The organism is Nesterenkonia sp. F, from assembly GCF_000220985.1.
GTDB lineage: Bacteria > Actinomycetota > Actinomycetes > Actinomycetales > Micrococcaceae > Nesterenkonia.
On the sequence record NZ_AFRW01000122.1, the window covers coordinates 1 to 56741 of the forward strand.

General features: G+C 71.3%; 53 protein-coding genes, 2 tRNA genes and 2 pseudogenes (1 of these 57 running past the window's edge). 34 read left to right on the forward strand and 23 right to left on the reverse strand.

Annotated features, from left to right (window positions below; all coding sequences use genetic code 11):
* The 6 genes from GU5_RS15425 to GU5_RS0111270 all read left to right on the forward strand — a co-directional run.
* Nucleotides 1-351: iron chelate uptake ABC transporter family permease subunit (locus GU5_RS15425; RefSeq protein WP_010525670.1), on the forward strand; the 351-nt coding region annotated here is incomplete at its 5' end.
* The gene (locus GU5_RS0111250) at nt 344-1201 is read left to right on the forward strand and encodes an ABC transporter ATP-binding protein (protein ID WP_010525671.1); all 858 of its coding nucleotides are present in this window, start codon (nt 344-346) and stop codon (nt 1199-1201) included. The genes GU5_RS15425 and GU5_RS0111250, both read left to right, overlap by 8 nt.
* A gap of 295 nt (nt 1202-1496) precedes the next feature.
* The gene (locus tag GU5_RS0111255) at nt 1497-3344 is read left to right on the forward strand and encodes a phosphoenolpyruvate carboxykinase (GTP) (RefSeq protein WP_237704721.1); all 1848 of its coding nucleotides are present in this window, start codon (nt 1497-1499) and stop codon (nt 3342-3344) included.
* 131 nt (nt 3345-3475) lie between these two features.
* Nucleotides 3476-4354, forward strand: a complete 879-nt coding sequence (locus GU5_RS15430; protein ID WP_139084431.1) for an ABC transporter ATP-binding protein — start codon at nt 3476-3478, stop codon at nt 4352-4354.
* 80 nt (nt 4355-4434) lie between these two features.
* Complete coding sequence (locus GU5_RS15435; RefSeq protein ID WP_010525674.1) at nt 4435-5472, forward strand: iron-siderophore ABC transporter substrate-binding protein; 1038 nt, start codon at nt 4435-4437, stop codon at nt 5470-5472.
* Nucleotides 5469-7619 (forward strand): iron ABC transporter permease, encoded by a 2151-nt coding sequence (locus tag GU5_RS0111270; protein ID WP_010525675.1) that lies wholly within the window; start codon nt 5469-5471, stop codon nt 7617-7619. Before GU5_RS15435 ends, GU5_RS0111270 begins: the two co-directional genes overlap by 4 nt.
* Nucleotides 7620-7635: 16 nt before the next feature.
* On the opposite strand, the pseudogene GU5_RS16045 reads toward GU5_RS0111270, so the two are convergent.
* Nucleotides 7636-9178: pseudogene (locus GU5_RS16045) on the reverse strand (OFA family MFS transporter).
* Between the two features lie 231 nt (nt 9179-9409).
* Here GU5_RS16045 and GU5_RS0111290 point away from each other — a divergent pair.
* Nucleotides 9410-10141, forward strand: coding sequence for an AIM24 family protein (locus tag GU5_RS0111290; RefSeq protein ID WP_010525677.1), 732 nt, complete (start codon nt 9410-9412; stop codon nt 10139-10141).
* On the opposite strand, the gene GU5_RS0111295 is transcribed toward GU5_RS0111290, so the two are convergent.
* Nucleotides 10142-11557: a phosphomannomutase/phosphoglucomutase gene (locus GU5_RS0111295; protein ID WP_010525678.1), complete on the reverse strand. Its 1416-nt coding sequence runs from the start codon at nt 11555-11557 to the stop codon at nt 10142-10144.
* 102 nt (nt 11558-11659) lie between these two features.
* On the opposite strand from GU5_RS0111295, the gene GU5_RS0111300 reads away from it, so the two are divergent.
* Nucleotides 11660-12688 (forward strand): hypothetical protein, encoded by a 1029-nt coding sequence (locus GU5_RS0111300; protein WP_139084432.1) that lies wholly within the window; start codon nt 11660-11662, stop codon nt 12686-12688.
* 112 nt (nt 12689-12800) lie between these two features.
* On the opposite strand, the gene GU5_RS17095 is transcribed toward GU5_RS0111300, so the two are convergent.
* The 3 genes from GU5_RS17095 to GU5_RS0111315 all read right to left on the reverse strand — a co-directional run bounded on the left by GU5_RS17095 (nt 12801) and on the right by GU5_RS0111315 (nt 14436).
* Entirely contained in the window at nt 12801-13748 is a 948-nt protein-coding gene (locus GU5_RS17095) for a hypothetical protein (RefSeq protein WP_010525680.1), read from the reverse strand.
* Between the two features lie 94 nt (nt 13749-13842).
* Entirely contained in the window at nt 13843-14130 is a 288-nt protein-coding gene (locus GU5_RS0111310; RefSeq protein ID WP_010525681.1) for a YrhK family protein, read from the reverse strand.
* Nucleotides 14131-14348: 218 nt separating this feature from the next.
* A tRNA-Ser gene (locus GU5_RS0111315) sits at nt 14349-14436 on the reverse strand.
* A 126-nt stretch (nt 14437-14562) separates the two neighbouring features.
* On the opposite strand from GU5_RS0111315, the gene GU5_RS0111320 reads away from it, so the two are divergent.
* Nucleotides 14563-15549 carry an NAD(P)H-quinone oxidoreductase gene (locus GU5_RS0111320; RefSeq protein WP_010525682.1) on the forward strand — a complete coding sequence of 329 codons (987 nt, stop codon included), beginning with the start codon at nt 14563-14565 and terminating at the stop codon, nt 15547-15549.
* 104 nt (nt 15550-15653) lie between these two features.
* Nucleotides 15654-16085, forward strand: a complete 432-nt coding sequence (locus GU5_RS0111325; protein WP_010525683.1) for a hypothetical protein — start codon at nt 15654-15656, stop codon at nt 16083-16085.
* 38 nt (nt 16086-16123) lie between these two features.
* On the opposite strand, the gene GU5_RS0111330 is transcribed toward GU5_RS0111325, so the two are convergent.
* Both GU5_RS0111330 and GU5_RS0111335 read right to left on the reverse strand, forming a co-directional pair.
* A complete protein-coding gene (locus GU5_RS0111330; RefSeq protein ID WP_010525684.1) occupies nt 16124-16450 on the reverse strand; it encodes a hypothetical protein in 327 nt (108 codons plus the stop codon).
* A gap of 98 nt (nt 16451-16548) precedes the next feature.
* Nucleotides 16549-16998 carry an NUDIX domain-containing protein gene (locus GU5_RS0111335; protein WP_010525685.1) on the reverse strand — a complete coding sequence of 150 codons (450 nt, stop codon included), beginning with the start codon at nt 16996-16998 and terminating at the stop codon, nt 16549-16551.
* A gap of 28 nt (nt 16999-17026) precedes the next feature.
* Here GU5_RS0111335 and GU5_RS0111340 point away from each other — a divergent pair, with 28 nt between their 5' ends.
* A complete protein-coding gene (locus GU5_RS0111340) occupies nt 17027-17698 on the forward strand; it encodes a pentapeptide repeat-containing protein (RefSeq protein WP_010525686.1) in 672 nt (223 codons plus the stop codon).
* Nucleotides 17699-17740: 42 nt separating this feature from the next.
* Here GU5_RS0111340 and GU5_RS0111345 read toward each other — a convergent pair whose 3' ends face one another.
* Nucleotides 17741-18217: a MarR family winged helix-turn-helix transcriptional regulator gene (locus tag GU5_RS0111345; RefSeq protein WP_010525687.1), complete on the reverse strand. Its 477-nt coding sequence runs from the start codon at nt 18215-18217 to the stop codon at nt 17741-17743.
* Between the two features lie 143 nt (nt 18218-18360).
* On the opposite strand from GU5_RS0111345, the gene GU5_RS15450 reads away from it, so the two are divergent.
* Nucleotides 18361-18819: a DoxX family protein gene (locus GU5_RS15450; RefSeq protein WP_010525688.1), complete on the forward strand. Its 459-nt coding sequence runs from the start codon at nt 18361-18363 to the stop codon at nt 18817-18819.
* A 67-nt stretch (nt 18820-18886) separates the two neighbouring features.
* On the opposite strand, the gene GU5_RS17940 is transcribed toward GU5_RS15450, so the two are convergent.
* Nucleotides 18887-19213 (reverse strand): DUF3237 family protein, encoded by a 327-nt coding sequence (locus GU5_RS17940; protein WP_010525689.1) that lies wholly within the window; start codon nt 19211-19213, stop codon nt 18887-18889.
* Nucleotides 19150-19356, reverse strand: a pseudogene (locus tag GU5_RS17945) (DUF3237 family protein); the annotation flags it as partial. The pseudogene GU5_RS17945 and the gene GU5_RS17940, both read right to left, overlap by 64 nt.
* A 341-nt stretch (nt 19357-19697) precedes the next feature.
* Between GU5_RS17945 and GU5_RS0111360 the strand changes: the two are divergent.
* On the forward strand, nt 19698-20480 hold the full coding sequence (locus tag GU5_RS0111360; RefSeq protein ID WP_010525690.1) for a hypothetical protein: 783 nt from the start codon (nt 19698-19700) through the stop codon (nt 20478-20480).
* 298 nt (nt 20481-20778) lie between these two features.
* Entirely contained in the window at nt 20779-21234 is a 456-nt protein-coding gene (locus GU5_RS17700; RefSeq protein WP_010525691.1) for a class F sortase, read from the forward strand.
* Between the two features lie 45 nt (nt 21235-21279).
* Here GU5_RS17700 and GU5_RS0111370 read toward each other — a convergent pair whose 3' ends face one another.
* Nucleotides 21280-21831 (reverse strand): phenolic acid decarboxylase, encoded by a 552-nt coding sequence (locus tag GU5_RS0111370; protein WP_010525692.1) that lies wholly within the window; start codon nt 21829-21831, stop codon nt 21280-21282.
* Nucleotides 21832-22010: 179 nt separating this feature from the next.
* Between GU5_RS0111370 and GU5_RS0111375 the strand changes: the two genes are divergently transcribed.
* Both GU5_RS0111375 and GU5_RS0111380 read left to right on the forward strand, forming a co-directional pair.
* The gene (locus GU5_RS0111375) at nt 22011-22214 is read left to right on the forward strand and encodes a hypothetical protein (protein WP_010525693.1); all 204 of its coding nucleotides are present in this window, start codon (nt 22011-22013) and stop codon (nt 22212-22214) included.
* A gap of 19 nt (nt 22215-22233) precedes the next feature.
* The gene (locus GU5_RS0111380) at nt 22234-22779 is read left to right on the forward strand and encodes a GNAT family N-acetyltransferase (RefSeq protein ID WP_237704722.1); all 546 of its coding nucleotides are present in this window, start codon (nt 22234-22236) and stop codon (nt 22777-22779) included.
* A 76-nt stretch (nt 22780-22855) separates the two neighbouring features.
* On the opposite strand, the gene GU5_RS0111385 is transcribed toward GU5_RS0111380, so the two are convergent.
* From GU5_RS0111385 to GU5_RS0111410, 6 genes are all read right to left on the reverse strand, one after another.
* Nucleotides 22856-24040 (reverse strand): acyl-CoA dehydrogenase family protein, encoded by a 1185-nt coding sequence (locus tag GU5_RS0111385; RefSeq protein WP_010525695.1) that lies wholly within the window; start codon nt 24038-24040, stop codon nt 22856-22858.
* A complete protein-coding gene (locus tag GU5_RS0111390) occupies nt 24040-24981 on the reverse strand; it encodes a 3-hydroxyacyl-CoA dehydrogenase NAD-binding domain-containing protein (RefSeq protein ID WP_010525696.1) in 942 nt (313 codons plus the stop codon). Before GU5_RS0111390 ends, GU5_RS0111385 begins: the two co-directional genes overlap by 1 nt.
* Nucleotides 24978-25718, reverse strand: a complete 741-nt coding sequence (locus GU5_RS0111395; RefSeq protein WP_029514239.1) for an acetoacetate decarboxylase — start codon at nt 25716-25718, stop codon at nt 24978-24980. Before GU5_RS0111395 ends, GU5_RS0111390 begins: the two co-directional genes overlap by 4 nt.
* A complete protein-coding gene (locus GU5_RS0111400) occupies nt 25715-26497 on the reverse strand; it encodes a crotonase/enoyl-CoA hydratase family protein (protein WP_010525698.1) in 783 nt (260 codons plus the stop codon). Before GU5_RS0111400 ends, GU5_RS0111395 begins: the two co-directional genes overlap by 4 nt.
* Nucleotides 26494-27681: a CaiB/BaiF CoA-transferase family protein gene (locus GU5_RS0111405; RefSeq protein WP_083830519.1), complete on the reverse strand. Its 1188-nt coding sequence runs from the start codon at nt 27679-27681 to the stop codon at nt 26494-26496. Before GU5_RS0111405 ends, GU5_RS0111400 begins: the two co-directional genes overlap by 4 nt.
* Nucleotides 27682-28038: 357 nt before the next feature.
* Nucleotides 28039-28947, reverse strand: coding sequence for a LysR family transcriptional regulator (locus GU5_RS0111410; protein WP_010525700.1), 909 nt, complete (start codon nt 28945-28947; stop codon nt 28039-28041).
* 203 nt (nt 28948-29150) lie between these two features.
* Here GU5_RS0111410 and GU5_RS0111415 point away from each other — a divergent pair, with 203 nt between their 5' ends.
* Nucleotides 29151-29402 (forward strand): DNA translocase FtsK, encoded by a 252-nt coding sequence (locus GU5_RS0111415; protein ID WP_010525701.1) that lies wholly within the window; start codon nt 29151-29153, stop codon nt 29400-29402.
* A 116-nt stretch (nt 29403-29518) separates the two neighbouring features.
* On the opposite strand, the gene GU5_RS0111420 is transcribed toward GU5_RS0111415, so the two are convergent.
* Both GU5_RS0111420 and GU5_RS17950 read right to left on the reverse strand, forming a co-directional pair.
* A tRNA-Thr gene (locus GU5_RS0111420) sits at nt 29519-29590 on the reverse strand.
* A gap of 125 nt (nt 29591-29715) precedes the next feature.
* Nucleotides 29716-31692 (reverse strand): DNA polymerase III subunit delta', encoded by a 1977-nt coding sequence (locus GU5_RS17950; RefSeq protein ID WP_083830513.1) that lies wholly within the window; start codon nt 31690-31692, stop codon nt 29716-29718.
* An 84-nt stretch (nt 31693-31776) separates the two neighbouring features.
* Between GU5_RS17950 and GU5_RS0111430 the strand changes: the two genes are divergently transcribed.
* From GU5_RS0111430 to GU5_RS0111440, 3 genes are all read left to right on the forward strand, one after another.
* On the forward strand, nt 31777-33192 hold the full coding sequence (locus GU5_RS0111430) for a PLP-dependent aspartate aminotransferase family protein (protein ID WP_237704723.1): 1416 nt from the start codon (nt 31777-31779) through the stop codon (nt 33190-33192).
* 10 nt (nt 33193-33202) lie between these two features.
* Nucleotides 33203-33529: a DUF2516 family protein gene (locus GU5_RS0111435; RefSeq protein ID WP_010525704.1), complete on the forward strand. Its 327-nt coding sequence runs from the start codon at nt 33203-33205 to the stop codon at nt 33527-33529.
* Between the two features lie 78 nt (nt 33530-33607).
* Nucleotides 33608-34354, forward strand: a complete 747-nt coding sequence (locus GU5_RS0111440) for a phosphoglyceromutase (RefSeq protein WP_010525705.1) — start codon at nt 33608-33610, stop codon at nt 34352-34354.
* Between the two features lie 125 nt (nt 34355-34479).
* Here GU5_RS0111440 and phoU read toward each other — a convergent pair whose 3' ends face one another.
* Nucleotides 34480-35136: a phosphate signaling complex protein PhoU gene (gene phoU / locus GU5_RS0111445; protein ID WP_010525706.1), complete on the reverse strand. Its 657-nt coding sequence runs from the start codon at nt 35134-35136 to the stop codon at nt 34480-34482.
* A 263-nt stretch (nt 35137-35399) separates the two neighbouring features.
* Here phoU and GU5_RS0111450 point away from each other — a divergent pair, with 263 nt between their 5' ends.
* The 10 genes from GU5_RS0111450 to GU5_RS0111495 all read left to right on the forward strand — a co-directional run bounded on the left by GU5_RS0111450 (nt 35400) and on the right by GU5_RS0111495 (nt 46545).
* Nucleotides 35400-36716 (forward strand): cell wall metabolism sensor histidine kinase WalK, encoded by a 1317-nt coding sequence (locus tag GU5_RS0111450; RefSeq protein ID WP_010525707.1) that lies wholly within the window; start codon nt 35400-35402, stop codon nt 36714-36716.
* Nucleotides 36713-37393 carry a response regulator transcription factor gene (locus GU5_RS0111455; protein ID WP_010525708.1) on the forward strand — a complete coding sequence of 227 codons (681 nt, stop codon included), beginning with the start codon at nt 36713-36715 and terminating at the stop codon, nt 37391-37393. Before GU5_RS0111450 ends, GU5_RS0111455 begins: the two co-directional genes overlap by 4 nt.
* Nucleotides 37394-37447: 54 nt before the next feature.
* Nucleotides 37448-39118, forward strand: coding sequence for a bifunctional phosphoribosylaminoimidazolecarboxamide formyltransferase/IMP cyclohydrolase (gene purH, locus GU5_RS0111460; RefSeq protein WP_010525709.1), 1671 nt, complete (start codon nt 37448-37450; stop codon nt 39116-39118).
* A gap of 74 nt (nt 39119-39192) precedes the next feature.
* A complete protein-coding gene (gene mgtE / locus GU5_RS0111465) occupies nt 39193-40527 on the forward strand; it encodes a magnesium transporter (RefSeq protein ID WP_010525710.1) in 1335 nt (444 codons plus the stop codon).
* Nucleotides 40528-40767: 240 nt separating this feature from the next.
* Nucleotides 40768-42987: an NADP-dependent isocitrate dehydrogenase gene (locus GU5_RS0111470; RefSeq protein ID WP_010525711.1), complete on the forward strand. Its 2220-nt coding sequence runs from the start codon at nt 40768-40770 to the stop codon at nt 42985-42987.
* Between the two features lie 150 nt (nt 42988-43137).
* Nucleotides 43138-44055 carry an NAD(P)-dependent oxidoreductase gene (locus tag GU5_RS0111475; RefSeq protein ID WP_010525712.1) on the forward strand — a complete coding sequence of 306 codons (918 nt, stop codon included), beginning with the start codon at nt 43138-43140 and terminating at the stop codon, nt 44053-44055.
* A gap of 105 nt (nt 44056-44160) precedes the next feature.
* Nucleotides 44161-44694, forward strand: coding sequence for a gamma carbonic anhydrase family protein (locus tag GU5_RS0111480; protein WP_010525713.1), 534 nt, complete (start codon nt 44161-44163; stop codon nt 44692-44694).
* 156 nt (nt 44695-44850) lie between these two features.
* Nucleotides 44851-45660 carry a hypothetical protein gene (locus GU5_RS0111485; protein WP_010525714.1) on the forward strand — a complete coding sequence of 270 codons (810 nt, stop codon included), beginning with the start codon at nt 44851-44853 and terminating at the stop codon, nt 45658-45660.
* A 151-nt stretch (nt 45661-45811) separates the two neighbouring features.
* The gene (locus GU5_RS0111490; RefSeq protein ID WP_029514244.1) at nt 45812-46123 is read left to right on the forward strand and encodes a hypothetical protein; all 312 of its coding nucleotides are present in this window, start codon (nt 45812-45814) and stop codon (nt 46121-46123) included.
* Between the two features lie 233 nt (nt 46124-46356).
* On the forward strand, nt 46357-46545 hold the full coding sequence (locus GU5_RS0111495; protein ID WP_010525716.1) for a hypothetical protein: 189 nt from the start codon (nt 46357-46359) through the stop codon (nt 46543-46545).
* A 141-nt stretch (nt 46546-46686) separates the two neighbouring features.
* Here GU5_RS0111495 and GU5_RS0111500 read toward each other — a convergent pair whose 3' ends face one another.
* Together GU5_RS0111500 and GU5_RS15470 are read right to left on the reverse strand one after the other, a co-directional pair.
* Entirely contained in the window at nt 46687-48153 is a 1467-nt protein-coding gene (locus tag GU5_RS0111500; RefSeq protein ID WP_010525717.1) for a catalase, read from the reverse strand.
* Between the two features lie 48 nt (nt 48154-48201).
* Nucleotides 48202-48732 carry a Fur family transcriptional regulator gene (locus GU5_RS15470; RefSeq protein ID WP_139084433.1) on the reverse strand — a complete coding sequence of 177 codons (531 nt, stop codon included), beginning with the start codon at nt 48730-48732 and terminating at the stop codon, nt 48202-48204.
* A 351-nt stretch (nt 48733-49083) separates the two neighbouring features.
* Here GU5_RS15470 and GU5_RS15475 point away from each other — a divergent pair, with 351 nt between their 5' ends.
* From GU5_RS15475 to GU5_RS15480, 4 genes are all read left to right on the forward strand, one after another.
* Nucleotides 49084-51186: a PhoX family phosphatase gene (locus GU5_RS15475; protein ID WP_010525719.1), complete on the forward strand. Its 2103-nt coding sequence runs from the start codon at nt 49084-49086 to the stop codon at nt 51184-51186.
* 380 nt (nt 51187-51566) lie between these two features.
* Nucleotides 51567-52886 (forward strand): serine hydroxymethyltransferase, encoded by a 1320-nt coding sequence (gene glyA, locus GU5_RS0111520; RefSeq protein WP_010525721.1) that lies wholly within the window; start codon nt 51567-51569, stop codon nt 52884-52886.
* Nucleotides 52886-53785, forward strand: coding sequence for a bifunctional methylenetetrahydrofolate dehydrogenase/methenyltetrahydrofolate cyclohydrolase (locus tag GU5_RS0111525; RefSeq protein WP_010525722.1), 900 nt, complete (start codon nt 52886-52888; stop codon nt 53783-53785). Before glyA ends, GU5_RS0111525 begins: the two co-directional genes overlap by 1 nt.
* 238 nt (nt 53786-54023) lie before the next feature.
* Complete coding sequence (locus tag GU5_RS15480; protein ID WP_010525723.1) at nt 54024-54968, forward strand: hypothetical protein; 945 nt, start codon at nt 54024-54026, stop codon at nt 54966-54968.
* Between the two features lie 153 nt (nt 54969-55121).
* On the opposite strand, the gene GU5_RS16860 is transcribed toward GU5_RS15480, so the two are convergent.
* Nucleotides 55122-56741, reverse strand: partial view of an ABC transporter permease gene (locus GU5_RS16860; RefSeq protein WP_010525724.1) — the 3' portion only. 177 nt of this gene lie beyond the right edge of the window; the window shows 1620 of its 1797 coding nt (coding positions 178-1797); its start codon lies off the right edge, out of view — the gene reads right to left on this strand; its stop codon occupies nt 55122-55124.

The window sequence follows — 56741 nt, forward strand, 5'->3', positions numbered from 1 at the left end:
ATGGATCTGGGCGACGAGCTCGCCGACGCGCTGGGCTCCGGCGCCGCCCGCACGCGGACGGCGGCCATCGTGCTGGCGGTGCTGCTGGCCGCCGCGGCGGTCGCCGTCGCCGGACCGATCTCCTTCGTCGCACTGACCGCCCCGCACATCGCCCGACGGCTGACCCGCGCGCCGGGGCCGAATCTCGCCGTCTCCGCGCTGGTGGGGGCGATGATCCTGGTCTCGGCCGATCTGGCCGCCCAGCAGCTGCCGTTCCTCGACGGCCTGCCCGTCGGCATCGTCACCGCCGGCGTCGGCGGCGTCTATCTGGGCCATCTGCTGATCGTGGAATGGAGGAGGGCCAGTGCCTGAGTTCATCGAGAGTGCGCCCCGGCGCCTCGACGGCGACGACGACCGCCCGACGGAGCCCGCCGGGGGACCGCCGGCGTCGTTGCGCGCGGCGTCGCTGACCGTCGGCTACGGCGCGCGCCCGGTCCTGGAGGATCTCAGCCTGGCGGTCCCGGACGGGCGGGTGACCGCCGTCGTCGGGCCCAACGGCTGCGGCAAGTCGACGCTGCTGAAGACGCTGGCGCGGACGCTGACTCCGCGCTCCGGCGAGGTGCTGCTCGACGGCACGCCGCTGACCCGCTGGAAGTCCCGGCGCATCGCCCGCCGGGTGGCGATGCTGCCGCAGTCGCCGGTGGTGCCCGACGGCGTGACGGTGCGCGGGCTGGTGGCGCGCGGCCGACATCCGTACCACTCGGCGCTGCGCCAGTGGGTCGCCGGCGACGACGAGGCGATCGCCGCCGCCATGGAGGCCACCGGCATCGCGGAGTTCGCCGACTCTCCGGTCGTCGAACTCTCCGGCGGGCAGCGGCAGCGCGGCTGGATCGCGATGGTCCTGGCCCAGGACACCGAGCATGTGCTGCTCGACGAGCCCACGTCGTTCCTGGACCTCGCCCACCAGGTGGAGGTGCTGCGGCTCTGTCGCGCCATCCGCGAGCAGGGCAGGACTGTGGTCGCGGTGCTGCACGACCTCGATCAGGCCGCCCGCTGGGCCGACCACGTGGTGGTCCTCGACGGCGGCCGGATCGCCGCCGCCGGTCCGCCCGAGGAGATCATCACCGCCGAGCTGGTGGCCGAGGTCTTCGGGCTGGCCTGCCAGATCACCCGCGACCCGCAGTCGGGCACGCCGAAGGTGGTGCCGCTGGCCGACGGGTGACATGTCCGGAGCGCTCCGGCCAGGAGGAGGGAGTCGGCTCGGCCGGCGCCTACCTGGAGTGCAGTACGTGATCTTCGCCACACAAATCGATTGATGTGCTGTCACGCGGCATCACCCGCTGAAGCGGAGGGGCGCGGAGCATTACAGTATGAGCACCTGCTGGATCACAGATGTGGGGCTCGGCGGACACGACGGCGTGTCCGGCGGGCGGCTCCGACTCACCGGCGAGACGGAGAGGGTCCGCCCTGCATCGCGGTGATCGAGCGGCGCCCGCAGAACCCGACGGAGGGAAACAATGGTCGCCACCGTTGCAATGACGCCCGGTGCTGACATCGTCGCGGAGTCACCGACGACGCACACAGCCCTGAACGAATTCGTCAGCCAGATCGCGGAGCTGACGACCCCCGACCGCATCCACTGGGTGGACGGCGGGGAGGCCGAGAATCGACGGCTCACCGACGAGCTCGTCGCCGCCGGCACCCTGACCCGGCTCACCAGTCCGGAGTTCCCGAACTCCTACGCCGCCTTCTCCGACCCCTCCGACGTCGCCCGCGTGGAGGAGTGCACCTTCATCTGCTCCGAGCGCGAGGAGGACGCCGGCTTCACCAACAACTGGCGCGACCCTGAGGAGATGCGCCGGACGCTGAGCGGCCTGTTCTCCGGATCGATGGCCGGGCGGACGATGTACGTCATCCCCTTCGTCATGGGTCCGCTGGACGCCGCGGATCCGAAGTTCGGCGTCGAGATCACCGACTCCGCCTACGTGGTGGTCTCGATGCGCATCATGACGCGCATCGGCGCGCGGCCGCTGGCGCGGATGCAGGAGCTCGACGCCGAGTTCGTCCCTGCCGTGCACTCGGTCGGGGCCCCGCTGGCCCCGGGCGAGGAGGACGTCGCCTGGCCGTGCCACGATGACAAGCACATCGTCCACTTCCCGGAGACTCGCGAGATCTGGTCCTTCGGCTCCGGCTACGGCGGCAACGCGCTGCTGGGCAAGAAGTGCTTCGCGCTGCGCATCGCCTCGGTGATGGGGCGCGACGAGGGCTGGCTGGCCGAGCATATGCTCATCCTCAAGCTCACCAGTCCCGAGGGGCGCACGCACTACATCTCCGGCGCCTTCCCCTCAGCCTGCGGCAAGACCAACCTGGCGCTGATCGATCCGACGCTGGACGGCTGGACCGCCGAGACCCTCGGCGACGACATCACCTGGATCCGCCCCGGCGACGACGGCGAGCTGCGCGCGATCAATCCCGAGACCGGATACTTCGGCGTCGCCCCGGGCACCGGCTGGCACACCAACGCCAATGCCATGCGGGCGATCGCGAAGGGCAACTCCATCTTCACCAACTGCGCGCTGACCGACGACGGCGGCGTCTGGTGGGAGGGTCTGACCCAGGAACCGCCGGCGCATCTGATCGATTGGAAGGGCGAGGACTGGACGCCCGACGCCGATCGGCCGGCCGCGCACCCGAACGCGCGGTTCTGCACGCCGATCGAGCAGACCGACATGCTGGCCGAGGAGTTCCACGCCCCGGAGGGGGTGACGCTGGACGCGATCCTCTTCGGCGGCCGGCGCAAGACCACGATCCCGCTGGTCACCGAGGCCCGCGACTGGACCCACGGCATCTTCTTCGGCGCGACGCTGTCCTCGGAGACCACCGCCGCCGCGGCCGGCGAGATCGGCCGCGTGCGGCGCGACCCGATGGCGATGCTGCCGTTCATCGGCTACGACGCCGGCGACTACCTGAAGCACTGGATCGAGGTCTCCGGCACCGCCGACCCGGAGAAGCTGCCCGGGATCTTCCTGGTCAACTGGTTCCGTCGCGGCCGGGACGGAAAGATCGCCTGGCCGGGCTTCGCGGAGAACACGCGCGTGCTGACCTGGATCATCGCGCGGCTCGAGGGTCGTGCCGAGGCGCGGGAGACGCCGATCGGGCTCACTCCGACCCCGGAGTCGCTCCAGCTCGAGGGTCTGGACATCTCCGACGAGGCCCTCGAGGACTCGCTGCGCGTCGACCCCGACGAGTGGAGGGCCGAGCTCGACGACATCGAGGCCTGGTTCGACCGCTTCGGCGACTCGATGCCGCAGCCGATCCTCGACGAGCTGGACCAGCTGCGCCGTCGCGTGGAGGCGGCCGGCTGATCCGGACGTCCCCAGCCCTCTCGGCGGTTCCGTCGGAGCGGCGGTCGGCCCCCGTCGCCCGAGCGGCGGGGGCCGACTGGCGTCCGAGGCAAGGTGAGGCGCGCCTGCCTTTTATTAGGTAAGATGCCCGTGTGCGAAATTCATCGGATCAGGCTCGAAACACTCCGCTCCGCGGCCGCGGCGTCTCGGTGGCCTACGGCGCCCGTCGCGTGGTGCACGACGTCGACGTCGCGCTGCGCCCCGGCGGCGTCACCGCGCTGATCGGCCCCAACGGCAGCGGCAAGACCACGCTGCTGCGCGGGCTCTGCCGGCTGTCCGACGCCGAGGGGGAGATCAGCCTCGACGACGTCGACGCCGCCTCCTACTCGCCGCGCGCCTTCGCCCGGCGGCTCACCGTCCTGGCCCAGCAGCGCCCGACGCCGACCGGACTGACCGTCGCCGACGTCGTCGGCTTTGGCCGCCATCCGCACCGCCGGCGCCTCTCCCGCGTCGACCCCGGCGGGACCGAGGCCGTCGAGCGCGCCATGGCGCTGGCCGGCCTGGAGGAGCTGGCGCACCAGCCGGTCGCCGAGCTCTCCGGCGGCCAGCTGCAGCGCGTCTGGCTGGCGGCCTGCCTGGCCCAGCAGACCGACGTGCTGCTGCTGGACGAGCCGACCACCTTCCTGGATCTGAAGCACCAGATGAGCCTGCTGGACCTCATCCGCGACCTCGCCGATGACCATGGGCTGACCATCGGGGTGGTCCTCCACGACCTCGAGCAGGCCGCAGACATCGCCGACCACGTCGTGCTGCTCTCCGAGGGCGAGGTGGTCGCCTCCGGGGAACCGGCGGAGGTGATGACCTCCGAACGGCTCAGCCGCGTCTACGACGTGCCGGTCGACGTCGTCGAGATGCCCGACGGGGCGCTGACGGTGCGTGCCCGCCGCACCGGTCGCCGCGCCGGCGCCGCGGCGGCCCACGCTGACGTCGCCCGCGTCGCCGGCCAGGATGCGCTCGCCGTGCCCGCCTGATCCGCTCCACCTCCCTCCGTTCCACCTCCGCGGGCCGGCACCAGGCCCGTCCGTCCATCCCCGACAGAAGGAATCCCTCGATGCCCTCCACCGTCCTCCGCTCCGCCGCGCCGGTCCGGCTGCTCTCGCTGGCCGCCGTCGGCGCCCTGTCGCTGACCGCCTGCGGCACCACCGACGTCGGCGGCTCCGACGAGGAGTCCTCCGGCGACGCCGGCCCCATCACCGTCACCGACCACGCCGGCGAGGAGGTCACCCTCGAGGAGCCCGCCGACCGCGTGGTCACCCTCGAGTGGGCGCAGACCGAGGACGTCGCGACGCTCGGCGGCGAGCAGGTGGGCATCGCCGACGCCGAGACCTTCGCGCAGTGGAACTCCGCCGTGGAGCTGCCCGAGGACGCCGTCGACGTCGGCTCCCGCCAGGAGCCCAGCCTGGAGGCGATCGGCCAGGCGAACCCGGACCTGATCCTGGGCTCGGCGAACTCGGTGCCGCAGGACCAGATCGAGGACCTCGAGGAGATCGCCCCGGTGGTCCTGCTGACCTCCGCGGACACCTCCGATCCGCTGGGCACGATGGAGGAGAACTTCCGCATCATCGCCGAGCTGCTCGGAGCCGAGGAGCAGGCCGACGAGGTCTGGGGCGAGTACGAGCAGACGCTGGAGGACGCCCGGTCCACGCTGACCGAGGCCGGCGCCGAGGGGACCCCGTTCACCGTCTCCTACGCCAGTGTGGAGGGCAACACCGCCACCTTCCGCATGCACGGCTCGGGCGCGCAGGTCCAGGCCCTCGGCGAGGAGATCGGGCTGACCACCGCCTGGGAGGAGGCCGGCGACGAGATCTGGGGCATCAGCGAGTCCGACGTCGAGGGGCTCAGCGCGCTGCCGGAGGACACGGTGTTCTACCGCTGGCTCGGCACCGAGGAGTCGGACGATGCGCTGGAATCGCTGGAGGACAACAGCGCCTGGACCTCGCTGGGCTTCGTCGAGCATGACGCCGTCGAGCAGCTGCGCGGCATGTGGGTCTACGGCGGGCCGGCCTCCTCGCAGCAGATCGTCGAGCACCTGGCCGAGACCGCCGCGGCGCACGCTGAGGAGAACGCTGAGGAGAACGCCGGCGCATGAGCCTGCCCGGCACCGGCACGGCGTCGTCTCCTGTCCTCGACGACGACGGGGCTGACGCCCCGCCGCGCCGCGACGCTCCGGCGCGGGCCCGGGCGGCGGCGACGGCCGCACTGGTCCTCGGCGCCGCCGTGCTGGTCGTGCTGGCCGCCGTGCACCTGACCCAGGGGACCTCCGCGGCGACGCCGGCCCAGCTGCTCTCCGCGGTCTTCTCCGATCCCGCGGCCGCCGAGGACCCCACTCGGCAGCTGCTGCGCGGCATCGCGCTGGACTCGCGGCTGCCCCGACTGGTCGGCGGGCTGGTCGTCGGCGCGGCCCTGGGCGCGGCCGGCTGCGCGCTGCAGGCGATGACCCGCAACCCGCTGGCCTCGCCGGACACGTTGGCCGTCAACGCCGGCGCCCATCTGGCGCTCACCGTCGCGGCGGCCTTCGGGCTCTCGCTGCCGATGCTCAGCTCCGCGGCGCTGGCCTTCCTCGGCGGACTGGCCGCCGCCGGGGCGGTGCTGCTGCTCGCCGGCTTCTCCGAGCAGGCCCCGATCCGCCTGGTGCTGGCCGGCACCGTCGTCGCACTGGGGATGAGCTCGGTGACCGCGGCGCTGATGATGCTCTACTCCCAGTCCACCCAGGGGCTCTTCCTCTGGGGCGCGGGGACGCTGAATCTGGCCGGCATGGACGGGCTGCTGCCGCTGCTGCCGGTCATCGGAGTCGCGACGCTGGGTCTGCTGCTCCTGTCGCGCAGCACCGACATGCTCGGTCTGGGCTCCGACGCCGCGCAGAGCCTGGGCGTGCGCGTCGCACGGCTGCGGGCGCTGCTGCTGGTGCTCTCGGTGGTGCTGGCGGCCGCGGCCGTGACCATGGTGGGCCCGCTGGGCTTCGTGGGACTCTGCGCCCCGGCGATCGTCCGGCTGCTGGCCGGCCGGCTCGCTCGGTTCGGCCGCTTCACCTGGGCCGTGGTCGGCTCCGCGCTGCTCGGCGCGCTCATCGTGCTCGCCGCCGACGTCGGCGTCCGGGCGCTGGCGGACTGGGCGGGGGAGGGCACCCTGGGAGTGTCCATCCCCACCGGCGTGGTGACCTCGCTGCTCGGCGCGGTCTTCCTCATCGTGCTCGCCCTGCGCATGCCGTCGACCGGCGGCGGGCAGGAGATCAGCGCCATCGCGCTGCCCACCGGCGTGGGGCTGCGGCGCCGAGTGCTGATGCTCGTCTCCGCCGCGGCCCTGGTGATCGTGCTCGCCGGCGCCGGGATGCTGCTGGGGGACTGGTGGTTGAGACTCGGCGATCTGCAGCTGTGGCTCTCCGGAGAGGCCGCCCGGGCCATCGAGCTCTCGCTGGACTTCCGCGCGCCCCGCGTGGGCGCGGCGCTGCTGGCCGGCGGGGCGCTGGCCCTGGCCGGCGCGCTGGTGCAGACGGTCACGCGCAACCCGCTGGCCGAGCCCGGGATCCTCGGCGTGGCCGCTTCCGGCGGCGCCGGCGCGGTGCTGGCGCTGATCGTCCTCGGCACCGGGACCTGGTCGATGTCGGCCGGGGCGACGGCCGGCTCGCTGGCCGCCGGGGCGGTGGTCTTCCTGCTCGCCGGCCGGCGGCGCAGCTCTCCGCAGCAGGTCGTCCTCGTCGGCATCGGGCTGATGACCGCCGCGCAGGCGCTCACCCAGCTGATGATCTCCTCGGCGATGCCGCATCAGCAGGCGATGGCCATCGCCTTCCTGGGCGGATCGACCTTCGGGGCCGGCGGCGACGATCTGGTGCCGATCCTGGTGATGCTGCTCGCCGCGGTGCCGGTGGTCTGGCTGCTGCGCCGGGACCTGGACCTGATCTCGCTGGACGACCACACTCCGCAGGTGCTCGGCGTGCGCACCGCCCGGGTGCGCTCGACGGCGCTGCTGCTGGCGGTGCTGCTCTCGGCGACGGCGGTGATCGGCGTCGGGGTGATCAGCTTCGTCGGGCTGGCCGCCCCGCATATGGCGCGGATGCTCGTGGGCCGCGACCACCGGTGGTTCGTCCCGCTGTCGGTGCTGCTCGGAGCGGCGCTGGTCTCGCTCTCGGACACCTTCGGACGTACGGTCATCGCGCCCGACCAGCTGCCGGCCGGACTGGTGGTCGCCGTCCTCGGCCCGCCGTATCTGCTCTGGCTGCTGCGCCGTCGCACTCCGTGAGCGCCCGACCGCGTGCTCAGCTGAAGAGCTTCAGGGCGCTGCCCGCAGTCTGCAGCACGCCGTAGACCAGCGGCAGACCGACGATCGTCCAGGGCAGCCAGAGCGGCACCGGCGGGGCGCCGGCGGGCGTGACGGTCGGTGCCGTCGGCCGGCCCGCCTGTCCGGTCGGCGCCGCCGTCGTGGGGTGCTCCGTCGGGTCGACGTGGTGGCGCGTGTGCACCGCGCGGACCAGCAGATTCGCCAGCAGTCCGACGACGAGCAGGCCGACCATGGCGAACAGCGCCGGGCGATAGTCGGCGGCGACGAGGTTCCCCCGGTTCGCCGCGGGCGTCGAGGAAGCTGTTGATGATCAGCGGGCCGACGACGCCGGCGGCGGACCAGGCGGTGAGCAGCCGGCCGTGGATCGCCCCGACCTCCAGCGTGCCGAAGAGATCGCGCAGGTAGGCGGGGATCGTGGCGAAGCCGCCGCCGTAGAAGCTGATGATGACTCCGGCCAGCACCACGAACAGGATCACCGAGAGCTGACCCTGGGCGGCGAGGAGCGTGTAGAGCAGCACGCCGCCGCCCAGATAGATGAGGTAGGTGACCTTGCGTCCGACGACGTCGGAGGTCGAGGACCATACGAAGCGTCCGAGCATGTTCATCAGGCTCAGCAGGCCCACGAACCCGGCCGCGGCGGCCGCGGAGATCGCGGTGGTTCCGTCGGCGCGGAAGAAGTCCCGGATCATCGGCGAGGCCTGCTCCAGGATGCCGATGCCGGCGGTGACGTTGCAGAACAGCAGGATCCACAGCAGCCAGAACTGCGGGGTGCGCACGGCGGTGTTCGCGCGGACGTCGCCGTCGGTGACCAGAGCGCGCGCCGAGGAGCGGGAGGGGTCGTGACCGGCCGGCGCCCAGCCCGGCGCCGGCACGCGGACCAGCCAGGCGCCGAAGAGCATGACGGCCAGATACACCGCCCCGAGAGTCAGGAAGAGGCCTCCGACGGCCGAGCCCGAGTACGTGGCGGCGTCGGCCGGGGCCGTGTCGTAGAGGTCCAGCAGGGCCGAGGAGAGCGGGCCGGCGATCATCGCGCCGCCGCCGAAGCCCATGATCGCCATCCCGGTGGCCAGACCGGGGCGGTCGGGGAACCACTTCATCAGCGTGGAGACCGGCGAGATGTAGCCGATGCCCAGGCCGACGCCGCCGATCACCCCGTAGCCCAGGTAGACCAGCCACAGCTGGGAGGTGTAGATCCCGGCCGCACCGACGAAGAAGCCGGTCGCCCAGCAGACGGCGGCGACCAGCATCGCCCGGCGCGGGCCGTTGCGATCCACCCAGGTGCCGAACAGCGCCGCCGAGAGGCCGAGCACGACGATCGCGATCGAGAAGATCACGCCGACGGCGGTCAGGCTGGTGTCGAAGTGGGCCACCAGGGCGGTCTTGTAGACGCTGGTCGCATAGACCTGGCCGATGCACAGATGGATGGCCAGCGCCGCGGGCGGGATCAGCCAGCGGTTGAACCCCGGTTCGGCAGTGATGCGCTGCAGCGGCGCGGACCGTTCGGCCAGACCCACGGACATGAGACCCCCCTGACGATGTGTGGTGCGCCACACGGACTGGGCGCGATATTACGCTGACGCACGAGGAGCTGTCGATCAGCCGGCGAGGCGGGCGGGAGGACGGGCTCCCGGACGAGGCGCGGCCGGGAGCCGTTGCTCCGGCACGGATTCGCCGCCGAGACTGACGACGAGTGCCGCGCCGAGGGTCGCGGCCTGGGCATGCTCGCACCGCCGCAGAGAGGGAGAAGAACGATGCGCAGCGAACTCTTCGCAGAATCCAACTACGAGGTCGAGGCCCCCGGGACGTTCGTCCGGCAGAACTCGAAGATGATGAAGATCGAGCTCTCCCAGGGCAGCGTCAAGGCGCTGGCCGGGTCGATGGTCGCCTACCAGGGCGGCGTGCAGTTCGAGCACCAGGGCACCGGCGGCTTCGGCAAGTGGCTGAAGCAGAAGGTGACCGGTGAAGGGCTGCCGCTGATGCGCATCGGCGGCACCGGGGAGATCTTCCTGGCGAACAACGGCGCCGACGTGCACATCATCGACCTGGAGGGCGAGTCGATCTCCATCAACGGTCAGAACATCCTGGCCTTCAGCGACACGCTGCAGGACGACATCCAGATGGTCCGCGGCGCCGGCATGGCCTCCGGCGGGCTGTTCAACACCACGCTGACCGGCCACGGGCAGGTCGCCATCTGCACCGACGGCCCGCCGCTGCTGCTGACCACCGGCGAGGCCGACACCTACGTCGATCCCGACGCCGCCGTGTGCTGGTCGGCCGGGCTGAGCATCCAGGTCAAGGCCGACATCGGGATGAAGGCGCTGATCGGCCGCACCTCCGGCGAGGAGTTCCAGCTGGGCTTCGGCGGCCAGGGCTTCGTGATCGTCCAGCCCAGCGAGAACATGCGCTTCGGCGGTCCGCAGGACGGTGGGCAGGAGCCCGGTCAGGAGAGCCCGCTGGGCGGACTGGGCAACATCTTCCGCTGATCAGCCCTGTCGGACCAGCTCCAGGACCTCGTCGCGGATCTGCTCCATCGCCCGGGCGGTGTGGCCCTCGCCGTTGAACCGCAGGAACGGCTCGGTGTTCGACGGCCGCAGGTTGAACCACCAGGTGCCGTCGGCCGCGCGGACGGTGAGGCCGTCGAGCCGGGAGATCTCGACGTCGCGGTCGGCGAAGGCGGCCTCGACGCGTGCGGCGGCGGCCTGCTTGTCCTGCACCTGGGAGTTGATCTCTCCCGAGGCGACGTAGGGGCTGTACTCGGCGGCCAGCTCGGAGAGCGGCCGGGACTGCTCGCCGAGCGCGGCGAGGACGTGCATCGCCGCCAGCATGCCGGTGTCGGCGTTGAAGAACTCGCGGAAGTAGTAGTGCGCGGAGTGCTCGCCGCCGAAGATCGCCTGCTCGGCGGCCATCACGGCCTTGATGTAGGAGTGGCCCACGCGAGTCTCCACCGCTCGGCCGCCCTCGCGCTCGACCAGCTCGGGCACTGCGCGGGAGGTGATCAGATTGTGGATGATCGTCGGGGACTCCTCGCCCTCGGCACGGGCCCGGACGATCTCCCGGCGGGCGACCAGCGCGGTCACCGCCGACGGCGGGACCGGCTCGCCGCGCTCGTCGACGACGAAGCAGCGGTCGGCGTCGCCGTCGAAGGCCAGGCCGAGGTCGGCGCCGTGCTGGCGGACAGCGGTCTGCAGGTCGCGCAGGTTCTCCGGCTCCAGCGGGTTGGCCGGGTGGTTGGGGAAGGTGCCGTCGAGCTCGAAGAACAGCGGCACGATGCGCAGGGGCAGCGCCTCCAGGTGCTCGTCGCCGAGCACCGCCGGAGTGGTCAGCCCGGACATCCCGTTGGCGGCGTCGACGACGACGGTCAGCTCGCGGGAGCCGGAGAGGTCGACCAGGCTGCGCAGATAGCGGGCGTAGTCGGCCAGCAGCTCGGCCTGCTCGACCGGACCGGGCCGGTCGACCTCCGGGATCTCTCCGCCCGCGTCGAGGCGGTCCAGGTGCGCCTGTGCGGCGTCGCGGATCTCGGTCAGCCCGGTCTCGGCGGAGAGCGGCACGGCCCCGGCCTTCGACATCTTCATCCCGTTGTACTCCGCCGGATTGTGGCTGGCGGTGAAGACCACGCCGGCGGCGTCGCGCTGGCCGGAGGCGAAGTAGAGCATGTCCGTCGAGATCCGGCCCAGCTGGGTGACATGCGCGCCGCGGGCCGCCGCCCCGGCGGTGAAGGCCTCGGCGAACTCCGCGGAGGAGGGGCGCATGTCGCCGCCGACCAGCACCTCGCGGCCGGCGAGGTCGAGGACGTCGACGAAGGCGGCGCCGACGGCGCGCACCGACTCGGCGGTGATGGTCTCGCCCACGAGCCCGCGGACGTCGTAGGCCTTGAAGGAGGATGACAGATCGATGCTCACGCCTTCATCGTAAGTCAGGCGCGGGGCCGGTGCGGCGGCGGACACCCGGAGGCGGCTGTGACGGCGCAGACACCGTCGGGATGCGTGCCCTAGACTGGCCGCGTGGAAATCATCGGAGTGATCGTTCTGGCCGTCCTGCTGGTGCTCGGCGTGCGCGTGCTCCTGGCTCGTCAGGGGCAGCGGCTCAACCGGCGGATCGAGGACGCGGTGACCCCGAAGAACGCCCGCACCGCCGCGCTGGCGCTGACCGACGAGCAGCACCGCGAGGTCTACCGCGCCATCGCCGCCGACGACGGACGCCGTGCGCTCGCGACCTTCAAGCAGGCGACCGGCGCCGGAGTGCGGGACTGCATCATCGCGGTGCAGGCGCTGCACCGCTACCCGCAGCGGACTCCTTCCGAGCTGCGGCTGGAGGATGAGCTCGCGGGCGTCTCCGACGGTCCCGAGGTCCGCGAGGAGCTCGTCGAGGACGCCATCGACGAGGTGCGCGACCAGCCCGAGGACCAGGCGCCCGACGGATCAGGCGACCCGTCCGACGACGCCGGGACGGACGCCGAGACCACCGGGACCCGGAACCGGCGCCGCGATCAGGACGACGGCGACCCGGTGGCCGAGGCTGACCCCTACACCGGGCGCATCCTCGGCCCCAACGAGGCCGGCATCCCCGACATCCCCGGCGGAGAGCGGGAGGATGACGACGCCGCCGCGCCGGACGAGGACCGGACCGAGGCGGCCGCCGAGTCCGGCGCCGAGACGGCTGATCGCCCGGAGGCAGAGGTCGACTCCGGCGCCGCCGACGGCGAGACCGCCGATGATCCGGAGGTCGAGGAGAAGGCCCGTCGGCTGCTGGCCGAGTCGGAGTTCTCCCTGGACGAGGAGCTGACCGTTCCGGAGGAGTGGACTCGGCAGGACGCCCAGGAGGAGCCGGCCGGATTCCACCTGGAGGTCCAGCGCGAGGGCGAGAAGATCACCCTCTCCCACGAGGACCTCGAGCCGTGGGTCCATGACCAGCTCTACGCGCTGCTGCGTGACGACCACGTCACCGAGGCGGCCCAGCTGCTCTCCGAGCACTCGCCGCTGACCGAGGATGAGGCGCACAAGTTCCTGGTGGTCTTCAAGAACCAGGGCTGAACGGGCCGCGACTGACGGCCTGGACCGTGATCCCGAGCCGCGTCCGCGACCGTCCGACGGGCCGCGCCGCGCAGGGCGACCCGGCTGTCGCCGGCCGCCGTCGGACCGCCGATCACTGCTGCGGAAGCTGCTCCTGCAGGTCCTCGAACTGCTGCTGCCAGTCCTCGGGCAGCTGGTCCAGCTGCTCACGGAGCTGATCGAGCTGCTCCTGGTCGATCTCGCCGTCCTCGAGCCGCTGCTCGAGCTCCTCGGAGAGCTCGCTCGGGAACTCGCTGGGCAGCTCCGAGGGCAGGTCGCTGGGGAACTCGGAGGGCAGATCGCTGGGGAGCTCGCTCGGCAGGTCCCCGGTGTCGCCCTGGTCGGTGTCCTGCTGATCCTGCGCGTCGTCGTCCTCGTCGAGGCCGAAGTCCTCCTCGATCTGCTGATAGTCGTCGAAGAACGTCATCATCGACGACGCGACCATGATCGTCATGACCAGCGCGATGATCGTGCCCAGGGCGCCGGTGATCACACCGCCGATGCCCAGTCCGCGGCCGCGGCGCTTCACCGCGGCGATGATGCCGACGATGATCGCCGCCGGTCCGAGCAGCAGGCTGAGGAGCCCGACGAACGGGATGAACGAGAGCACCAGCGCGATGATGCCGAGCACCAGGGCGGTGACGCCCATGCCGGTGCGCTGCTGCGGCCCGCCGCCCCAGGCGGACGGACTCGGCTGGCCGGCGCCGGGCGGGTAGCTGCCGGGCGGTTGAGCGCCTCCGTAGCCGCCGCCATGGCCGCCGCCGTATGTGCCGGCCGCCTCCTGCGGGGGATGGCCGGTCTGGCTCGTCGCGCCCCAGCCGGCCTGCGGGTCGTGCGGGTCGTGCGGGGCCGGATAGGCCGGCCCGGGCCGGCCGGCGTCGGCGGAGGCGGGTCCCTGTGCGTCGGCTGGCGGCTGCGGTGCGGCGGGAGCGTCGGCGTCGCGGCCGCGGTCCGGCCGGGCGCTGGCGCCGAAGGTCTCCTCGCCGTCGTGCGGGTCCTCGGGGTGCTCCGGGTGCTGGCGTCCCTGCGGGGTGTCGGTCATCGGGTCCTCCTGAGATCGGGCTCGTGCCGGGTTCTCGAGCGTCGACTCCAGTCTGCCAGCACCGACGGTCGCGGACCCGCGGTCCCCGCCCGGCTCAGAAGTCCCGCGCGGTCTCCGCGCCCCGCGCGCCGACCCTGACCAGGTGGATGCGGCGGGTCAGGCGGATCACCGGCCGGATGAGCAGCTGGATGCTGCCGATGAGGAACAGCCACGTCCCGGCGACGGTGGTGCTGGTGAAGAAGAACAACACGCTGCCGATGGTGAACCAGACGGCGATGAGGATGTCGTTGACGATGCTCAGGACCTCGTAGCGGCCCCGGATCACCAGTTCCTCATGGCCGATGTGCAGCGTCAGCGGCTGGGATGTCGCGCGATCGGTCATACGGCCAGGCTAGCCGCGCGTTGCCGAGACGGGGAGGGGCGGGACCGGCTGATGGGGCGGAACCCGGTCCGCCGCGCCGTCTGCACACCTGATGTGCCACGGCGGTGGTCTCTGCGGCCGGTCTCCGTCACACCAGGTGTGCAACGGGAGGCGGGCCGGACAGGGGGCCACGCCGCAGTGCCGGGCCGCCTGTCGGGGCGACCCGGCACGTCACAGAGCGGAGCGCGTGGGATTCGAACCCACGGGACGGGGTCGCCGCCCACCGGTTTTCAAGACCGGCTCCTTCGGCCGCTCGGACAGCGCTCCTGGGCAGAGCTTCGGGCTGTGACCACGGCCGCTGAGCGTGCCGCGCAGATGTGAAACTCTGGGGGAAGACTATACGGGAGACCGCGTCCCGGCATCGAGTCCGGGCCGGAGTGGAGGAGCGTGAGCATGCGAGCTGTCGAGTACGCCGAGGCCGGTGGGCCCGAAGTGATCCGCCTCGCCGAGGTCGAGGACCCGGTCCCCGCCGCCGGCGAGCTGCTGATCGAGGTCGCCGCCGCGGGGCTGAACCGCGCCGACCTCGCCCAGCGCGAGGGGAACTACCCGCCGCCGGCCGGCGCCTCTCTCATCCCCGGCCTCGAAGTCTCCGGCACAGTGGTCTCCGTCGGAGCGGGCAGCTCCGGTGCGGTCGGCGAGATGGTCGGCCAGCAGGTCGTCGCGCTGCTGGCCGGCGGCGGCTACGCCGAGAAGGTCGTCGTCGACGCCCGCCATGTGCTGCCGGTGCCCGACGGCGTGGACCTGGTCGACGCCGCCGGACTGATCGAGGTCGCCGCCACCGTGTACTCCACGCTGCGCGAGGAGGCCGGCGTCCGGCCCGGCGACACCGCCCTGATCCACGGCGGCACCGGCGGCATCGGCAGCTTCGCGCTGCAGTTCCTCCACGCGCTGGGCGTCACCGTGATCACCACTGTCGGCGGAGCGGATAAGGCCGAGGCGGCGAGGGCCCTGGGCGCCGACCACGTCATCGACCACCGGGCCGAGGACTTCGCCGCACGCATCGGCGAGCTCACCGGCGGCCGCGGCGTCGACGTCATCCTCGACCTCATCGGGGCGAAATACCTGGAGAAGAACCTGACCAGCCTCGCCGTCGACGGCCGGCTGGTGATCATCGGACTGCAGGGCGGACGCCGCGCCGAGGCCGACCTGGGTCTGATGCTGGGACGCCGGCTGCGGATCATCGCCGCGACGCTGCGCTCCCGCGACGCCGGGACCAAGGCGCGCTTCGTCGCCGGCGTCGGCGAGGAGGTCTGGCCGCTGATCGAGTCCGGCGAGGTCCGCGTGCAGACCGATGCGGTCTTCTCCGTCGACGACGCCGCCGCGGCCCACCGTCATCTGGAGTCGGGCGGCCACCTGGGCAAGGTGCTGCTGCGCTTCTGAGTGCCGAGACGGCGAGGCACCGGCCGATCGAGGCGGCTCGGATAGACTCGTCGCGTCGCCGAGCCTCGGCGTCGCCCGCGGAACGATCCACAGCTGGAGGTGGGATGAAGCTGCTGTCTCGGCGCCGTCAGGCGCGCCGGCTGGAGAAGGAGCTCGGCCGCGGGCTCTGGCGCCAGGCCCACGACCGCTTCGTGCGCGGCCTCGATCGGTACCACCAGATCGTCGAGGGCGTCGACGACGACGCAGCGCACAACGAGCTGGTCCGTCTCGGCGACGAGCTCGCGGAGGCCCTGCCGACCCTGCGTGCATGCTGCGCCACCGCCCAGCGTCGCTGGCCGGCCGCCGAGATGCGCATCCCCGGCGGTGCGGCGCAGCTGCACTCTGAGCTCTCTCGGGCGGCGAACCATCTGGCCACCACGGCTGAAGCCGCGGCCATGGTCCGGCTGGGCAGCGCCGAGGTCGTCGCCGTGCGACGTCGTGCCGACCGGGTGCTCGAATGTGTGGAGCAGGCCCGCGAGCTCACCGCCGAGGCCTGAAGATCAAGGGGTGTCCGGACTCCCGCCGACCCTGCCGCTCAGCTGCGACGATGCCCCGCCCTGCTGAACCGGATCGCGACCAGCGGCGTCCACACGGCGCCGAGGAGCACCGAGCCGAAGATGGCGGCGATCAGGAACCACGCCGCGGTGAAGGGCCATTGCGGGCCGTCGGCGTCCAGGGACGAGACGTTGTAGCCGAGAATCTGTCCGAAGATGGTCAGGTAGGCCATCAGGATCACCAGTGCGGCGAACGCTCCCGCAGTGACGAGGAACGGCAGGTACTGCAGGAACTGTTGGCCGCGGGTCGGCGGCCGCGGATTCCGAGAGGCCCCGAATTCCGGCGTCGAGGGCGGTCCGGCCGTCATCGCAGCCTCCTGCGCATCGGGTTTGCACGGTCACGGTCCACGCTAGGAGCTGTCGGCGGCGCTGAGAATCCTGGGGCGGCCCGCGGTCAGTGCCGCGGTCAGTGCCGCGGGATGAGCCCGGCGCGCTCGCGGGCGAGATCGACCATCGAGACCCGGTCCAGCGCCTCGACCTCGTCAGGCGTGTGCCAGCCGACGTCGTCGGTGGAGCCGTCCTGCTCGATCTGCAGCGAGCCGCCGACGATGCGGGCGGTGTAGATGATGCGCAGCGCCTGCAGCGGGACGCCCTCGCGGGCCGGGTCTCCGCGGCGGTCACCGGGGATGACCTGCGAGTCGACGGCCAGCACGCCGGTCAGCTCGACGTCGTAGCCGGTCTCCTCTCGGACTTCGCGGACTGCGGCGTCGTCAGGATGCTCGCCGGGCTCGACGCCGCCGCCCGGCAGCGTCCATCCGCCGCCCAGGGTCTCGTGGTGCCAGTGGGGCAGCAGCATCCGTCCGGCGTCGTCGGTGATGACCGCGTAGGCGGCAGGTCTGATGTCCACGCCGGGCACTGTAGCACCGGGCGGTAGGCTCGCGGTCATGAGCTCGGCAGCGCACGACGACACTCCCGCACCGCCGCAGATCGACCTGGTCGAACCGCGTGAGCTGGCTGTCGGTGACGTCGACCAGCTCGCCCGTCTCGGCCAGGCCGAGGGGCTGCGCTTCGCCGGCGGGACGCTGGCCGACGTCGATCTGGCCGGTGGCAGCATCGTGGAGTGCCGCCTCGACGGAGTGACGTTCGACGGCGTCGACCTCACCGGCGCGACGGTGGCCGAGTCGGTGATCACCGGGCTGGGCGCGGCGCATCTCGACGCCCGCCGCACCACCTGGCGGGACGTGGAGATCGCGGATAGCCGGATCGGCGCGGCCGAGCTCTACGACGCCGGACTCGACGGGGTGCGGATCAGCACGAGCAAGCTGGATCTGGTCAATCTGCGCGGTGCCCGGATCGCCGACGTCGACCTCGTCGACACTCATCTTGTCGAGCTCGATCTGGGCGGAGCCGAGGTGACGCGTCTGCGGCTGCGCGGATGCCGGGTGGACACGCTGGATCTGACCGACGCGCGGCTGGCCGACGTCGACCTGCGCGGTGCGCGGCTGAGCCGGATCGTCGGGCTGGACCGGATCGGCGGGGCGGTGATCAGCCCCGAGCAGCTGGTCGAGCTCGCCGGGTCCTTCGCCGCGCAGCTGGGCGTGCGCGTGGTGGAGTGAGGCGCGCGTCCACGGTCAGCGCACTTGTCGCTCGCCTGCCGGTCAGGAGTCGTGGCGCCGGTAGACCGGGCCCAGCTTCTCGTCGGGGTCGAGGCGTTCGAGCATGGCCTCGGTGATCTCGCCGAGCTGGTCGAGCTGCTCGTCGGTCAGCGCATCGATGACGTGATGCCGGACGGTCTCCACGTGGCCGGGTGCGGCCTCGCGGACGGCCTGCCAGCCGCTCTCGGTGAGTCGCGCGTAGGTGGCGCGCGCGTCGTCGGCGCCGTGGTGGCGCTCCACCAGCTCGCGGCCTTCCAGGCGGCTGACCACGTGGGACAGGCGGGGGAGCGTGGCATTGGTCTGCGCGGCCAGCTCGCTCATCCGCAGCGACCGCTCCGGCGACTCGGAGAGCATGGCCAGCACGTAGTACTCGAAGTGGGTCAGCCCCGAGTCCCTTCGCAGCTGGGCGTCGAGGATCCCGGGCAGCAGCTCCAGCACGGCGGTCAGCCGCACCCAGGTGGCCAGCTGCCGCGAATCCAACCATCGATCGTCCACACCACGATTCTCTCCGATGACGGTTGTCGGAACAACCTCACCCTGTCTAGGGTTGTTCCGACAACTTTCCGGGGCGTCTCTGGTCCATGCCCGGCCCCGGAACCGCCGATGAAAGGAATCCCCGCCCGATGCGTCTCCTCGTCAATCCCTCGTCCGCCTCGCCGATGCTCGCCGACCTGGGCCTGCTGATCGCCCGCGTGGTGCTCGGCGTCGTCCTCATCGCCCACGGCTGGCAGAAGTTCCATGAGTGGACCGTCGCCGGCACGGCCGAGTCCTTCGCCGGCATGGGCGTGCCGATGGCATCGGCGGCCGCCGCCGTCGCGACCTGGGTGGAGCTGATCGGCGGGGCGATGCTCGTCGTCGGGCTGCTGACCCGGCTGGCCGCGCTCTGCGCCGCCGTCGTGATGCTCGGCGCGGCGATCTTCGTCCACCTGCCGAATGGACTCTTCGTCGACCAGGGCGGTGCGGAGCTGGTTCTGGCGCTCTTCGCCGGGCTGGTGCTGCTCGTCGTCCGCGGCGGCGGCCGGGTCGGCCTCGACGCCGCGCTCTCCCGCGGCGGCGCGCGTCAGCCGGTCGCGGCCCGCTGAACACCCGGTCCGCGGCGGGGGCGACGTCGGCGACGCCGAGCCGTCGCGGGCTGTGCCGGGCCGGCGGTCAGTCGAGGCGGAAGACTCCGAGTTGCATCGCCTCAGGCGTGCCGGTGCCGTGGGCGACGAACAGCCGCTCGTTCATCCAGGACAGGTCCGGGTCGGCCGTGGTGAACCGCGTCTGGAGGCGGAAATGGATCCGCTCCGGAGGGACCGGCTCTCCTTCGACGATCGCCCGGATGTCCTCCGCCCGGCCGACGCGGATTCCGGTGTTCCGGACCCCGATCTGTGCGCCGTCGTCCGTCTCCAGGGAGTAGGGGCGTCCAGCTCGGTCAGAGCCGACGAGGCGAGACGCTTGTCGTCGGCGCCGATCGGCAGCATGCGCCCGCTGCACGCCGGTCCGGTGACCGTGCCGCCGAGGATGGGCATCATGCGGCGGTGTCCAGTCGGGGCCGGGCCGAGGTCCACCGGCTCTCCGACCTCGATCCCGATCTGCATCACGAAAGTCAGGGGTGGGGGCTGCAGGGCGCTCCTCAGCTCGTCTGGTCGACGAACCCGGAGGGCAGTTCGCCGAGTGCGACCGAGGCTGCCGTCTCATCGTCGCCCCGTCCTGCTCGACGGCTCCGGGTGCCGCCACGCTCTCCTCTGCGGCGCGCTGACGCTGAGCGTCCCGGATGGTCGATGCCGCCGCTTGCGCCGAAGCGGTGATCCGTGAGCTGTCCGTCAGGGCGGGGATCCGAATCTGAACGAAAAAAATCAGCGTCGGTCCAATCCGCTCGAGGCATTGCGACGAACACCACACGCGAGCACGCTCGCAGTGGTCGGCATGAAAGATACTCATGCCGATTCCCGACCGCAATGATGAGGAGAAATCCGCAATGCGCAAATCAGCTTTCTTCGCAGTTCCGGCCCTGGCGATGGCGGGCCTCGCCATGAGCGCCGCGCCGGCGATGGCCGACACTGCCGAACAGGAGTCCTGGTCGGTGCAGACCTCGCTGTCCGAGGTCAACGGCAGCGGCACCTCGGGTGAGGCCATGATCGACATCCACGGCAACGAGGCCACCGTGTCGATGAACGTCGCCGGTGCCGCCGAGACGTTCCAGGACGGCCCCTTCCCGCATGCCCAGCACATCCACATCAGCGGCCAGGGCATGTGCCCGACCATGGACGCCGACGAGGACGGCGACGGGGTGGTCAGCACTCCGGAGGGCCAGCCCTCCTACGGGGCCATCGGCACCTCGCTGACCCTGGAGGGCGACACCAGCGCGGACTCCGCGCTGGCCGTCGAGCGCTACCCCGGCGGTGCTGAGTACACCTACGAGCGCACCTTCGAGCTCAACGACGACACGTTGGCCTCCATCGAGGACGGCAGTGCCGTCGTCGTGGTCCACGGCGTGAACCCGGAGCTGCTCTCGAGCGAGGCGCAGGAGAAGATGAGCCCGCTGAACGAGGACCTGCCGCTGGCTGCCACGGCTCCGGCCGCCTGCGGCACGCTGACCGCCTCGCAGATGGAGGAGATGCCTGAGGGCGGTGCCGACACCGGTTCGCCGGTGAACACCGATGAAGGCTCGACCATGGCGCTGGCCGGTGCCGGCGCGCTGGGCCTCGCCGCAGTCGGCGGCGGAGCCTGGGCTCTGCACCGCCGCTCGGTCCGCTCCTGATCTCCGGTGACCAGACAGGACGATCGGTATCATGAGTGATGTTGTCACCGCGTCCCGCCGCGCAGGCCTTGTCGTCTGCGCGGCGGGCGCCGTCCTGCTCCTCGGCGCCTGCTCATCGTCGACCGGGATCGAGTACTCGGATCCGGTGAGCTCGTCCCCCTCGGCTGCAGAATCCTCGGAGTCCTCGCCGTCCGCACCGTCGGCCGGAGCCTCCGACGGGGCCGGCTCGAGCACATCGGCGAACCCATCGAGCCCGGCCGACACCCCGAGCCCGAGCGACGCCCCGGCTCCCGAGGCGATGGACGCCTCTGAGCCCGCGACGATCGCGATCCCCGGGCTCGACGTGACCTCCGAGGTCATGGAGCTGGGTCTGCAGGAGAACGGCGTCATCGAGGTTCCGCCGTATGGGGGCGGATCGCCGGCCGGATGGTTCACCCGCAGTCCGACACCCGGCGAGCGCGGCCCGTCGGTCATCCTGGGGCATCGGAATGCCTATGAGGGTGGTCCCGGGATCTTCGCGGAGCTGCCGAGCATGGAGGTCGGCGACAGCGTCGAGATCACTCGCGACGACGGGTCCACCGCGCGTTTCACCGTCTACCGCACCGAGCAGTTCTCCCAGGAGAACTTCCCGACGCTGGAGGTCTACGGCAACACCGCGGGCCCGGAGCTGCGCCTGATCACCTGCGACGGGCTCAACGAGGAGACCGGAGCGCTCGAGGACAACTTCATCGCCTACGCGAAGCTGCAGCCCTGAGATGTGGTCGTGTCGAGGACGCCGCGTCGTCGACACCCTGCGAGATCAGTTCGTGCGGTCGGCGAACTCGTCCGGCAGGTCCCCCGGAGCGACGGAGACCACCGTCTCGTCGTCGGCTCCGACGTATTCGAAGAGGGTGATCCGGGCGAACTCCGGGACGACGAAGATCGGGTAGGTCGGTCCGGCGTCGCGGAAGGCTCGCATCTCCTCCAGGTGATCGTTCTGGTACAGCACGGTCTTCGACCCGTCCTGCTCGATCCACTGCGGGAAGAAGATGGTGCCGTGGAGGCGGCGCTTGCCGGGCAGGACGTTGACCACGACCGACGTGCCGGTCGGTTCGTTCCAGGAGACCTTGAAGACATCGTCGTCGAGCTGGACCAGGTCGATCTCCTGGTCCTTGACCCAGCGGCCGCCGACCATGCCGCTGTGGATCCGGTAGTCGATGGTCGTGGCGTTCTTGACGTACATCTCGTACTGCCAGCCGTTCGCGTAGGTGTAGATGAACCGGTGGCCGACCAGGCCGGAGAGGTCCTGCGGCGGAACGGGGTGCTCGACGGTGGTCTCAGCGGCTCCATTGCTGTGGTCTGTCATGTCCATGGCAGTCAGTCTGCCACTCTGGACCAGGTCTGTCGCATGATCACCCGCAGTTCATGGGCGCAGCTTGCCCGACACATGTTCCACGTGCTTCCGTGGTGAACGCGCCGGATGTCGAGAACCTCGATGTCGGTCTGCACCGGGTGTTCGACTGTGCCGGCACGCCGACAGGAGGATCAACCATGCGGAATCTCGTGAGTGGACTGGCGCTGGGCTTCGCCCTCGGCCTGCTGCTGAGCTCGGCGGCGAGTGCACTGGACGGCGAAGGGATGCCCTGGGTCGAGCTGTCCCTCGCGGCGGTGCTCCTGGGAGGGATCGTGGCCGAGGTTCTGCGAGTCCGTCGAGCCGAGGCGCAGGAGCGGGCGAAAGCTTCCCTCGACGCGTGAATCCGGAATGGAGGCGTGTGTGACCGTCGAAGCGGTGCACCATGCTGCGTTGACGGCGCCGGACATGGAAAGGGTTCGAGGACTGTTCGACGACGAGTACCGGTCGAACCTCGGGCCCTGGAACCCCGACCAGCCGTACGGCTATGCGCCGCATGATGTGCACGTTGTCGCTCGGCACGGTGAGGACGCCGTGGGGCATGTCGGGTGGGCACGTCGTGTCATCGATGTCGGGGGTGCGGAGGTGGTGATCGCAGGCGTCGGCGGCGTGCTGGTCTCCTGCTCCTGGCGGGGTCGGCGACTGGGGGAGCGACTCATGTCTGCCGCCGCACAGTCGATGCAGGCTGCGCAGGACATCGATTTCGGGTATCTCGGCTGCCATGAAGGTGTCGTGCCGTTCTACACCGCGTGCGGGTGGCGGCGGATCACCGCGGTCGAGCACTTCATCGGTCGGGATGGGGCCCCTGCGGTGGAGGAGGCGGAGGCGCCGTTGTTGGTTCTGCCGATCCGCCGACCCGTCGAGGAATGGCCGGGCGGTGAGATCGATCTGCGCGGTCGAGCATGGTGAGCACCGGACGCCGACCGCGTCCTGGTGAGCCCTTCGGGCGAAGCGGCCCACCAGGGACGGCCGAGACGTCGGGCCCTCAGGCGAAGGCGCTGAGCCCGGTGACGGACTTGCCGACGATCAGGGTGTTCATCTCCCGCGATCCCTCGAAGGAGTAGATGGCCTCCGCGTCGGCGAAGAACTTGGCGACTTCGTAGTCGAGCACGATGCCGTTGCCGCCGAAGAGCTCCCGAGCCCAGGAGACGACCTCGCGCATCCGCGTGGTGGCGAAGGCCTTGGCCAGCGCGGCCTGCTCGGCGCTGCCCCCTCCGTCGGCGACCAGCTCGTTGAGCCGCACCACGACGCCGAACATCGCGGTGACGTTGCCCAGCATCTTCACCAGCAGATCCTGGATCATCTGGAAGCCGCCGATGGGCTTGCCGAACTGTTCGCGCTGGGTGGCGTACTCGCGGGCGAGCTCGTAGGCGCGCACTGCGACGCCGAGCGCCTGCCAGGCCACGCCGCCGCGGGTGGAGGCCAGCACCTTGGCCGTATCCCGGAAGCTGTTGATGCCCTGCAGGCGGTCGGCCTCCGGCACTCGAACCTCGCTCAGCGTGATGTCGGCGTTCTGCACCGTGCGCAGTGCGATCTTGCCCTCGATCTTGGTCGCCTCGAAGCCCGCGGCGGGCGTCTCGACGACGAAGCCCTTCACCTGGCCGTCGGCCTCGTCGCGGGCCCACACCACGACCCGATCGGCGAAGGTGCCGTTGCCGATCCAACGCTTGGCCCCGTTGAGCACCCACTCGTCGCCCTCACGGCGCGCCGTGGTGCGCATGCCGCCGGCGACGTCGGAGCCGCCGTCCGGCTCGGTGAGGGCGAATGCGCCGATGCTGGACATGTCGACCATGTCCGGCATCCACCGGTCGCGCTGCCCCTGGTCGCCGCCGTTGTAGATCGAGCCCATTGCGAGCCCGGTGTGGACCCCGGAGAACACCGCCAGCGACGGGTCGATGCGGTTCAGCTCCAGGCTCAGGAACCCGGTGAACAGGGGGCTGCGCGTCACGCCGTCGCCGTACTCGGGGAACTGGTAGCCGGCCAGTCGCAGCGAGGCGAACTTCTCGACCGCGGCGAACGGGAACTCGGCGGTGTCCCAGGCCTGATTCGCCAGCGGCTTGATCTCGCGCTCGAGGAACTCGCGGATCTCGGCGAGTTCGGCGCGCTCGGAGTCGGGCAGCTTCTCGGCGTATCCGAAGAAGTCGGGGGTGGTCTGGACGGGCTTGGGCATCATGTCTCCTCGGTGTTCAGAACGTGGTTGATGGCGTGGTGCCGGCGATCGCGCCGACGGGCGCGGGCGGCGTAGGCGGATTCGCCGCTGCCATAGGCGGCTTCGGTCTGATCGATGATCTCGGCGACGGCCTCGTCCGTGAGCTCCGGCGAGCCCAGCTGGTCCCATTGCCGGGCCATGCCCGCTCCGAGATGGTTCATCATGTGGCGGATGCCGCCGGGCCCGCCGCCGAGGTGGAAGCTCTCGAACGGCCCGATCGTCGCGTAGCGGCCGCCCAGCGAGGCCTTCATGACGGTGTCGAGCTCCTCGGCGGAGACGACGCCCTGCAGGACCAAGGAGATCGCTTCGCGCATCACCGCGCTCTGCAGCCGGTTGGCGACGAACCCGGGGACCTCCCGGTGCAGCCGCACCGGCGTCCGGCCCAGCCGTGCGTAGAACTCCTGCGCCGCGACGACGACATGCTCGGCCGTCCGATCGCCGGGGACGAGCTCGACCAGCGGCACGACCTGCGGCGGGTTGAACGGGTGGGCGACGAGCAGCCGGGCGGCGACGTCGTCGGGCAGCCGCGCCGCGACGTCGCTGGGCACCAGGCCGGAGCTCGAGGAGGCGAGCACGGCCGCGGCGGGGGCGCGCTCGGCGATCTCGGCGACGAGCTGCTGCTTGGCCTCCAGCCGCTCGGGGCCGTTCTCCTGGATGAGATCGGCTCCTCCGACGGCTTCGGCGAGGCTGTCGGTGGCGGTGATCCGTGCCCGGAGGTCCTCGACGTCGGCGCCGGGGAGCGAGTCCGCGAGCATCGGCAGCGCCTCGTCGAGGGCCTCGTCGAGATCGGGGCGGGGGTCGGTGACGCGCACCGCGAGCCCGTCGGCGGCGAAGAGCGCCGCCCAGGCCAGCCCGATGGTGCCGGCGCCGACGACCGCCGTCTGCGTCCAGGGCTGAGTCATGAATCCTCCAGGTAGTCGTGGACCACCTCGGCGCCGCCGAGGGCTAGGTCGGTGAGGATGTGGCTGGCCGAGACGATCCCTCGCACCGGCAGGTCGGCCAACGGCGCCAGGGCGTGCTCGAACAGCTGCAGGCGCGCCGGGCCGGTGTATGCCTGCTTGACGGTGATGTCGGTGATCCGGGTGCGGATCAGCTCGGCGATCCGCGGACGCTGGTCATATCCGGGAACGATCTTGACCATGAACGTGGGCTGGGTGAGGTCGGCCTCGGCCTCAGCCGGATCCCGAGAATGATGCTTATAGCCCATCGTCGCCGTGGCGACGCGCTCGCCGCCGGAGTCCAGGGTGCCGATCAGCGCGCCGGAGTCGACGCGCAGCTCCGGCCGGCCCATCACCTTCGGGTAGGCGCTGGCCTCCCGGCCGGCCGCCGTCGCCGCGAAGCTGTCGAGGTGCATCGCGTGCAGGTACTCGCCCCGCTCCTCGCCGAGGCGGACCGGGATGACCTGTCCCGCCTCGACGTAGGGTCCGAAGGAGGTGGCGTCGCCCATCTTCATGACTTCGAAGCGGACCAGAGGCTCGTCGATCGTCAGCGGCTCGGGGACCACGGCGCGCAGGGCCTCGGGATCGGTGCGATAGACGATGGTCAGGTACTCGCGGTCGGTGAACCGTGCGACGGCGGGCGCGAACGCCGGTGCCGACAGCGGCGTGGTGGGGTGCTGCAGCAGTTCGGCGCGGTTCATCGGCCCACCCACTGCGGCGCGCGCTTCTCGGCGAAGGCGCGGGCGCCCTCGGCGAAGTCCTCCGACCGGGACAGCTCGGCGAGCACCTCGCGCTGAGCGGCGAAGGCCTCCGGCTCCGGCAGCCGGTCGGCGGAGCGCACGACCTGCTTCACCCCGGCGAGGGCCAGCGGCGCGTTCGCCGCGACCTCCTCGGCGAGCTCCAGGGCACCGGCCAGCGCCTCGCCGTCGGGGGTGACCGCATTGATCAGACCCAGCGAGCTGGCGCGGTCGGCCTCGACGCTCCGTCCGGTCAGCAGCAGCTCCATCGCGAGGTGGTGCGGAATGCGTCGGGGCAGACGGACGGCGCCGCCGCCTCCGGCGAGGAAGCCGCGCCTGACCTCGGGCAGGGCGAAGGTCGCTCCGGAGGCGGCGACGACCAGGTCGCAGGCCAGCGCCAGCTCGAACCCGCCGCCCAGTGCGTGTCCTTCGACGGCGGCGATCAGCGGCTTGGCGGTGTCGTGCTCGACGAGCCCGCCGAAGCCGCGGCCCTCCACGGAGGGGGACTCTCCGCGGGCGGCGGCCTTGAGGTCCATGCCGGCGCTGAAGGTGCCCGCAGCTCCGGTGAGCACGCCGACGCGCAGATCGTCGTCGGCGGTCAGCTCGTCGACGGCGGCCGCGAGGCCGCGCGCGACCTCGGCGTCGACGGCATTGCGGGCCTGGGGCCGGTCTATGGTGATGATCAGGATGCCGTCCCGGGCCTCGGTGAGCACCGGGCTGTCGGCAGTGGTCGTGGTGGTCATGCTGCGCCTCCTTCGAGGGTGTGGTCTGCGATCTCGTCGAGCACGGCGTCGGTGTCCTGACCGGGCTGCGGCGGGTGCAGGCGGATGGTGGCCGGCGTCGCCGAGAACCTGAAGGGCACGCCGATCCGGCGGTAGCTGCCCTCGGTGGGGTGTTCGGCGAGGTCGAGGAGATGGCCGTCCTGGACATAGGGGTCCTCGGCGGCCTCGTCGAGCTTCAGCACCGGGCCGACCGGGATGGACTTCTCGCTGCAGACGCGGATCCACTCGGCGGTGGTCAGCGCCGGGGTGACCGACTCGATGAGGGCGGCGAGATCGGCGCCGTGCGCCGTGGCATCGACGAAGTCGCCGGCGATGCGCGGATCCTCGGCGAGGTCGGGGCGCCCGGCGGCGAGGAAGACGTCGCGGAAGTTCTGCGGCGTGTACGGCATGATCATCGCCTGGCCGTCCTTCGTCGGGCGGGCGCGGTGACCGGCGTTCATCGAGAGGGTGAAGCCGGTCACGCCCATGGCGGGCTCGTAGGTCCGGCCCTGCAGATGCTCGACGAGGTTGAAGGCGAGCATCGTGTCGGTCATGGGCACTTCGACCAGCTGGCCCTGCCCCGTGGCGCGCTGGTGGACCAGAGCGGCGAGAGCCGAGTACGCGATGGTCAGGGCGGAGACTTTGTCCCCGAAGATGCTGGGGAGCACGGCCGGCCGGCCGATGTCTCCGGCGCGCTGGGCGAGATCGACCAGTCCCGAGGCCGCCTGGACGGTCTCGTCGTAGGCCGCGAGGTCTGCGCGGTCGGAGTCGGGGCGGAAGCCCTGCGCGTGGGCGTAGATGAGATGGGGGTTGTCCTCGGCCAGGCTGTCGTAGTCCAGGCCGAGCCGCCGGAGCGCCTTGATGCGCATGTTGGTGATGAGGATGTCGGCGCCGGCGATGAGCTCGCGCGCCCGTGCGGCGCCGTCGTCGTCCTTGAGGTCCAGGGCGACGCTGCGCTTATTGCGATTGACGTTCATCGCCAGCGGCGTCATGCCCGGGGTCCGGTGGATCGTGCCGAAGCGCACGGTGTCCTTGGGCGACTCGATCTTGATCACGTCGGCACCGAGGTCGCCGAGGATCTGGGCCGCGTACGGGCCCATCACCACAGTGGCCATATCGATGACGCGGACGCCGGCGAGAGGGCCGGTCTGTGCGGAGGTCGTCATGCACATCTCCTGATGTCGGGAGGGATCTCCGAGCGACTCGATGAGCACGTGGGCAGAGACGCTGCGGCTCGTCGGAGGGAACGCGTGCCCTGCACGGGGCCCGAGCGGGGAGCCGGCCTGCTGTTCATCGATCCGTCGGCTTCATTGATCAGCCTAGACAATCGGGATAGAGCCACCAACGTTTTGGTGAAACCGAATAGAGAAAAACGGCGTGACTGGACTGGTCACGCCGTGGGGAGGAGCGAGACGGGGGAGGGGTATCCGGGATGCGCAGTCGACGGCGGAGCGCGGAGACCCCCCCCGGCGATCACTGCGTTCAGGCGGATCGCGCCGTGCGGCACGGTCCCGTCGCGGTGTTCAGCGGGAGAGGTCGGAGAGTGCCCGACGTGTCGCGTCGATCAGCTCGCGGAGGCCGGGCTGCTCGTCGAGGCGGTCGTTCCGCCAGATCAGTCCCGTCTGGAGGGTGGCCGGAAGATCGTCGATGGGCAGGACGACGATGTGATCGTTGCGCATCGTGTGCATGCCGCTGCCCGGATCGAGCATCGAGATGGTGAAGGTGTCGCCGTTCGCGACGACGTCGACGGCGCCGGCGTAGTCGCCCGATTCCAGGCGCACGCGGCGATGGATGCCGGCGGCCGTCAGCCGAGTCTCCACCTCGTCCCAGTAGTCGGGGAGCATGTGGGCCGGCGGCCGGGCGTAGGTGAATCCGGTCAGCTCATGGAGCGACACCGAGGTGCGGTCGGCGAATTCCACGGCCGGGAGCACCGCGCCCAGCGGCTCGCGCAGCAGCTCGGCGACGCCGATGCCCTCGGCGTGGACGGGCAGGCGGACCAGTGCCATGGTGAGCTCGCCGCGCTGGACTCCGCCGAGCAGCTCGCGGCTGCCGCCCGGCCAGCGTTTGAGGTCGAGATGCGGTGCGCAGGCCCGGTCGAAGGCGGTGAGCCGGTCACGCAGGCAGGTGTGGAGTCCCGGCGGAATGCCGAGATAGACCGCGCGCCGTCCCCGGCTGGTGGCCTCCCGCAGGCGCCAGGGGATGTCGTCGAACCGGCCGAGGACGTCGCGGGCGATCGGCAGCAGCGACGACCCGGCCTCGGTGAGGCCGACGTGGTGCGAGTCGCGCTCGAACAGCGTGGTGCCGAGCTCGCGCTCGAGGTCGCGCACCCGTTGGCTCAGCGGTGAAGTGGCCATATGGAGACTGCGGGCGGCCCCGGAGAAGCTCAGATGGTCGGCGACTGCCACGAAGTAGCGCAGGTGGTGGACCTCCATCGCGCCACAGCGTACGCCGGTGACCTGGTGCTCCGCTGAGTGCGCCGCGGACACGTCGGCCGCCGCATCGGCCGGTGAATCTCCGGCAAGATGACCGGCCGGCTGCTGGGACGCATCTTCCACTGACGCGAGACTCGACCGTGCGGTCTGTGCGATGGTGACGTGTGCGCACACTGCCATGGACGCCGTGGGGAGGGGAGCGAGTGCTGAGCGACGATGGCCGTGCCCTGCTGCTGCGGGCTGCCGAGCTGGTGGTGATGACCCAGTTCGGCTCGACGTCCATGCTGCAGCGGAAGCTCGACGTCAGCTACACCGATGCCGCGTGGCTCATGGAGACCATGGAATCTCATGGGGTGGTCGGGCGCGTCCAGGAACCCAGACCTCGTGAGGTGATGGTCCCTGTCGACGAGCTCGCGAGCACGCTCGACCGCCTCAAACGTGATGGGGGCGCGTGACTGCCGATGCCTCGCCGCCTGACGTCCGGCGAGCGGCTCGACGTGCCAGGTGTACGTACCTCGGACAGAGATAAGGCCGGCTGATCAGGAAGCGTCCTGGTCAGCCGGCCTGTCGGAGCCGCCTATCGGATTCGAACCGATGACCTATTCATTACGAGTGAATCGCTCTACCCCTGAGCTAAGGCGGCCTGTGCGTTCCGGCCCGTTGAGCGCCGCACGCGCGATCCACCAGTGTACTGGGACGCTCTGAGGTGGTCAAAACGACGCTCGACCGTGCCCTGGGCCGCCGCGCGTCTGTCGGCGAGCCTCGGGGTCAGGCCCTGCTGTCGCCGGGGCGCGGCAGGCGCCGTCGTCCGCCGTCGGAGCCTGTCGCCGCCTGTGACGACGACCGCGACGCCGAGCCGGCGCCGGTGCGCTCACCGGGCTTGCGCTGCGGCAGGAACGTCATCATCAGCGCCTCCATCGCCAGCTGCGGCGGCACGTTCTGTCCGATCCGCCTGCGGGCGGCGCCGATCGCGTCCAGACAGCCCAGTGCCTGCTCGGCGGTCATCGTGTCGGCGTGCCGGGTGAGGTCATCGCGCATGTGCTCGTTGATCAGCTCGACCTCGGCGCCGAGCTGCAGGCTCAGCAGGTCCCGGAAGACCGCGGTCAGGTCGATCAGCGAACGGTCCAGCGCATCGGCGACCGCCCGCTTCGACCGTCGGGTGTGGTCCTCCTCGAGCCGCTTGAACTGGCTGCGCAGCTTCGGCGGGATCTTCTCCTCCGGATCCAGGCCGAGCGATCGGCGCAGCGCGGACTGCTCGGCCTCCAGCCGCGCCGAAGACTCCGCCTCGGCATCGGCCTGGTTCATCTCCACCAGCTTCGCCGCGGCCTGGACGGCGTCGGAGGAGGTGCGCACGCGCAGCGGCAGCGAGACCACGTCCTCGCGGCGCCGTCGGACCTCGGCGTCCTGGGCCAGGCGTCGGGCGACGCCCACATGATTCTGCGCCACCCGTGCGGCGAAGTGCGCCTGCTCGGCGTCGAGCCCGTCTCGGGCGACCAGCAGCGCGGCCACCGCGTCCGACGGCGGGATGCGCAGGTTCGCGTGCCGGCAGCGCGAGCGGATGGTCACCAGCACGTCGGCCGGGCTCGGTGCGCAGAGGATCCAGATGGTGTGCGGCGGCGGCTCCTCGATGGCCTTGAGCAGCACGTTGGTCGCCCGCTCGGTCATCCGGTCGGCGTCCTCGACGACGATCACCCGCCAGCGTCCGCCCTGCGGTCGGTCCTGGGCGGCGGTGATGAGTTCACGGACGTCCTCGATCCGGTAGCTGACACTCTCGGTGGAGACGACCTTCACCGACGGATGGGAGGAGCCGGTGATCAGTCGACAGGTCCGGCAGGTGCCGCAGCCGCGTCCCTCCGGATCGGAGACTTCGCAGTTCAGCGCCGCGGCGAAGGCCCGCGCGGCGTTGGAACGTCCGGAGCCGGGCGGGCCGGTGAACAGCCAGGCGTGTGCCGGAGTCTGCGAGCCGGCCGCAGTGCGCAGCTGCTCGACGACGGCCTGCTGGCCGACCAGCTCGCCGAAGACGCCGGCGGCGGGGTCTTCGGCGACCGGCGCGTCGGCGGTCGTCGCGGCGGGGGAGGGACGGGCAGTCATGGGGAGGTCCTGGGTGGTGGACAGCAGGGCGGCGACGTGCTCGCGCACGCTGCGGTGCAGGGTCTCGGGGTCGACGGCGGCGTCGAGGACCGCGTAGCGGTGCGGCGCGGCCGCGGCGCGGTCCCGGAACGCCGCGCGCAGTCGGGCGTGGAAGTCCTCGGAGGATGACTCGATCCGGTCGCCGTCGTCGGCGTCGCGGGCGCTCCGACGTGCCCGGGAGACCTCGGCGTCGACGTCGAGCAGGAGCGTCAGGTCCGGCTGCAGTCCGGCGGTGGCCCACTCGTTGAGCGTGGCGATCTCCTCGGCGCCGAGCTCGCGGCCGACGCCCTGGTACGCCACCGAGGAGTCGATGTAGCGGTCGCAGAGCACCACTGTGCCCGCCTCCAGGGCCGGGACGATCCGCTGGGTGACGTGCGCCGAGCGGGAGGCGGCGAAGATCAGCGCCTCGGTGCGCGGGTCGATCTCCCCGCGGCCGTGCTCGAGCACCATCCGGCGCAGCTCCTCGCCGACGACGGTGCCGCCCGGCTCCCGCGTGCGGTCCACCGGCACGCCACGTTCCTCCAGCCAGGCCTGCAGCAGGTCCAGCTGAGTGGTCTTCCCGGCGCCGTCGCCGCCCTCGACGACGATGAACACGCCCCGCTCATGTCCAGTCACGCCCTCAGCCTATCGGCCCGACGAGGCAGCACCCACCGACCGGCGACGCCCGGCGGACCGTGCTCGGCGTCTCACACTGCGGGCATGACCGTCCTCCCCGGCGCGGCCCGGCGGAGCTGGACTAGGGTGGCCGACGTGGAGAACGCCTCGAACAGCTCGCCGATGAACAGCCAGCACCCGCACCGCCCGACGTCCGACGCCGCCGAGCATGCGGTCGCCGGCCATCACCCGCACACCTACGTGGTCTCGGCCGGCCGCGGCGGCCCCGACGGCGACCCGCATACCCCGGGCGCCTCCGGCGTGCCGGTCAACGCCCCGGTCGACTTCTCCTCGACCTACAGCTACCGGCCCGACGACGACGGCGGACGCGTCTATGCCCGCGAGGGCATGCCGGCGTGGGAGCCGCTGGAGGAGCTGCTGGCCCACCTGGAGGGCGGCACGCGCAGCACATGGAGCGGCGAAGGCTTCGTCGCCACCGAGCAGCAGACTGCGCTTCAGGTGCCGCCGGCGCTGCTCTTCGGCTCCGGCATGGCCGCCATCGCCGCCGTGGTGCACCTGCTGCCCATCGGCGGGCACATCATCCTGCCGCGGCACAGCTACAACGGCACCTCCGCGCTGGTGGACGAGCTCGCCGCCGAGGGACGGCTGACCGCCCATCGGGTCGACATCGCCGACACCGAGGCGGTGCAGACCACGCTGGCCGACGTCGCCACCCTCGCCCAGGCGCAACAGGCTCCGGTGATGCTCTGGGCCGAGTCGCCGACGAACCCGATGCTCGAGGTCGCCGACCTGCCCGCGCTGCTGGCCGAAGCCCGACGGCGCGGGGTGCTGACCGCCGTCGACAACACCTTCGCCACGCCGCTGCGCCAGCGGCCGCTGCAGCACGGCGCCGACGTCGTGGTGCACTCGGTGACGAAGTTCCTGGCCGGCCACTCCGATCTGGTGATGGGCGCGGTGGTGGCGGCCGACCCGCAGCTGCGCGAGCGGCTGCGACGCCGCCGCAGCCTCCACGGCGCCGTCCCCGGCCCGATGGAGGTCTTCCTCGCCCTGCGCGGCGTCCGCACGCTGGCCGTCCGGCTCGACGCCGCCGAGGCCAACGCCGCCGAGCTGGCCACCCGGCTGGAGCAGCTGGCCGCCTCCGGCGAGACGCGGCTGCAGTCGGTGAGCTACCCCGGGCTCGCCTCGCACCCGCAGCATGAGCGGGCGGCACGGCAGCTGAGCGGCTTCGGCGCGATCATCGCGCTGCACCTGCCCGACGTCACCGCCGCCGATGCGGTGCTCTCCGCCCTGCGGGTCTGGACGCCGGCCACCAGCCTGGGCGGGGTGGAGTCGCTGGCCGAGCGGCGCCGTCGCCACGGCGGCGAGCCGGACACGGTGCCCGAGGGGCTGATCCGACTGTCGGTGGGCATCGAGCATGTCGACGATCTGCACGCCGATCTGGTCCAGGCTCTGCGGCTGGCCGGCGGCGTCCGCCCGGACATTGCCACCGAGACCCGGTAGCATCGAGAGCATGAACGCCACCTACGCCCTCAGCGGGATCTGGTATGCCGTCCTCCTCGCGGAGCGGTGGATCTTCCTCGCCTTCGCCGTGGTCTGCCTGGTGGTCGCGCTCATCGCGCTGGCCAAGTGTCTGCCGAAGAACGCCCAGCGCTTCGACATCGCGTTCAAGCGCACCAAAGGCTTCTGGCTGGGCATGACCGGCGGCGCCTCGGCGCTCTGCCTGATCGGCGCCTATTCGCAGGCCTTCGGCGGCCCCTTCGGCTTCCTCTTCCCGGTGATCGGCGCCTGCATGGCCGCCGTCTACCTGGCCGACGTCAACCCGGACGTCTCCGAATAGCCGGCCCCCCGGACCGCACGCCCACCCCCCCCGGACCGCACACCCGGACCGTACACACTGAAAGGACCTCGCCGTCAGATGAGCTATGACCTCATTCTGCTCCGCCATGGGCAGAGCGACTGGAACGAGAAGAACCTCTTCACCGGGTGGGTGGACGTCCCGCTCACCGAGAAGGGCCGCACCGAGGCCGCCCGCGGCGGCGAGCTGCTGGCCGAGCACGACCTGCTGCCCGACGTCGTCCACACCTCGCTGCTGCAGCGGGCGATCACCACAGCTCACCTGGCGCTGGAGACCGCCGACCGGCTGTGGATCCCGGTGACGCGCGACTGGCGGCTCAACGAGCGCCACTACGGCGCGCTGCAGGGCAAGGACAAGGCCCAGACCCTGGAGACCTACGGCGAGGACCAGTTCATGACCTGGCGCCGCTCCTACGACACCCCGCCGCCGGAGCTGGACGCCGACGACGAGTACTCGCAGGTCGGCGACCCGCGGTACGCCGACCTCGGCGACGCCGTGCCGCGCACCGAGTGCCTGAAGGACGTCGTCGAGCGTTTCCTGCCCTACTGGGAGTCTTCGGTGATCCCGGATCTGAAGGCCGGCAAGAAGGTCCTGCTGGCCGCGCACGGCAACTCGCTGCGCGCGCTGGTGAAGTACCTCGACGGCGTCAGCGACGAGGACATCGCCGGGCTGAACATCCCCACCGGCATCCCGCTGCACTACCGGCTGGACGAGAACTTCGCCCCGCTCAACCCCGGCGGCACCTATCTGGACCCGGAGGCGGCGAAGGACGCCATCCAGGCGGTGGCGAACCAGGGCAAGAAATAGCGGCCCGCAGCCACTGAGCACGCATCGAGCGGGGGATCTCTCGCCGTCCGGTGCCGGCCAGACCGGCCGGGACGGCGAGAGATCCCCCGCTCGACGTGCATGAGGCTGGGGGAGGAGTGCTCAGCTCACTCGGCGGCCTTCGCGTCCCATTCGCCGGTGACCAGATAGGCCACCTTGTTCGACACCGCCACCGCGTGGTCGCCGTACCGCTCGAAGTAGCGGCTGGCCAGCGTGCAGTCGGCGGTGGTGGCAGCCGAGGCGTCCCAGTCGTCCTCGGCGATGAGGGTGAAGATCGACCGGTGCAGCTCGTTGATCTGCTCGTTGATGTCGGTGACCTCTCGAGCGACGGCCAGGTCGCGGGTCTCCAGCAGCTCGGTGACCTTCCGGCCGGCCGTCACCGAATGCTCGGCCATCCGTGAGAAGACCGGCTTCAGGTCGTCGGGGGCGACGTGGTCCGGGAAGCGCAGCCGCACCAGCTGCGCGATGTGTCGGGCGAGGTCGCCCATGCGCTCCAGCGAGGCGCTCATCCGCAGCGCGCCGACGATCATCCGCAGGTCCGAGGCCACCGGCCCCTGCAGGGCGAGCAGGTCGATGGCGTGCTCGTCGAGATCGTTCTGCAGCGCATCGATGCGCTGATCGGCGGCGATGACCTCATCGGCCAGCTGGACGTCGGCGTCCTCGAACGCCCGGCGCGCCTTGTCCATCGCCTCGGCCGCCAGCGTGGAGATCCGGATCAGCTCGTCCCCGAGCTTCTGGAGGTCTTCCTGAAAGAGCGTGCGCACGTGACCGGAGTCCTTTCGTCGAGTCGCGCCGGGAGGCGTCGGTGTCCTGCGGGGCATGCGGCCGGCCCCGCGGGGCGTCGGCTCGGCCGTGGCGCCCCGCGGGCGGACCCGGTGCCGCGTCCATCCCCGACGAACCAGGTTCGCCCAGCGATGTGAACGCGGAACGGGGGTCCAGTCAACCACCAGGTGAACGATTGTTGAACCCCGGTGACGGAAGGGGACTCACGGCGACGAATGCATGAACACATGCCTAAGGTGGACCCGTGGACCCCGTCATCATCGCCATCCTCGCCGGACTCGCCGGTCTCGCCCTCGGCGTGGCCGGGATGCACGCGTTCCGCGTGAGCGAACGGCAGCGCGTCGCCGGGATCGACGTCGACGAGCCGTCCATGCCGCCCGGGGCCACCGAGGTTCTCGCCTCGCTGGGGCTGGCCTACCTCGTCGTCGACACCGTCGACGGCGTCGTCCGCGCCAATCCGGCCGCCTACGCCTTCGGCCTGGTCCGCGGCCACACCGTGGTCCACCATGAGCTGTTGGGGATGACCGCCCGGGTGCGCGCCGACGGGGTGATCATCGACGAGGACCGCGAGCTGCCCCGCGGGCTCCAGGGCGAGTCCAGCATCGTGGTGCATCTGCGCGTGGCTCCGCTGGGCGAGGAGTACATCCTGATCCTGGCCGACGACCGCACCGAGTTCGTCCGCACCCAGGCGATGCGCAACGACTTCGTCGCCAACGTCTCCCACGAGCTGAAGACTCCGGTCGGGGCGATCTCGCTGCTGACCGAGACGCTGGAGGACGCCGCCGACGACGAGGCCGCCGTCCGTCGCTTCGCCCAGCGGCTGCACCGCGAGTCCGACCGGCTCTCCGAGCTGGTCCAGGACATCATCGACTTCTCCCGCGTCCAGGGTGAGAACGTGCTGCGCGCCGAATCCGCCGTGGATCTCCAGGAGGTGATCTCCGACGCCGTCGACCGCACCCGGCTGCCGGCCGAGGCCAAGGGGATCGACCTGCGCGTCGGCGGGTCGGCGCCGCGTCCGGTCCACGGCGACCACGACCAGCTGACCATGGCCTTCCGGAATCTCATCGACAACGCGGTGCGCTACTCGCCGGAGAAGACCCGGGTGGGTGTCGGACTGACCTCGCGCGACGGCATCGTCCAGGTGACGATCACCGACCAGGGGGCGGGGATCGCCGCCGACGAGCAGGAGCGCGTCTTCGAACGCTTCTACCGGGTCGACGCCGCGCGCTCGCGGGAGACCGGCGGCACCGGCCTGGGGCTGAGCATCGTCAAGCACGTCTTCGCCAATCACGGCGGCGACGTCTCGCTGTGGTCCCAGCCGGGGAAGGGGTCGACCTTCACCGTGCGGCTGCCCGAGCGGGACTCCAGCCTGGACACCGGCGGGATGCCGACGCCGCTGCCGCCGGCGACGTCGGCGTCTGAGGACGCGGACGGGCCCGACGAGTCCGACGAGCCCGAGGCGGCGCAGCACGACGCAGAGCAGACCAGTGGAGAGCAGCGGGGCGGGCAGGCCGGAGGAGCCTCGGCCGGACGCGCCGCCGATGAAGGAGGAACAGCGTGACCAGGATTCTCATCGTCGAAGACGAGGCCTCGTTCTCTGAGGCCCTGTCATACACTCTTCAGAAAGAGGGGTATGACGTCTCCGTCGCCGACGACGGGTTCCAGGCGGTGGACCTGTTCGACCAGGAGGGCCCCGACCTGGTGCTGCTCGACCTGATGCTGCCGGGGCAGCCGGGCACCGAGGTCTGCCGGCAGATCCGGCAGCGTTCCAACGTGCCGGTCATCATGCTCACCGCCAAGGACGACGAGGTCGACAAGGTCGTCGGGCTCGAGCTCGGCGCGGACGACTACGTCACCAAGCCCTACTCCTCCCGCGAGCTGCTGGCCCGGGTGCGTGCGGTGCTGCGGCGCCACGTCGACCCCGAGGTCGAGGACACCTCGATCGTCTCGGCCGGGCCGGTGCGCATGGACGTGGAGCGGCACAGCGTCGCGGTCGGCCAGGAGGAGATCGGCCTGCCGCTGAAGGAGTTCGAGCTGCTGGAGATGCTGCTGCGCAACTCCGGCCGGGTGCTCACCCGCGGCCAGCTGATCGACCGCGTCTGGGGCTCGGACTACGTCGGCGACACGAAGACGCTCGACGTGCACGTCAAGCGGCTGCGCGCCAAGCTGGAACCGGACCCCTCGCAGCCGCAGCACCTGATCACCGTGCGGGGGCTGGGGTACAAGTTCGAGGGCTGAGTCCCGATAGACTGGTCGCGAGCCCCACCCGCGCGACGGAGAGAAGGAGTGTGCGTGAGCAGCGTGCCCGAGCCCACTGAGAAGTCCGACAACCCCTCCGCCGCGGAACGGCGGCCCGTGCGCCGTGCCCTGCTCTCGGTGTTCGACAAGACCGGCCTGGAGGACCTGGCCCGCGGTCTGCATGAGGCCGGCGTCGAGCTGGTCTCGACCGGGTCGACGGCGAGCCGCATCGCCGCCGCCGGCCTGCCGGTCACCGAGGTCGCCGAGGTCACCGGGTTCCCCGAGTGCCTCGACGGTCGGGTGAAGACGCTGCATCCGCGGGTGCACGCCGGCATCCTCGCCGACCGGACCCGCGAGGACCATCGCGAGCAGCTCGAGGAGCTGGACATCGCGCCCTTCGACCTGGTCGTGGTCAACCTCTATCCCTTCGCCGAGACCGTCGCCGCCGGCGGCACCGAGGCCGAGATCATCGAGAAGATCGACATCGGCGGCCCGTCGATGGTGCGCGCCGCGGCGAAGAACCACGCCTCGGTGGCCGTCGTCGTCGACCCGCTGCGCTATGCCGAGGCCGTCGCCGCCGTCCGCGAGGGCGGCTTCACGCTGGCCACCCGCCGGCGGCTGGCCGCGCTGGCGTTCGCGCACACCGCGGCCTACGACACCGCCGTCGCCCGCTGGACCTCGCAGCAGTTCGACGACGACTTCGACGTCGCCGCGCTGCCCGAGCCGCCGCTGACCCGTCAGGACAAGGCGCTGAAGTTCCCGCCGCACGCGGGTCTGGCCCTGGAGCGCACCGCCTCGCTGCGCTACGGGGAGAACGCCCACCAGCCGGCGGCGCTCTACGCCGAGCGGCATGCCGCCCCGGGGCTGGCCCAGGCTCGCACGCTGCACGGCAAGGCGATGAGCTACAACAACTACGTCGACGCCGACGCCGCGGTGCGCACCGCCTTCGACTTCGCCGCTCCGGCGGTGGCGATCATCAAGCACGCCAACCCCTGCGGAGTGGCGGCCGCCGAGACCATCGCCGAGGCCCATCGCGCCGCTCATGCCTGCGACCCGCTCTCGGCCTTCGGCGGCGTCGTGGCGGCGAACCGTGAAGTGACCGCGGAGATGGCCACCACCATCTCCGAGATCTTCACCGAAGTCGTCGTCGCACCGTCCTTCGAGGACGAGGCGCTGGAGATCCTGACGGCGAAGAAGAACATCCGGCTGCTGCAGCTGCCCGAGGGGCACCGCCGCGACACCGTCGAATACACCCAGATCTCCGGCGGCATGCTGCTGCAGGCCTCCGATGCGCTGGACGCCGAGGGCGACGTCGTCGGCAGCTGGACGCTGGCCGCCGGCCGGCCGGCCGACGCCGCGACGATGGCTGATCTCGAGTTCGCCTGGCGCGCCGTGCGCGCGGTGAAGTCCAACGCCATCCTGCTGGCCGACGGCGGCGCCTCGGTGGGCATCGGCATGGGCCAGGTCAACCGGCTCGACTCCTGCCACCTGGCGGTGCAGCGGGCCAACACGCTGGCCGGCGACGGGGTGGACCGGGCGCGCGGATCGGTGGCGGCCTCCGACGCGTTCTTCCCGTTCGCCGACGGGCTGCAGACGCTGATCGCCGCCGGAGTCCGTGCGGTGGTCCAGCCCGGCGGCTCCAAGCGGGACGAGGAGGTCGTCTCCGCCGCCGAGGAAGCCGGGCTGACCATGTACTTCACCGGCGCGCGCCACTTCTACCATTGATCCGCCGCGCGGCCGCCGGCCGCGACGGGCCCTCGATCAACAGGTGCGAACACCCTCGGAAGGGGTGATGGTCAGTGTCGGAGCAGCTGGACGGGCTCACCGAGATGGTCCGCGACGAGCGGCTCACCGAGCTGCGCCGCGCGCTGGAGGAGCACGCGGTCGGAGACATCGTCGACTTCCTCGAGCGGCTCGGCGTCCGGGAGCGGGCTGTGGCCTTCCGGCTGCTGCCCAAGGATCAGGCGGTCGACGTCTTCGACATGCTCGACCAGGCGCTGCAGCATGAGATCATCGAGGGCCTGAAGGACGTCGACGTCGCGCTGTTCTTCGACGCGCTCGACCCGGACGACCGCGTCCGGCTGATGGACGAGATGCCGGCCTCGGTGGCGCGGAAGATGATGCGCCATCTGGATCCGCGCGAGCGCAGCCTGACGAACATCGTGCTGGGGTACCCCTCCGGCACGATCGGACGCCAGATGAGTCCGGAGTTCGTCGCCGTCCCCGAGCATTGGACGGTCGGGCAGGCGCTGGAGAAGGTCCGCCGGGCCGGCGCCGATGCGGAGACGCTCTACACGCTGCCGGTGGTGGATCGTCAGCGGCTGCTCAAGGGCGTGGTCTCGCTGCGCGTGCTGGTCTCGGCCGAGGAGGACCAGGCGGTCGAGGACCTGATGACCGAGGTCGACTCGGTCGACGCCGACCTGCCGGCCGAGGACGCCGCGCGCCTCTGCGCCGACCGCAAGCACCTGGCGATGCCGGTCACCGACTCCGAGCATCGGGTGGTCGGGATCTTCACCGTCGACGACGCGCTGGACATCCTCGAGCGGGCCGAGTCCGAGGACGCCGCCCGCCACGGCGGCGCCGAGCCGCTGCACCGGCCGTATCTTTCCACTCCGGTGCTGCGCATCATGCGCACCCGCGTGGTGTGGCTCTTCGTGCTGGCGATCGGCGGCACGCTGACGGTGCAGGTGCTCGACATCTTCGAGGCCACGCTCTCGCAGCTGGTGGTGCTGAGCCTGTTCGTGCCGCTGCTGATCGGCATCGGCGGCAACACCGGCAACCAGGCGGCCACCACCGTCACCCGCGCGCTGGCGCTGGGCGACGTGAGCACGCGCGACGTGCTGAAGGTGGCCTGGCGCGAGCTGCGGGTCGGGGCCACGCTGGGTTCGACGCTGGGCGTGCTGGGGCTGCTCGGCGTCGGGTTCGCCTACGGCTGGGACATCGGCGCGGTCATCGGTCTGACGCTGGTGGTGCTCTGCACGCTGGCCGCCTCGGCCGGCGGCCTGATGCCGCTGCTGGGCAAGAAGCTCGGCGCCGATCCTGCGGTCTTCGCCAATCCGTTCATCTCCACCTTCGTCGACGCCTCCGGGCTGGTCGTCTACTTCCTCATCGCCCGCGCGGTGCTGGGGATCTGACCCGTCCGACCCGGCGCCGGAGCGTGGGAGACCGCGCCCGACGAGGCTGCCGACACCGGCGTCGAGCCGTCGCCGACCTCCGGTAGATTGGGCACTGTTCCGCGAGCGGACTGCTCCGATCGAGCCCGGTCCCGTCCGGGTCCGGACGGTGCGGCGCTCGTCGAGTCGGCAGGCCCGCGCGCCGCCGGCCCCGACACCTGCTGATCCCGACCACAGACCCCGAGGGAGACGTTCCTGCCGATGACGAAGATCATCTACACCCACACCGACGAAGCGCCGCTGCTGGCCACCTATTCGTTCAAGCCGATCGTCGAGGCCTTCGCCTCGACCGCCGGGGTCGAGGTCGAGACCCGGGACATCTCGCTGGCCGGGCGCATCATCGCCCAGTTCCCCGAGCGGCTCACCGCCGAGCAGCGTGAGGAGGACGCGCTGTCGGCGCTGGGCGAGCTGGCCAAGACCCCCGAGGCCAACATCATCAAGCTGCCCAACATCTCCGCCTCGGTGCCGCAGCTCAAGGCCGCGATCGCCGAGCTGCAGGCGCAGGGCTACGATCTTCCCGACTACCCGGAGGCCCCGGAGTCCGACGCGGAGCGCGACGTGCGCGCCCGCTACGACAGGGTCAAGGGCTCGGCGGTCAATCCGGTGCTGCGCGAGGGCAACTCCGACCGCCGCGCGCCGGCGTCGGTGAAGGCCTACGTGCGGCAGAACCCGCACCGGATGGGCGAGTGGAGCAGCGACTCGAAGACCAACGTGGCGACCATGGGCGCCGACGACTTCGCCTCCAACGAGCAGTCGGTCGTCGTCGAGGAGGCCGGCACGCTGCGCATCCAGCTGGTCACCGCCGCCGGCGAGACCACGGTGCTGAAGGAGGAGCTGCCGGTCGAGGCCGGCGAGGTCGTCGACGGCACCGTCATGCGCGCCGAGGCCCTGGACGAGTTCCTCGCCGCCCAGGTGGAGCGCGCCAAGGAGGAGGGCGTGCTGTTCTCCGCCCACCTGAAGGCCACCATGATGAAGGTCTCCGACCCGATCATCTTCGGGCACATCGTCAAGGCCTTCTTCCCGCGGCTCTTCGCCGAGCACGGCGAGACGCTGGCCGAGGCCGGCCTCTCGGCCAACGACGGGCTGGCCTCTATCCTCTCCGGCGCCGAACAGCTCGGCGAGGCCGGCGAGGCCATCAAGGCTGAGGTGCGGCGCGGCCTCGAGGAGGGCCCGCGGCTGTCCATGGTCGACGACTCCAAGGGCATCACCAACCTGCACGTGCCCTCCGACGTGATCATCGACGCCTCGATGCCGGCGATGATCCGCAACGGCGGCAAGGTCTGGGGCCCGGACGGGAACACCGACGACACCCTGGCGGTCATCCCCGACTCCTCCTACGCCGGGGTCTACCAGGCCGCCGTCGACGACTGCCGCGAGAACGGCACGCTGGACCCGGCCACGATGGGCTCGGTGCCGAACGTCGGCCTGATGGCGAAGAAGGCCGAGGAATACGGCTCGCACGACAAGACCTTCGAGATCGCCGAGGCCGGCACGGTGCAGGTCGTCGACGGCGTCGGCCACGTGCTCATCGAGCACGAGGTCTCCCCGGGCGACATCTGGCGCGCCTGCCAGACCAAGGACGAGCCCATCCGCGACTGGGTGAAGCTGGCCGTCTCCCGCGCCCGGGAGGCCGGCGTGCCGGCGGTGTTCTGGCTCGACGCGGAGCGCGCCCACGACGCCAACCTCATCGGCAAGGTCGAGTCGGCGCTGCAGGAGCACGACACCGACGGCCTGGACATCCGGATCATGGATCCGGTGGCGGCCACCAAACACGCGCTGGGGCGGGCCCGCCGCGGCGAGGACACCATCTCGGTGACCGGCAACGTGCTGCGCGACTACCTGACCGACCTCTTCCCGATCCTCGAGCTGGGCACCTCGGCGAAGATGCTCTCCATCGTGCCGCTGATGGCCGGCGGCGGCCTCTTCGAGACCGGGGCCGGCGGCTCCGCACCGAAGCACGTCCAGCAGCTGATGGAGGAGGACTACCTGCGCTGGGACTCGCTGGGCGAGTTCTTCGCGCTGGTGCCCTCGCTGCAGAAGTACGCCGAGCAGGCCGACGCCCCGCGCGCGAAGGTCCTGGCCTCGGCGCTGGACCGCGCGACGGCGACCTTCCTGATGGAGAACCGTTCGCCGGGCCGCAAGCTGGGCAGCCTCGACAACCGCGGCTCGCACTTCTACCTGGCCCTGTACTGGGCGCAGGAGCTGGCGCAGCAGGACGAGGACGCCGAGCTGGCCGAGGTCTTCGGTCCGGTCGCCGAGCAGATGAGCTCCCAGGAGGAGACCATCGTCGGCGAGCTCACCGGTGTGCAGGGCCGCGCCGTGGACCTGGGCGGCTACTACCGTCCCGACGCCGAGAAGGCTGCAGCTGCGATGCGTCCGTCGGTGACGCTCAACGGCATCGTGGACGCGCTGAAGCGCTGATCTCCGGGCGTCCGACCGTCTCCGACGGCGACCCCTCATCACGGGCCGGCTCCCCGCGGGGAGCCGGCCCGTCCTCATCTCGTAGGATGGTGGTCCGGAGCACGCCGGTGCGCTGACGCGCCGGTCCATCGTCGACGCATCGGAGGGGCCGTGACTTCCCGGATCCATCTCACCCACACAGCACCGGAGCCGCTGGTCGAGGGGCTGACGGCCCAGGGGGCCGAGATCGTCGGAGCCGACGAGCGGCCCACGGGGGTGATCGTCACCGGGATGTTCGCCGAGCTGGATCTGGACCGGCTGCTCCGGGACAACCCGCAGGCGGAGTGGGTGCAGCTGCCCAGCGCGGGCATCGAGGCCTATGCCCCGACGATGGCGCGCTTCCCCGAGCGGATCTGGACCTCGGCGAAGGGCGCCTATGCCGAACCGGTCGGCGAACACGGGCTGCTGCTGACCCTGGCGGCGCTGCGGCGGCTGACCGAGCGGGCCCGCGCACGGACCTGGGGCGAGGCGCACGGCGAGTCCCTGCACGGACTGCGCTGCGTCGTCGTCGGGGCCGGGGGAGTGGCCGCCGAGATGGTCCGGCTCTACAAGGCCTTCCGCACCCATGTCACCGTGGTGCGGCGCAGCTCCACCCCGCTCGACGGAGCGGACAGGACCGTGAGCTTCGATCAGCTGGACGAGGCGCTCGAGGGCGCCGACGTGCTGGGCCTCGCCGCCGCGGTCACCCCGGAGACCGAGCGGATGATCGGGGCCGAGCAGCTCGATCGGCTCGCCGAGTCCGCCGTGGTCGTCAACGTCGGCCGCGGCCGGCTGATCGACCAGGACGCGCTGGTCGCCGCGCTGCGTGCCGGACGGCTCGGCGGCGCGGGCCTGGACGTCACGGATCCGGAGCCGCTGCCCGACGGCCATCCGCTCTGGGACCTGGAGAACTGCCTGATCACCCCGCACACCGCCGACACGCCGGAGATGGTGGCGCCGCTGCTGCGCGAGCGGGTGCTGGCCAACCACCGACGGCTGCGCGACGGCGAGGAGCCGATCGGCGTGGCCAGCCCCGAGCGGGGGTACTGAGCAGACGACCGCCGCGCGCCGCGGCACGCGCGGCGCGCCGAGGCCCGAGGAGAGGGCTCGACGAGGCAGCTCGACGAGGAGCTGCCCAGGAGAGGAGAAGCAGAGATGGCCCATGTGCTGACGATCGACGGGCGGACCCCGAGCATCGGCGACGGGGTGTTCCTGGCCCCGAGCGCCGCGGTCACCGGAGACGTGACCCTGGCGGACGGCGCCTCGGCCTTCTACGGCACCTCGCTGCGCGGCGACTCCGCCCCGATCCGCGTCGGGGCCGGGAGCAACGTCCAGGACGGCGCGGTGCTGCACGCCGACGCCGGCTTTCCCTGCACGCTCGGCGAGTCGGTGTCGGTCGGACACGGCGCCGTGGTGCACGGATGCACCGTCGGCGACGGGTCGCTGATCGGGATGGGCGCGACGGTGATGAACGGCGCGGTGGTCGGCGAGCAGTCGCTGGTCGCCGCCGGGGCTGTGGTGCTCGAGGGCACCGAGGTCCCGCCGCGCTCGCTGGTCGCCGGCGTGCCGGGCAAGGTCCGCCGCGAGCTGACCGACGACGAGGTCGCCGGCCTGGCCCGCAACGCCGAGACCTACCACCGGCTCCGCGACGCGCACCGGGCGGCGACGGGCGACGGCGACCGGGACTGAGCCGCCGGCGGGGTCGGCGTCGTGGTCCCCGGGAGCGTCCCGCACGGCCTGTGGAGAACGGTTTGCTCCGGTTCGCGCGATCGGGAACGATCATCGGGAGCGTCCATCAGGGACGCGTCTGACATCCGCCGATGACTCACCTCTGGAGGGGACCCGATGACCGAGAAGAGCACGACGTCGACGAAGATCGCGCCGCGGACGACGGCGGCCGGCCTGGCCGGCCTCGCGCTGCTGGCGCTGACCGCGTGCGGAGGCGGGGGAGAGGAGCCCGCCGCCGCGGAGAGCGAGAGCCCGGAGGTGCCGCCGGCGCCGGAGTACACCGAGATCGAGTCCGACGTCTGGGACACCATGCTCGCCGCCGAGTCGGTGACGATCGAGGCGGACATGCCGGCGGGGCTCATGGACCAGCAGGCCGCCGAGGGCGACCGCACGATCCAGGAATATGCCGGGGCGATGGACGGCAGCGCGTCGACGTTCCGCCAGGAGAGCGGCGACGTGACCACCGAGATGCGTCTCGTCGACGGGTCGGCGTACGTGCCGGGCGAGGTGGAGCTCGCCTCGATCGAGCGGCAGTCCGGAGGGAGCATCTCGGCGTCGGACTACGCGGAGGACTTCGAGGGCAGGTGGATCGACTACTCCGACCAGGTCGATCCCTCCGGTGCCTCGCCGGAGTCGTTCCTCATCGGCCTGCGGTCCTCGATGGAGGGACAGTCCGGCGCCGAGGCCCTGGACTCGGCGGCCGAGACCCGTGACGGCGAGGACGTGTGGGTCTACACCGCCGGCGAGGAGCTGGAGATCGTCGTGCGCGCCGGCGACGAGCCGGTCCTGCTCGGCTTCGAGGGCGAGCAGGAGGGGTCGTCGCTGTCGGTGCAGTTCGCCGCCTGGAATGCCTCGGAGGGGCCGGAGGCTCCGGCGGCCGAGGACGTGATGACCATCCAGGAGGCCACTCAGATCGTGACCGGGTGATCGGCGCCTCTGTCGATCATCGCCCGCACCACGTCTGAGGAAGGGCCTCTGATCCGCCGACGTGTCCTCGTCGTCGCCCCGTTCGTGACCTGCCGCGTCCCCGGGCTGGTCGTCGCGTCCGTGCGCCTGCGTCGTCGGCCTGCTCCTCGCCGTGCTGCCGCTGGCCCGCTGCGGCGCCGGGGAAGGCTGCGCGCTCGGGGCGGGATCGTCCTCCCGCCGGTCGAGCGACGGCACGGTGAACAGCGACGTCAGGCTGGTCGACGGCTCCTACGACGAGCCGGCCGAGGGGCCGCTGCGCGATCTCTCCTGCATCATGCCGGACGCGGAGCTCCCCGCAGGCGTCGGCGAGGAGACCGCGGGGAGATGGGTCGAGCGGACCGACCTATACGCCGTCGAGGAGCGCACCACGGAGGTCTTCCTCGATGACCTGCCTGCGGCGCTCGGAGAGCTCCTCGAAGGCTGAGCCGCGTCGCCGGCGGTCAGGATCCGGTCAGACGACGTCGACCAGGTGGAGAGCCCCTCGACATGTCGTGGGAGCTTGCACAGAGTTCCGCCGCACACCCGGTCGCGGGCTTCCCCCGGGACCCGGTCCATGGCCAACATGGCGGTGGGTCGTCCGACCGGACGGTATCCAGGATCGTCCGCGGGATCGTCCGCGGGGCCTCCGCGGAGGCATGACGATGGAGGTGCAGACGTATGACCGGCATCGATGCGAGCCGGATCGTGTCCGCCGCCGGCGCCCTGGGCGTGGCGTCGATGGCCGTCTTCGGCACGACGGCCTGGGACGAGCCGCCCCGGCAGTCGGCCGAGTCGACTGTGACCGACGACGCCGACGACGCCGACGACGCCGTCGAGGTCCTGGACGACGAGGAGCTCGACGGCTGACGCCGCCGCGAACCTCTGGAGTTCCCCTCCCACGGGCTCCCTGTACGAGCTCCCCACGACGACGGCCCCTCGTCCGACCCGGCGGAACCGGGCGGGCGAGGGGCCGTCGTGGTGCGCGGCGGAGCCGCTGCGCGGGGAGGCTCAGCCGTTCTTCACGGCGTCCTCGATGCGCTGGCCGATCTCCGCGTCGACGTTCTTCCAGTACTGGAAGGCGTTGGAGAGCACCGGCTCCTTCACGCCGTCGGACAGCGCGCCGGAGACGGTCTCGACCAGGCGGTCGCGCTGGGCGTCGTCGAAGACCTCACGCACCAGGATGCCCGGCTGGCTGAAGTCGTCGTCGTCGGCGCGCAGCGTGTAGGCCTGGCGGACCAGCTCGCCGTCGGTCTCCCAGCCGTTGTCGACCGGGCCCTGCTCGTCGGACCAGGTCGAGCCCTCCACCGTGTTCGGGGCGTAGACCGGCTTGGTGCCGGAGTGGTCGAACCACATGTTGCCCTCGAAGTTGTAGGTGTGGACCTCGTTCTTCGGCCGGTTGACCGGCAGCTGCTGGAAGTTGGTGCCGATGCGGTACCGGTGGGCGTCCGCGTAGGCGAAGTTGCGGCCCAGCAGCATCTTGTCCGGGGAGTTGCCCGTGCCCGGGACCATGTTCGCCGGCGAGAAGGCGGCCTGCTCGATCTCGGCGAAGAAGTTCTGCGGGTTCCGGTTCAGGGTCAGCGTGCCGACCTTGATGCGCGGGTAGTCCTTCTGCGGCCAGATCTTGGTCAGGTCGAAGGGGTTGATCCGGTAGGTCTTGGCGTCCTCGTACGGCATGACCTGCACGTAGAGGGTCCAGGACGGGTGGTTGCCCTTCTCGATGTTCTCGAAGAGATCGCGGCGGTGGAAGTCCGCGTCGGCGCCGGCCAGACGCTCGGCCTCCTCGTTGGACAGGCCCTCGACGCCCTCGTCGTTGATGAAGTGGTACTTCACCCAGAAGCGCTCGCCGTCGGCGTTGGTCCACTGGTAGGTGTGCGAGCCGTAGCCGTTCATCAGGCGCCAGGAGGCCGGCAGGCCGCGGTCGCCCATGACGTAGGTGACCTGGTGGGCCGACTCCGGGTTCTGCGTCCAGAAGTCCCACTGCATGTGGTTGTCACGCAGGCCCGAGTCCGGCAGACGCTTCTGCGAGCGGATGAAGTGCGGGAACTTCATGGGGTCGCGGACGAAGAAGATCGGCGTGTTGTTGCCGACCAGGTCGAAGTTCCCCTCCTCGGTGTAGAACTTCAGCGCGAAGCCGCGCACGTCCCGCCAGGTGTCGGGGGAGCCCAGCTCGCCGGCGACGGTGGAGAAGCGCAGCAGCGTCTCGGTCTTCCTGCCGGGCTGGAAGAGGTCGGCCTTGGTGTACTGCGAGACGTCCTCGGTCACCTCGAAGGTGCCGAAGGCGCCGGCGCCCTTGGCGTGCGGGCGGCGCTCCGGGACGTTCATCCGGTTGAAGTGCGCCAGGGTCTCGACCAGGTGGTGGTCGTGTAGCAGCAGCGGACCGTCGGGGCCGACGCTCAGCGAGTTGCGGTCGCTGACCGCGGGGATGCCGGCCTGGGTCGTCGACCCGGTGCCGTGCGAGGTGGAGTCGGTGCTCATCACACGTCCCTTTCTTCTCTACTCGGGTGGATCCTCGGGTGGACGGGGTCAGCGGGAGGCCCCGGAGACCGGCGCGCCGGCCTCCGTCTCGCCCGGGTGCGCCGTGCCCCTGCGTCGCGTCGTGCCGCCGCCCCCGGCGTCGCTCGGACCCGCCGCGGAGGCGCAGTCGTCGCAGATCCCGCGGAAGACGACGTCGGCCACCTCGATGGTCATGCCCAGGCCGTCCGGCGGCGTGAGGCACGGAGCCTCGCCATGGAGGCACTCGACATCCTCGATCCGCCCGCAGACGGTGCAGATGGCGTGGTGGTGGTTGTCGTCGGCGCGGGTCTCGTAGCAGGCCGGGGATCCCGGCGGGTCGACACGGCGCAGCAGCTCGGCGGCGGTGAGGTCGTGCAGCACGGTGTAGACCGACTGCACGCTGATCTCGGGAAGGCGCTCGGTGACTGCCGAGTGGATGGCCTCCGCCGGGTGGTGCGGCAGGCTCGCGACGGCGTCGAGCACGGCCAGGCGCTGCCGGGTGACGCGCAGTCCGCGGTCACGCAGCAGACTGCGCCAGTCCGTCTCGGTCGTCGAGCTCATGGCATCCAGTGTGCCGCAGATCTGAGTCATTCACAATAAAGCTCGGTGCAGTCCTCGGAGCGAGGGGGCGGCTGTGCGGAGTGCGGCACCGCTCGGACAGGGTCGTCTCGCGTGACGGGGGTTTAGCGAACGTTGCCGTGATGTTTTGGAACTGTCGTGAGGAGTTCTCCCGCCGTTCATGCTCCGGTGGCGTCGGGGCATGGTCGGACTGTCACGGTGATCTGCGGCATCACTCCGGAAGGCCAGGTCAGCCGCACGACGGCGCTCTGCGCCGGCGGTGCTCCGGCCCGGCGGGCGTTCCGGACCAGCCCATGACACCCCTGAAAGGACCCCTGAGTGCCAGTTCGCGAGATGCTTCCGATGCTCGACCACGTCCGTGGCAAGCGCAGCGCCGTCACCTGTGCGCTGAAGTGCGACAACATCTGCTCCCGCCCCGCCTGCAACACCTCGGACAACGACTACTTCCGCGACGTCGCCTCCTCGGCGCTGTCCCGCCGGCAGATGCTCGGCGCCGGGGCCGCCGGCGCGCTGGCCCTCGCCGTCGGTGCGGCCTCCGACGTCGCCGGTGCCCAGCCCGCCGCCGCGAAGTCCTGGGGAGCCTCGAAGCTCACGTTCACGCCGATCGAGCCGGTGCACCACGCCGTCGACGGCCTCATCGTGCCGGAGGGCTACACCTGGGAGCCGATCGTCCGCTGGGGCGACGGGCTCTTCCCGGACTCGCCGTCCTTCGACCCGGAGAACCAGAGCGCCGACTCCCAGGCGAAGCAGTTCGGGTACAACAACGACTACCTGGAGATCCAGGAGGTGCCGGGCAGCAACGGCCGGCGCGCGCTGCTCTTCGCCAACCACGAGTACACCAACGAGAACATCATGTTCCCGGACTCGACCGACGAGGCCACCCGCCGGGCCGTGGGCATGGCCGCCCACGGCATGACTGCCGTGGAGGTCACCCGGAAGAACCGCAACGACGCCTGGAGCGTCGACGTCGAGGGTGCGCGCAACCGGCGCTTCACCATGGACACCGAGTACACCTTCGACGGCCCGCTGCGCGGCTCGCAGCTGCTGGCCACCGACGACGACCCCGAGGGCACCACGGTGCGTGGCACGATCAACAACTGCGCCGGCGGACTGACCCCCTGGGGCACCATGCTCTCCGGCGAGGAGAACTTCCACGGCTACTTCGTCTCCGACGGGACCTCGGAGGCCGACCGCCGCTACGGCATCACCGCCGAGCCGACCGCCCGCGGCTGGGAGATCGACGAGCCGCGCTTCGACACCCGCAACCCCGGGCACGAGCACGAGAAGAACAAATTCGGCTGGATCGTCGAGGTCGACCCGTGGGACCCGGAGTCCACCCCGGTCAAACACACCAGTCTGGGCCGCTTCAACCACGAGGGCGCGACGGTCATCATCGCCGACGACGGCCGTGCGGTGGCCTACTCCGGCGACGACGCCCGCTTCGAGTACCTCTACAAGTTCGTCTCCCGCGACGCCTACGTCGAGGACGACCGCGAGCACAACAAGACTCTGCTCTCCGAGGGTGACCTCTACGTGGCGCGGTTCACCGGCGGCTCGCCGGCCGGCGAGATCGACGGCTCCGGCGAGGTGCCCTCCGACGGCGCCTTCGACGGCGGCGGCACCTGGCTGCCGCTGATCGTCGACGGCGAGTCCCAGGTCTCCGGCTTCAGCGTCGAGGAGGTCCTGGTCCACACCCGGCTGGCCGCCGACGCGGTCGGGGCGACGAAGATGGACCGCCCCGAGGATGTGGAGCCGAACCCGGTCACCGGCACGGTCTACATGGCCTGCACGAACAACTCCAACCGCGCCGCGGCGGGATACCCGGGCGTCGACGAGCCGAACCCGCGGGCGAAGAACCGCGACGGGCACGTCGTCGAGATCACCGAGCAGGGCGATCAGACCTCGACGCGCTTCGGCTGGACGCTGCTGCTGGTCTGCGGCGATCCCGCGCAGGGCGATGCGACCTACTTCTCCGGCTTCCCGGCCGACCAGGTCTCGCCGATCTCCTGCCCGGACAACGTCGCCTTCGATTCGGTGGGGAACCTGTGGATCTCCACCGACGGCATGCCCGGCATGGGGTACTGCGACGGTCTGTTCAAGGTCCAGCTGGAGGGTCGGGACCGCGGGCTGGTCGAACAGTTCCTCTCGGTGCCGGCCGGCGCGGAGACCTGCGGCCCGGTCATCCGCGACACCCAGCGCACCGCCTTCGTCGCCGTCCAGCACCCGGGCGAGGACGGCAGCTGGCAGGCTCCGCAGTCCTACTTCCCGGACTACGTGGACTCCGACGGCGACGGCCGGTTCGCCCTGCCGCGCCCGTCGGTCGTCCAGGTCCTGAAGGGCAGGCCCAAGCGCGGCACAGCCGACCGCCGGCAGCGTCAGCTGATCGGTGATGCCCACTCGGGCGGCTCGCTCCGTCGGGGCCCGGCCCTGGGCTGAGCCGGACCTGTACGGTGCTTCGGTGCTCCCGCGCTTCGGCGACCTGGCGCGGCGGATGACGGAGCCGCACGGCATGACGACGGCGTCCCGGTGTACTCTGCCTGCAGGGCGGCGCTCGCCGGGCCGCGGTCGCGTCGTGGTGACGGGGCACGACATCTCCGGCCGCGACGAAGCGTCCAGCATGTGAGGCTCGGCGAGCTCCAGCGGTAGGCGGGCGGCATCGGCGTTAGACTGTCTGCGGACTGCGGCACCATGCATGGGCAGCATGCCCACCGGCGTGGATCCGGGAGCGGGCCCGGCGCGGCCTCGGCGAGGCGCGCGGACGTCCGCGGCGTCGTGCCGCCGTCGCCCCCGAACATCCCAGCGAGGAGACCGCGTCGATGACTGCAGCCGAGCCCACCCTCAACGTCAACACCGCGCCCCTGTCCGACGTCGACCCGGAGATCGCCCAGGCGATCGACGCCGAGCTCGGACGCCAGCGCGGGACCCTGGAGATGATCGCCTCCGAGAACTTCGTGCCGCGGGCGGTCCTCGAGGCTCAGGGATCGGTGCTGACCAACAAGTACGCCGAGGGATACCCGGGACGCCGGTACTACGGCGGCTGCGAGTTCGTCGACGTCGCCGAGAACCTGGCCATCGACCGGGTCAAGGAGCTCTTCGGTGCCGAGTACGCCAACGTCCAGCCGCACGCCGGCGCCCAGGCCAACGTCGCGGTGATGACCGCCTTCCTCAAGCCCGGCGACAAGCTGATGGGCCTCTCGCTGGCCCACGGCGGCCACCTGACCCACGGCATGAAGCTGAACTATTCGGGCAAGTTCCACGAGGTCGCCGCCTATGAGGTCGATGCCTCCACCGGCATGATCGACATGGACACGGTCCGCGAGCAGGCGCTGGCCGAGCGTCCCGACATGATCGTCGCCGGCTGGTCTGCCTACCCGCGGCAGCTCGACTTCGCCGCCTTCCGCGAGATCGCCGACGAGGTCGGAGCGATCCTCTGGGTGGACATGGCCCACTTCGCCGGACTCGTCGCCGCCGGCCTGCACCCGAACCCGGTGCCCTACGCCGACGTGGTGACCTCCACGGTGCACAAGACGCTGGCCGGGCCGCGCTCGGGCCTGATCCTGGCGAAGGAGGAGCATGCCAAGAAGCTCAACTCCGCCGTCTTCCCGGGTCAGCAGGGCGGACCGCTGATGCACGCGATCGCCGCGAAGGCCATCGCCTTCAAGATCGCCGGCTCCGAGGACTTCAAGCAGCGCCAGCAGCGCACCGTCGACGGCGCGAAGATGCTGGCCGAGCGGCTGGTCGCCGACGACGTCACCGCCCACGGGGTCTCGGTGCTCACCGGCGGCACCGACGTGCACCTGGTCCTGGTCGACCTGCGCGAGTCCTCGCTGGACGGCAAACAGGCCGAAGACCTGCTCCACTCGGTCGGCATCACCGTCAATCGCAATGCGGTCCCGAACGACCCGCGTCCGCCGATGGTCACCTCCGGGCTGCGCATCGGCACTCCGGCGCTGGCCTCCCGCGGCTTCGGCGACGCCGAGTTCCGCGAGGTCGCCGAGATCATCGCCGACGTGCTCAAGACCGGCGCCGAGCACGCCGAGGAGGGTGTTCCGGCCGCCGAGCTGTCGGCGCTGCGCACCCGCGTGGAGCAGCTGGCCGCCGACTTCCCGCTGTACGAGGGTCTGGAGGAGTGGTGATGGCCGAGCAGATCACACAGACCGCGCAGGTGCTGGACGGCCGCGCCACGGCGAAGGCGCTGAAGGACGAACTGACCGAGCGGGTCGCCGCGCTCAAGGAGCGCGGCGTCGTCCCTGGACTCGGCACAGTTCTTGTCGGGGCCGACCCGGCGTCGCAGACGTACGTGGCCGGCAAGCATCGCGACTGCGCCGAAGTGGGCATCCACTCCATCCAGCGCGAGCTCGACGGCGACATCTCCGAGGAGGAGCTGCTCGCCGAGATCGCCACGCTCAACGCCGACGACGCCTGCACCGGCTACATCGTCCAGCTGCCGCTGCCGGGCCACATCGACACCCAGCGCGTGCTGGAGGCGATCGACCCGGACAAGGACGCGGACGGGCTGCACCCGACGAACCTCGGGCGCCTGGTGGCCTCGGTGCGCGGCGAGCTGCAGTCTCCGCCGCCGTGCACGCCCAAGGGGTGCCTGGACCTGCTCGAGCGCCACGGCCTCGACCTCGACGGCAAGCACGTGGTCGTCCTCGGCCGCGGGGTGACCATCGGCCGGCCGATCGGCCTGCTGCTCACCCGTCGCGAGGTCAACGCCACGGTCACGCTGTGCCACACCGGAACCCGCGACGTGGAGACGCATCTGGCCCAGGCCGACGTCGTCGTCGCCGCGGCCGGGGTGAAACACATGGTCGATCCGCAGGTGCTCAAGCCCGGGGTGATCGTGCTCGACGTCGGGGTGACCCGGGAGGAGGACCCGGAGACCGGCAAGGCGAAGATCTACGGCGACGTCGCCCCCGGCATCGAGGATGTGGCCTCCTGGTACTCGCCGAATCCCGGAGGAGTGGGCCCGATGACCCGCGCGGAGCTTCTGGCCAACGTGGTCGAGTCCGCCGAACGGCAGGCCGGCTGAGGCGCTGAGCGCTCTCCGTCATCGAGTGGCGGCTCTCAGCGGCATCTGACATCGCGACACGGCGTGTCGGAGGGAGGACCGTGCTGGGAGCCGCCACCCGATCTATGCGGAGAGGGGCGCGCGGGGCGCCCGTTCGGCTCCTGCACATCCCGGGGGATGCGCACGACGACGCGCCGTGCCGTCCCCAGGGCCTGCTCGTCGCCCTCGCGCAGGGCGCGTCGTCGGGTCTGCTGGAGCCATGGAGTTCCCGCTGCATGACCGACGCCGCCGACTGCCGTCCACTGTGCCGCCCGGCGGACATACCGCCCGAGACCTGCATGACGACGCCCTCGACGCCGGGGATATCCGGCATGCCGTCGGATACGGCACGCTCGCGCCCCTCGGCCGCGGCATCTACGCCGCCGGCGACGTCGACGGGGCCGCGGCTCTGCTCGAGGTCCTCACCGACGAGCGGTGCGCGGCCAGCCATGGGACGGCGGCCGCGCTGCTCGGGCTCCCTGAGCACGAGCTCGGACTCCCGGTCCACCTGACGACGCCGACGGCCGGCTTCCGCGTCCAGCGTCCCGAGGTCGTCCCGCACCGGTCGGAGGTTCCCGAGGACCAGATCGTCGAGCGTGCGGGGATCCGCTGCACGAGTCCGGCGCGGACCTGGGTGGATCTGGCGCAGACGCTGCCGCCGCTGGCCGCCCTGGTGCTGGCCGATCAGATCCTGCGGCCGCCGCGACGGGAGTTCGGCGAGGTCGGCGAGCCACTCGCAGGTCCCGAGGAGCTGCATGAGGTCGTGGCCCGGCGCCGGGGATCCCGCGGCATCCGACGGATCCGGCATGTCGCCGAGCTGGCCCGGGTCGGGGCCGACTCGCCGCGGGAGACGGCGCTGCGATACGCCGTGCACCGAGCCGGACTTCCCGAGCCGCGGGTCAACCCGCGGATCGGTGACGAGCCGGGGTGGTCGTTCCAGCCGGACCTGGCCTTCGACGCCTTCCGCGTCGCCGTCCAGTATGAAGGGACTGCGGTCCACTCGAGGTCCGACCAGGTGCTCCGCGACGTCCGCCGGGCCGAGATCGCCGCGGCGCTGGGCTGGCTGGAGGTCCGCATCACCAAGGATCACAGCGTCGACGCGTGGCGCCCGGCGATCCGCAAGATCGTCCAGGCGCTGCTCTCCCGCGGGTGGACCGGGCGCTGAGCGCTCACCGTCATCGACTGGCGGCTCCCAGCGGCATCTGATCTCGCGACACGGCGTGTCGCAGGGTGGATCGTGCTGGGAGTCGCCACTCGATGCACTGGGGGGGGGGGATCTGCCCAGGGCGGAGAAGCTCCCCGGCGACCGCGTCGCCGCTCACCGCAGGAAGAGCCGGCGCATCCGCCACGTCGCCACGCTCAGCCCGACGACGACCATCACCAGGTAGTACCCGATGTGCACCAGGGTCATCGCATCGCCGGTGCGGAAGGCGATGTCGCGCATCAGCTCGACGCCGTGCCAGAGCGGCATCGCCTGCACCAGCGCCTGCACGCCGACGGGGTAGACGTCGATGGGGAAGAGGGTGGCGGAGAAGAGGAACATCGGCATCAGCACCATCATCATCCAGTCCATCTGCTGGAACCGGGTGAAGAACGAGGTCACCGCCATGCCGACAGATGCGAAGCCCAGCGCGATGAACAGCGCGGTGACCCACATCAGCACCGCCGAGGCGCCGTCGATCAGCCCGGCGCCGACGAGCACCGCCAGGAATCCGACCGAGTAGATGGCCCCGCGGAAGAGCGCCAGGCCGATCTCGCCGAGGGCGACGTCGACCGGTCCGAGCGAGGTGGCCATCATCGTGCGGAAGAGCTTGGTGATCTTCAGCTTGAAGAACACGTTCCAGGTGGAGTCGAAGATCGCTCCGTTCATCGCCGAGACGGCCAGCAGCGCCGGGGCGATGAAGGCCGCGTAGCTGATGGTGCCGTCCTGCCCGACGCCGGCCTGCTCGGCCTCGATGCCCGAGATCATCGGGCCGATGCCCAGCCCGAACGAGGTCAGGAAGAGGATCGGCTCGAGGAAGCCGGAGACGAACAGCACTCCGCGGTTGTTCCGGATCGCCGAGAGCCCGCGGGCGAAGACGGCCCGGATGTTGCCCGAGTACCAGCCGGCTCCCGCTCCCGTGCGGAACTGGGCGACCGGCGCCGGACCCACCGGCCCGTCGTCGTCGCGCAGTTCGGCGACTCGGGCCTCGCGGCGGGCGTCGGCCCGGGCGCCGGGGGTGCGGCCGCGCCACTCGGCGAGTCCCAGCCGGCGGGTGAACACGTGCACCGTCGCCCACCAGGCCAGCAGCGTGACCGCCGCCAGGAAGCCCAGATGCGTCGCGATCATCGCCGGCGAGGTGGGCTGGCCGAAGCTCAGCACCCGGCCGAGCTCGTTGGCGTGCCAGATCGGTGAGATCCAGCCGATCGCCTGCAGCGGACCCGGCAGGTTCTCCAGCGGATAGAACGTCCCCGAGAACAGGAACAGCGGCATGATCACGAACCGCTGGATCAGCGCGCCGTGGCCCTTCTCCTCGCGCAGCGTGGAGATGTAGGCCATGATCGGCACGCCCAGCGCCAGCCCGCCGAGCGTGGCGGTGAGGACCTGCAGCCAGACCAGCGGCGACGTCGTCGCGCCGACGAGCACCAGCACCCCGGTGAAGACTGCGGAATGGAAGAGGAAGCGCACCGAGACCGCGAGGATGTGGCCGCCGGCGATCTGTCCCGGCGTCAGCGGTGTGGCCTGGGCGCCATAGTAGAGTCGGCGCCAGGTGAAGCCCTCCAGCACGGGGAAGGCGAACTCGATGCCGGCGGTCATCGCCACCGTGGCCGCGAGCACCCCGGGTCCGATGTACATCAGATACGACTCCGCGCCGAGATCCGCGACGGCGGAGGCGTCGCCCACCAGCAGACCCAGCCCCAGGCCCATGGCCAGGATGTACATCACCGGTTCGGCGAC

Coding starts and splice junctions, on each gene's coding strand:
- GU5_RS0111255 (WP_237704721.1), top strand. CDS start 1,497: ATGGTCGCCACCGTTGCAATGACGCCCGGTGCTGACATCGTCGCGGAG.
- GU5_RS15435 (WP_010525674.1), top strand. CDS start 4,435: ATGCCCTCCACCGTCCTCCGCTCCGCCGCGCCGGTCCGGCTGCTCTCG.
- GU5_RS0111270 (WP_010525675.1), top strand. CDS start 5,469: ATGAGCCTGCCCGGCACCGGCACGGCGTCGTCTCCTGTCCTCGACGAC.
- GU5_RS0111290 (WP_010525677.1), top strand. CDS start 9,410: ATGCGCAGCGAACTCTTCGCAGAATCCAACTACGAGGTCGAGGCCCCC.
- GU5_RS17095 (WP_010525680.1), bottom strand. CDS start 13,748: ATGACCGACACCCCGCAGGGACGCCAGCACCCGGAGCACCCCGAGGAC.
- GU5_RS0111310 (WP_010525681.1), bottom strand. CDS start 14,130: ATGACCGATCGCGCGACATCCCAGCCGCTGACGCTGCACATCGGCCAT.
- GU5_RS0111320 (WP_010525682.1), top strand. CDS start 14,563: ATGCGAGCTGTCGAGTACGCCGAGGCCGGTGGGCCCGAAGTGATCCGC.
- GU5_RS0111325 (WP_010525683.1), top strand. CDS start 15,654: ATGAAGCTGCTGTCTCGGCGCCGTCAGGCGCGCCGGCTGGAGAAGGAG.
- GU5_RS0111330 (WP_010525684.1), bottom strand. CDS start 16,450: ATGACGGCCGGACCGCCCTCGACGCCGGAATTCGGGGCCTCTCGGAAT.
- GU5_RS0111340 (WP_010525686.1), top strand. CDS start 17,027: ATGAGCTCGGCAGCGCACGACGACACTCCCGCACCGCCGCAGATCGAC.
- GU5_RS15450 (WP_010525688.1), top strand. CDS start 18,361: ATGCGTCTCCTCGTCAATCCCTCGTCCGCCTCGCCGATGCTCGCCGAC.
- GU5_RS0111360 (WP_010525690.1), top strand. CDS start 19,698: ATGCGCAAATCAGCTTTCTTCGCAGTTCCGGCCCTGGCGATGGCGGGC.
- GU5_RS17700 (WP_010525691.1), top strand. CDS start 20,779: ATGGACGCCTCTGAGCCCGCGACGATCGCGATCCCCGGGCTCGACGTG.
- GU5_RS0111370 (WP_010525692.1), bottom strand. CDS start 21,831: ATGGACATGACAGACCACAGCAATGGAGCCGCTGAGACCACCGTCGAG.
- GU5_RS0111375 (WP_010525693.1), top strand. CDS start 22,011: ATGCGGAATCTCGTGAGTGGACTGGCGCTGGGCTTCGCCCTCGGCCTG.
- GU5_RS0111385 (WP_010525695.1), bottom strand. CDS start 24,040: ATGCCCAAGCCCGTCCAGACCACCCCCGACTTCTTCGGATACGCCGAG.
- GU5_RS0111390 (WP_010525696.1), bottom strand. CDS start 24,981: ATGACTCAGCCCTGGACGCAGACGGCGGTCGTCGGCGCCGGCACCATC.
- GU5_RS0111395 (WP_029514239.1), bottom strand. CDS start 25,718: ATGAACCGCGCCGAACTGCTGCAGCACCCCACCACGCCGCTGTCGGCA.
- GU5_RS0111400 (WP_010525698.1), bottom strand. CDS start 26,497: ATGACCACCACGACCACTGCCGACAGCCCGGTGCTCACCGAGGCCCGG.
- GU5_RS0111405 (WP_083830519.1), bottom strand. CDS start 27,681: ATGACGACCTCCGCACAGACCGGCCCTCTCGCCGGCGTCCGCGTCATC.
- GU5_RS0111410 (WP_010525700.1), bottom strand. CDS start 28,947: ATGGAGGTCCACCACCTGCGCTACTTCGTGGCAGTCGCCGACCATCTG.
- GU5_RS0111430 (WP_237704723.1), top strand. CDS start 31,777: ATGACCGTCCTCCCCGGCGCGGCCCGGCGGAGCTGGACTAGGGTGGCC.
- GU5_RS0111435 (WP_010525704.1), top strand. CDS start 33,203: ATGAACGCCACCTACGCCCTCAGCGGGATCTGGTATGCCGTCCTCCTC.
- GU5_RS0111440 (WP_010525705.1), top strand. CDS start 33,608: ATGAGCTATGACCTCATTCTGCTCCGCCATGGGCAGAGCGACTGGAAC.
- GU5_RS0111470 (WP_010525711.1), top strand. CDS start 40,768: ATGACGAAGATCATCTACACCCACACCGACGAAGCGCCGCTGCTGGCC.
- GU5_RS0111480 (WP_010525713.1), top strand. CDS start 44,161: ATGGCCCATGTGCTGACGATCGACGGGCGGACCCCGAGCATCGGCGAC.
- GU5_RS0111485 (WP_010525714.1), top strand. CDS start 44,851: ATGACCGAGAAGAGCACGACGTCGACGAAGATCGCGCCGCGGACGACG.
- GU5_RS0111495 (WP_010525716.1), top strand. CDS start 46,357: ATGACCGGCATCGATGCGAGCCGGATCGTGTCCGCCGCCGGCGCCCTG.
- GU5_RS0111500 (WP_010525717.1), bottom strand. CDS start 48,153: ATGAGCACCGACTCCACCTCGCACGGCACCGGGTCGACGACCCAGGCC.
- GU5_RS15470 (WP_139084433.1), bottom strand. CDS start 48,732: ATGAGCTCGACGACCGAGACGGACTGGCGCAGTCTGCTGCGTGACCGC.
- GU5_RS15475 (WP_010525719.1), top strand. CDS start 49,084: ATGCTTCCGATGCTCGACCACGTCCGTGGCAAGCGCAGCGCCGTCACC.
- glyA (WP_010525721.1), top strand. CDS start 51,567: ATGACTGCAGCCGAGCCCACCCTCAACGTCAACACCGCGCCCCTGTCC.
- GU5_RS0111525 (WP_010525722.1), top strand. CDS start 52,886: ATGGCCGAGCAGATCACACAGACCGCGCAGGTGCTGGACGGCCGCGCC.
- GU5_RS15480 (WP_010525723.1), top strand. CDS start 54,024: ATGGAGTTCCCGCTGCATGACCGACGCCGCCGACTGCCGTCCACTGTG.